Below are 57,671 nucleotides of genomic sequence, written 5' to 3'. Positions count from 1 at the left end.
TTGCATTGAGTGCAGTGGCACTGTCTTGCGCAATTAGCTTTACCGCTCACGCGGGTGACAAAATGGTTAACCCTGAAGGCGGGGTTGTTGTGGGTTACTGGCATAACTGGGCTGACGGCCAAGGTTATAAAATGGGTAATGCACCTGCGATGTCACTAAAAGACATTAACCCAATGTATAACGTGGTTGATGTTTCTTTCATGAAAGTTTACGACGTGGCTGAAGGCCGTATTCCGACGTTTCATTTAGATGCGGAAACGGGTTTAACCGAGCAGCAATTCATCGACCAAATTAAAGCGCTTAACGATCAAGGTCGCTCTGTGCTTATCGCACTAGGTGGCGCTGATGCGCACGTTGAAATGAAAACAGGCGATGAGCAAGCATTCGCTGATGAAATCATTCGTCTAACAGATTTATACGGTTTCGATGGTCTAGATATCGACCTTGAGCAAGCAGCGATTGATGCGGCGGATAACCAAACCGTTATTCCAGCGGCACTGCGTATGGTTAAAGATCACTACCGTGCACAAGGTAAAAACTTCCTTATCACCATGGCGCCAGAATTCCCGTACCTAACAGAATCGGGCAAATACATTCCTTACATCACAGGTCTTGAAGGTTACTACGACTGGATCAACCCACAGTTTTACAACCAAGGTGGTGACGGCGTTTACATTGAAGGCATTGGTTGGATTGCCCAAAATAATGATGCGCTAAAAGAAGAGTTCATCTACTACATGGCTGATTCATTGATCAACGGTACTCGTGGTTTCACTAAGATCCCACACGATAAACTTGTATTTGGTATTCCAACTAACATCGATGCCGCAGCAACAGGTTACGTACAAGACCCACAAGATTTGTTTGATGCATTCAAACGCCTTGAAGCACAATCTCAGCCACTACGTGGTGTAATGACATGGTCTATCAACTGGGATATCGGCACGAATAAAGCAGGTCAAGCGTACAACAGCAGCTTTATTAACACTTACGGCCCGTTCATTCACAGCCAAGTGCCACCGGTTGTTCAACCGGGTAAACCTGTGATCATGGGTTTAACGGATGCTCGCGTTCAGCACCGCACAAACTTTGATGCAATGGCTGGCGTAACAGCAACAGACAAAGAAGACGGCACCCTAACATCAGCAATTAACGTATCAGGCTCGGTAGATACACAACGTGTAGGCGAGTATGTACTAACTTACTCAGTATCAGATTCAGACAACAATGAAACCGTATCACCACGTAAAGTAACCGTATTTAGCGCATTACCAACCTTCGCTGGTGTGGCAAATGCAGTTGTGAAAATCGGTGAAAACTTCGATGTCATGGCTGGTGTATCAGCATCGGATGCAGAAGATGGCGATCTAACAGCAAACATCACAGTATCTGGCACTGTAAACACTGCGGTTGCGGGTCAATACGAACTTGTTTACTCAATCACAGACAGCGCAAACCAGACGGTAACTGTAAAGCGTACCGTGGTAGTTAACGATGGCTCTATCGTATGTACTAATCCGTGGAAATCAGATGTTGTTTACGTTGAAGATGATGTAGTAAGCCATAACGGTAAAGATTGGTTAGCGGGTTGGTATACGAAAGGTGAAGAACCAGGCACAACGGGTGAGTGGGGTGTTTGGCGTGAAGCAGGCGATAGCGACTGTGGCGGCGTTGTACCACCACAACCAGAAGCAGATTTCACCGCATCTCTATCTGGCGTAAACAGCAGCTACAAGATCACTAACGGCACTGCGACACTGAACCTGAATTACACCGCGAACAAAGCAAGTTCTGTACAGATTGATGTGATTGACGCAATGGGTTACCCAGTTAACGGCGGTAACTTCACGGCAGATTTTGCCGCTAACAGCGCGATTAAACTGGTACTTAATAACGTAGTGGAAGGTAAACACTCACTACGCATGATTGCCCAGTCAAAAGGTGAGCAAGTAGAATCTCGTCACCAGTTTGTATTAGAAGATCAAGGTACGGTTGAGCCACCAGTGACCGACGTTCCTGCTTATGAAGCGGGTAAAGCGTACCAAGCGGGCGACCAAGTATTAGGTACAGACGGTAACGTATACCAATGTAAACCATGGCCTTACACGGGCTGGTGTGCAAATGCTTCATACGCACCGGGTTCAAGCCTATACTGGGCTGACGCATGGGATAAGCTATAAGCTTACCGATAGCTAAATAAACGAAAAGCCAGCATGTTAGTGCTGGCTTTTTTGATTTTATTTTAGAGAAAGCATTTTACAGTATTTATGCGTACATGCTGACTTAAGTCATTATTGGACAGAAATCATTTAGAGTATTAGTTCTACTTAGACTGAATGATATAAGAAAAAGTAAGGGTGATGTGATGCTCTACTTTTCAGCATCACCCTTTATAATATTTCCAATATTTACTTATATAAGGTGTCTTCGGCTCGTCCAACACTTCGGATAGGTGTCGGCTGAGCGATACAATCCTTATATGTTAGGCATCAAGGCTTTGGTAACGTGTCTACACCAGCAATTTGTACGCTAAACCCTCGTTGTGAAAGACTTTCAAATGCCTTCGAAAGGTTTACTTTACTAAAAAAGGGTAAATTATCTTTCAAAGTTGATGAATCTTCGCCAAGTATTAGAAATACAACTTCTACACCATCACTTTTAAAATTATTTAACGAAACTGTGTTCTGTAATCCATCACAAACGCGTTTGAGAACTTTTCTAGTTGCTTTTCTAAATTCTTTATCACCCAACAATATTTCTGCAGACACACGACCTTGAGCAAATAAGTGACTTAAACCAGCTGAGCCACCTTTTCGATGTTTGACATGAATATATTGCTTGTTTGTAGTCATTAGATCACAAAGTTCAATAGAGGTTGTCGTTCTATTGCTTTTAATTAATTTTTTATCTAGCAGGTGATAAGAGTGCGAATTGGCAGCCCTTTCATTGTAGTCACCTTCGGTTTCAATCCTATCTTTTGTCTTACCATCAACAACTTCACTCCAAGTATAAACTTCAGGAAACGGTAAGTTAGAAATTGGTATTTGTGCAAGAGTAGTGTTTATTCTTGTCATAAAATCAGTAGCGATTTCGTACCAATATCCAGCAAACAACACATATATTTTGTCACTTAATTTATGCTCAAAGTAAATAGATTTATATATTTGGTGTTCTGTTTCATTTTCATGTACATCGTATACGAATAGTCGATCTCTTTTTATTGAATCGACCGATACAGCTGCAACATCAAGATTTACATAGTAGTCGTTAGTCTCAATTGTAGGCTTTATAATATTTTTGGAGCGCGTGAAACTAAAACCCCAAATAGAATCCCAATCAGCTAATTCAGGAATAGTGACACACACATCAGGGCTCTTGGCTTTTAATGCATTAACAAGGTGATCGTCTAGTTTTGATATTTCAGAAGATTCTTTAACCTTACGGATGTTATCTACCCATGAAAATTCATTTTTGTAGGAGTCATTGTTGTAATAATCCGAAAGAGTTGAGATTAGATCGCTGATTTCATCAATCTTTAACTCTAAACCGAAAGAAAATACAGAATCGCCTCCCGAAATATTCTTTAAATTGACACCTGCTTTAGGTGAACCTGTTACTGCTCTCAATACATCTTTCGATATATCAATCCCAAAGACGCCAACACCAGACTCTCTCGCAGCTTGAGACTTTTTTTGAACGGCTTGATCATCTAAAGTAAATAGGTCAACACTTCTCAAGCTGTCGTGCTTTAAAGTGTTCAGCGCTGTTTTAATTCCAAAGTCATGCACAAAATATTTAGTATCTAAGAGAAAACGACCATAACCAAAAGTAAAAGCCATTGTGTTTTCTGGGGTTTTAATAATTAATAAAGCTGAACTTGATTTATTCGACAGTTCATCTAGATCTACACCTGTCACTTCTTCAGTAAAAGTAGTCCACTTAGGCTTTTTCTCCGTTGGGATTTTTACGAAAAGCTTTCCCTCTAATTCATGCTGACTATCAATTTCGTAAGTGTTCACTTGGGCTGAACTCTTCAAGAATTCATTGATATCAAGGTCTTTATACTTATCTTTTACGAGAAATGAATTTAAAAAGATGTACGGCTTTTTATCATCACCATCCATTGCAGAATACTCCATATTTGATGTCTAACAGTGAATTAATAAATATTGTTACTTTCACGCCACTCAAAATATTGACTAAAAATCTAGGCAAATGTGCTCTTTTATGAAAATTGAGTCAAGATGGTTGTAATATATTGTTACTATTATGAAAACATAGAGAATAAATGAAAATTGCTGTTTAACTAAAGAACATTAAAACGCTATTGATATAAAGAAAACTAATCCAACATAACGTTAACATGATATGAATGAATTTTTGGTCTAACTCGTTTGGGGCAGTAACCGATTTTGTCTTGGCCCATGCCAAATAGCTAGCTCATTGTTGGATAAAAGCTTCTTAGGACTTTTAATCTATAAGATTAGATAAAGTATGGGTTACGCCAATATCATTAAAGATGTCTTTAGTGGAGTGTTTGTTCGCTTGATGAACAGTCCTTCCATTGGAGTAGGGACTGGTCTGATCTTATCGTAGGAGGCTCACCCTAAATTGTGATATATAGGCTATTGATTATTTAATTGAATTACATCAACAAAAGTATTCTAGTTGTTTGATATATCATTCCCTCCTAATTGTTATCTATCAAACCGCGATATCTCAGCCCCAGACAGGAAAAGGACATACAAACTTGATTGATTTTTCTTCTATAAATGCGTTCAACAAAGGGCCTAGAGAGTCCTTTGAAGATCTAATTTGTGTGCTTGCTAGACGAGAGAACCCTGAAAATGGCTTCGAGTTCCAACCGAACGATGGCTGCGGAGGAGATGGAGGTGTCGAAGCGCTGTGGATTCTAAGTGATGGGAGTAAAATTGGTTATCAAGCGAAGTATTTCACGTCAATAGGTGACTCCCAATGGGCCCAAATGGATGAGTCTGTCAAACAAGCGCTAAAGGTACACCCTGAACTTCAAACTTATATTTTTGCCATACCCAAGGATTTGACTCCCCCGAGAGGTGTAAGTGGCAAATCTCAACGTGAAAAATGGGACGAACGAGTAATTAAGTGGAAAGGTTGGGCGAAAGAAAAGTCAATTGACCTTGAGTTCGAGCTTTGGTCCGAAACTACCCTAAAAGAAATGCTCCTTCGAAAAGAGAATGCCGCATTGATCAAGTTTTGGTTTGGAGGTGATGTACTAAACGATTCTTGGTTTGAAGACCAAATTAGTACAGCGAAACGAGCGTTAGATGACCGTTTCAACCCTCACGATCACGTAGAAGTCTCTGTTGAATCTTTGTTTGACACCATAGCTCGAGGTCCAGGCACAACTAAACGTTTGATAGGCGTATTCAATGAGCTCGAGGAATCAAGAGTTCCCACTATCGAGCTTTCTTCAAAAGATCTTGCACCAGATACCGACGCACTTTTAATCGCAAATGATGCATGGCAGGAACTGGTGCAACTTAAAGGTTCGTTTACACGCGATTTTACTGAAGAATGGAACATTGAGGCGACGGCGATTATTTTAGATCGGCTTCAAGAAGCTGTTTGGAAGCTTCAAGGACAGTACAATTCAGTAGATAAAGGTAAATTGATTGAGGATGATAAATACAAACTTGAAAATGTGCGCACAAGTCTCCGAGTGCTTTTATCCTCTTGCTCTTCATTAAGCGAAATTTTAAGAGACTCTAACTTTATAGCTGAGACATTACGGTGCGCTGTCATTTATGGACCTGCAGGTGCAGGAAAGTCTCATATTTTAGGGCAAATTGCAGAGCAGCGAATTCGTTCAGGTTTACCAACAGTTCTAACGTTAGGCCAGAGTTTCTCTACGTTGGTGTTTTGGGAGCAATTCGGCGGAATTTGTGGCCTAGAGGGTAGAACAGTCGATGATGTTTTGGGGCCCCTTAATACAGCTGGCGAACGTAAAGGAGAGCGGACCATTCTGCTCTTTGACGCAATCAACGAGGGTGTTGGTGCACATTACTGGAAGTGTAATCTCCCAGAAATAGTTAACGCGATTCAAAAATACCCTTACCTATCAGCAGTTTTCTCTTGTCGTGATGAGTATCTTCCTTATGCTGTTCCGGATAGTTTGCTCGAAAAACTTCCTAAATATCGGATTAATGGATTTTCCACTCCAGAGGAGATGGAACGAGCAGCAATTCGATACCTTGATACCAAAGGCATAGCTCGGCCCAACACACCATGGTTATCGCCAGAATTCAACAATCCATTGTTCCTAAAAACGACTAGTGAGGCTTTGCATGCTCAAGGACTTACGGAATTTCCTCGCGGGTTGAACGGAATATCACAAACTATGGCACTGTATCTCGATGCGTTGAGTTGGCGTACTGGGATACAAACAGAAAACTCAGCTACCATTTCAAATTCCATTAAAAAATGTGTTGGTCAAGTCGCTAGTATGATGGCTATGAATGGTTGCGATTTCATAGAAGTCGAAGATGCGATAGCAATTGCAGACGAGAGCTTTAAGGGTAGAACTGCGCCAGAAGGAAAAACTTGGCTACAGGTATTAATAGAAACAAGTTTATTTAGACGCGACCCGCCTCCTTATTCGGAATGTTTTGATCCCTTTAATCCCCCATCAGAACTAGTGCGCTTCTCATTTCAGAGGTTCCAAGATCACCTCATGGCGACATCCTTGCTTTCAAAAGTGTCTAGGGAACAGTTAAATACGGCTTTCAATGCGGGCTTTCCTCTGAATTTCCTATTTTATGATGGGAAGCCAGACCATGGTCTTCACTATAAATATACAGGATTGGTTAGCGCTCTATCCACAATCTACCCAGAGAAACTCGGGGTAGAATTTGCTAAAACCCTACCCGATTGGGAATTACATTGGGAAAGAGATCAGTCACTGCAGGAGAGCTTTGCGGAAAGCTTCAAGTGGAGGAGTGCAGATGCCTTTTCGAATGACTCGCGAGAATTACTGAACCGATTAGATAGCTACAATTTTGAGCCTCTAGGGTTACTCTTGGAAGTTTCAATGACTATTGACCATCCTTTTAATGCTCTTCGCCTTCATGAGCGACTGAAGCAATGGCAAATGCCAGAAAGAGATAGTCATTGGACACGTTGGGTTAATTGGGCGTCGCGAGAAGAACTCAATCAAGTTGAAAGAATTGTCTCATGGGCGTTATCAAAGCATAGCCGCACTGCAGATTTAAAACATTTGGAGTTAGCGTCATTAGTTTTGGTATGGTCCTTATCTTCGTCTCACCAGACATTGCGTGACCGAGCGACCAAAGCACTAACGACGCTATTTTTAGTAAACTCAAACATATTTATCTTCCTGCTCGAAAAGTTGCACGATTGCGATGATCCGTATGTTGTAGAGCGACTCTATGCTGCAGCCTTTGGAGCTTGTTGCATCGATCAAAGCTCTGAACGTCTAAATGTTTACTCGCATGAAGTTTTCGCCAAAGTTTTTGCAGACAAACAGCCACCGGTAGCTCTACTTACTAGAGACTACGCATTGGGGATAATTGAACTTGCAAATAGCAAGTGCGCATTGAGTGAAGGTATTAACCTAGAAGATTGCTATCACCCTCTAGGTTCTGAACCTCCAACATTTGGACTGATTGAAGATGAAGTAGAGAAAATTGCTGAAGAAAGAGGAGGCAGAGAAATATTTAGTTCTGCTTCAAGTGAGTGGGGTGACTATGGGAAATACAGTATCCCTGGTCGTGTGCGAAATTTTTTAACTACTCCTCTCGGTAGTCCAAAACCAGTCTCTAAGAAAGAACTAAAACGAGTTTTTTTTGAAGAAGTTATACACCCCTATGCTGAACGTGTAGATGCCCTAGAAGCTTTTGAGGATGCCTCCAATGCTAATTTTCAAGCTAATCTTTTTGGACAACTGGAGTGTGAAGTTATCCGAGGTGAAGCATCTATACTCGAGGATGTTGTAGTTGAGGCTCGCAATCATTTAGAAATTTTATTGAGTGAAGACGAGCGGAAAAGACTTTCGTCGGATTATCTTCAAGACGCAGGTTACGAAGAGTTTGAACCAGTTGATATACAACAATGCAGACTATGGGTCACTAAAAGAGCCTACGAACTCGGTTGGAACGCAGATCTCTTTCCAAGAGATGGGTATGGTACCAGTAACTCAAGACATGATAATGACCTAGAGCGGATAGGTAAAAAATACCAACGAATAGCTTTAGACGAAATTCAAGCCCGCTTAGCTGACAACTACTGGTTTCTTGAAGGAGGGTGGGGAGCTGAAAAGCCGTGCATTTATCGATATAGCCATCATGACTTTAGACGAAATGTTGAACCAACTATATTACCACCCGTAAAACAAGAGCTTCACCTTGAAAAATGGATGTTAGAGCCAATTATTGAGCTTCCCGAAGTTATAGAAGAGAATTTGAAGCAGTGGCCTTTTGAAGAAGATCCGACGCTGACGATAGTTGAAAAGATCTTTAGGACTGATGAAAATGATAAGAAATGGAATGTTTTATATGAATTCAACTGTTCTAGTGAAAAATATGAAGGCCGGAGAGCCGGCATGCATGGGATGCGATACGAAGAATTCAGATTCCTTTATTGTGTATTTCTAAAAAAAGGAACCGCGAGAAACCTAGCAAAGTTTTTAGAAGGGGAGAAAAATCTTGATGTAGATTCCTTTAAACCGAGAGGGGCTACGGATGGACCATACCTTCGTGAAGCACATTGGCGCAATACGTGGGAATCTGAAAAGTTTTCAGACTCTCTTTGGAACGGGCCTGAAGAATGTACATTTGCAATACCTACAGTTAATTACCATTGGGAGAGTCATTTAGATAAATCTCTTCCTGATGGTTTTTCGAGTTATATGCCACAAAAATGGTTTGCCGATGAACTTGAACTATCGTTGTCTCAAAATGAGCTAAGTAAATGGTTAAACAAACATGGTGATGTTGTGATACAAGCTCAAGAGCCTTTTGATCATCAAACTGCAGTAGTTATTGATGATGAAGTTCTTCATGACTATGTTAGCAAATTTGACATAGAACCAATGTGGGTAATGATTGCGGAGCGAAATACGTGGCCTAATGGAAACAATTATGAGTCTTGTTGGCGTCGTTCTGAGGGTATTGTATGGCGTGAGGAAGGAGTTTTGCAAAAAGTCGCTTGGAACAAAGATACAAAACGCTAGCCCACCTTAACGCTAAAGATACTAGCTATTACAAGTCAAGTATATTTCCATCCACAATACTACGACAAAGCCAGTGATAATTTTTTCACTGGCGTTTGTTTTTAAACGCTCGAACCGACCATCCAGATTAGTTATCGTAGGGAAAAATTAAATTAACAGTATTTGAACGGTGTTTTTTACAAGGGGGTGGGGCAGAAACGTGTTACATAAATTTGATCAATAATTAGCTGAATTTAACATATTGGATCCTCTGCTCACCTTATTAACCTTACTTCCACAAACAATCCACCCTCTGATAATTGCCGATATTTTTAACGGATAAAGCAGATTTTTAACAGTATTTTGTCTAGAAATTTAGATGCGCGTCAGGTTTTATAAAACACTTGGCTATCTTATGTACTACAAGCGGTTTTAGGCTTATAAATCACTGTTATTGCTTGTTTGGATAGTTGGAACGGAGAGCGTGGCGGGGCAATGACAAGAGAGATAAAGCCCTTATCTGAAAAGCATCATTTCACGCTATAAGAGCAAGGTAACGATTAAGCTACCAATAGCGAAATAAACAAAAAGCCAGCATGGTATAGGCTGGCTTTTTGTGAGAGCAGTTTCTATATATTTTCAATATTTGCTTACAGAGTGCTTGGGTTTATCCAACATGTCGGATAGGCATCGGCTACGCGACATAATTCTTATCTGTCGCTTAACAAGCCGCCTTCACTTTATCATTTAAAAAGTGGGATGGTTCTAGCTTTATCATTTCAGCGTCGGTTGCATTATGATTCTTCGCATATTCAGCAACTAAATTGTATCCAATCCAGTAACCTGCGTATTTCGGGAACTCATCAGGGTGTGAGCCCAAAAACAATTTATCTAATGAAAAGTCTTTTGTGTCTAATAGATGGCTCATTTGTTCTAGTCCGTTGCGCCAATCATAGTTATCGAGCTCTTTAAATAATGACGATGGCTTACCGTTGGTCACCAGATTTTCGAAATGGCACGCTAAACCTTCCATTATTAGCTGCTGTGACAAGGTGCCTGTTGGCATGTGAAAACTTAATCTCACTGCATGGTGAAGTTCATGCGCTAGAACTTCAAGAAGCTCTGTCTTTATTATTTCAGCAATATCATCTCGAGAGCTGTCCACTAACAGCTCGACTCTATGCTCACTAAGAGCGTAACCGCCTAAGCCTGACGGGGATTCTTCCCCTGTTTGGAATGGAGAAACAGTAATATCAATCTTTGATACTTCAAGGAATTCACCAATTTTAATAAGGGCACATCCAATCGTGTGCTCCAATAAGTCTGAGTATTGGCTTAATTTTCCAGATGCGTTAAGTATTGTAATTTTTACTGCCAAATCATACTCCTTTGATTAGGCTGGGTTTAAACGAGGGCATAACCGCTATTAATGGCGTTGTTTTTGTGTTGTTACCATTAACAATTTAATCTCTGCGAATTGCTAATGTTTTAGCCGATAGCACAGACATTTCACAGTGCTTTGTCTATAACTTTAGAGATATGTCAGGTTTTATAAAAAAAGAGGTTATCCAACGCGGTGGTAGCGGTTTTGACTTGTAAATCACTATTATTGACAATATGGATAGTTGGAAAAGGGATAGTGGTTAGACGATTAAAAGAGATAAATCTATGTTTTGCAAAACATTATTTCACGCGATAAGAGCAAGGTAACGATTGATCCACCAACAGCGAAATAAACAAAAAGCCAGCATGGTATAGGCTGGCTTTTGTGAGGGTAATTTCGCTTAAATAGTAAATCTATTTATTTGAACTTACGAAGTAATCATTCAGTACGATTAATTTGTACACATATCACTATCTTTACCCACTATACGCCATACACCCCAATTAGCAGATGCTTCAGGTGTTGGTTCTTCACCTGTGGTATACCATTGGTTATGGTATGACAGGCCATCATGCATGACTTTTTCACATGGCTTATCATAGACTTTAGCTGGATCCCACTCACCTTCTGGTACCGGTGGTACTGGAACGTCTGGTGTGTAATCGCCAATAGAAATCATACAGCTATTGTTTTGGAAATTAACATTAATTTGCTGTGGATGTTCTGGATCAGCCTCGCTTGCAAGCTTAGCAAAAGCACTTTGTGCTTGCGCTGTACAGTCGACGCCGCTGTCTTTCATTTGGTCGATACTTGCGTCAACGGGTAGTGAAATATGGGTATTTGGTGTCATCCAGTTATTAACGATATTTGCTCCTGCTTTAGAAGCAGAAAGGAACATCTGACCCTGTATTTTTGCATCAGTATAAATCTGGATTTCACTTGTTGGATCAATAGGACCTTTATCCGTTACCGCATTAAAATCACTTCCAATCGCTTTTTCAACATTGCCAATCGCAACATCAAGTAACTGGTAAATAGCTTTACGATCAGAATCATTACTTAACGTAAATGCGTCTGTAGACTTAATGTCTAACTGCGCTAGCGCATCTTTAAATGCTTTGTCAGCTTGAGATGCCGTGACAAAAGTCAGTGCTTCTTTGTCTTTATTTGGCTTGTATGACAACTTAGTCATTGCGAATGCAAATACTCGATTAAATTGCCCTGCTAATAATGACACCTGATTATTAATATTTAATCCTGCATCTTCAAGATTCACGCCGAATAATTGGTCGATATAAAAGGAAACTTGGCGTGGGTAACGGTAATAAGTATCACCCGTTGTATCAGGTGAACCAATTGCGTCTCGGTAATCTTGTGGGCTTAAATTGTAGTTATTCCTATAGTATTTAGTAGATTGACAGACATTACGTGATTCCAGTTATCACTAACGGAAGTGAGCATTATCTGATCCTCGATTTTATATATACTCAGAAAGTTCAGCTGTTTTATGTTTTATAAGCAGCGATACCTCCATATTAAATAAAGTCAAATTAAAGGCTCGGTTTCGTATTAATATCGAAACCAAGCCTTATCAGTCCTTAAATTAAATGCTCCATTTTGTATGGGCCATTTAATTATATTTTGTGATGTTCTATTAAGCATTATTTAGTTATTAATATTTGAACTATTTAGGGGCTGGAAACCCATCCAAATCATCGAACGGCATTATTTTCCCGTTCCATTTCCCATCTTCTTGTTTTGCGACAACAATGAACTGACCATATGTTGTACCGGGTGATCTGTATTTTAAGGGGACGACAACACCATCATCCATATGAATCGCGCCATCGATCCTTGCAAGCATGCAAATTCCTCTGGTTATATTATCCTGCCTTAATTCAGAAGGTTGTATCTCGCCGAGAAAGTGCTGTTCACAAAATGGTCCTTCTAAAACAAGGTCAACCGTACCTGGCGTACTGTTTAGCACTGTATAGTTTGTATAAGCAGCGAATGATGGAGCTGAAAATAGTAAAAAAGAGAGTGCAACAAAAAGAAGTTTTTTCATCACGTAGCATCCTTAATCAAGATTAGAGAATGGGCGACATGTGTCAAATATACGCAATAGATATAACACATAAATAGCATATAAAATATATGTTTAGGTTTTATATTTGTAGCAAAAATGAGACACCCTAAAGCAAAACGATTGATGAGTGCTATGTTGCTTAGGCTTTTGGTTGTCTTTTGATGATAAGTCGGTGGGGTTGAATCGATGAGGTTGAATCGTTTTTGATGAAAAATTCAATGCGTATTGAAGAAATGGTAAACCGATTCATAGCTTGAGAGCGCTGAATCGGTTTATAAATTACCTGCGTTATAACAAGGTTATATTGAGAAGCATAGCTTAATGAGATTGTTCATTAGTCGTGAAAATTTGACTATTAATTATATCTTCAACATTGCCGGTTAATGCTCCCACATGTTTTTTTGCACTCTGAGGATGCCAAAGCTTGCACTCAAGTTGTGAGTCCTTAAATAAACCTATTGTGGGTATATTGTAAGCACTCGCTATGTGAATAATCGCGGTATCAACAGAGATCACGCCTTTTGATTGTTTAATCAAATAAATCGCGTCTTGTATAGAATCTACACAGCAAACACGAGAAACGGGCGCTAATTGGCTTTCCCATTCATCTTTATTTTTTATATAGGAAGGCAAAATAAAGACACAGTTAAATCCATCGTTTTTTAATTTTGTAAGTATATCTATGCTTTTCTTTATACTTAGTGATCTACTGTTACGAGAAGCAAATGGATTAAAAACCAAATAGTCTTTAAGGTTTTTACTATTGATCAGCATTTCCATTTTATCGTTTTCTTTAGCAAAAACCTTAAACAGAGCAGGGGGCTGAGCAAAACCATATGCGGCCATTAGTTTTGACCAGCATTCAGGCTTACTTATGTTATCGTTATTAAATTGTATCGGTGGGTTCTGTATACAATTATGCTGGTAACAATCGTGACCGATAGTTAAGTCGGGCTTTAATGTAAAACCGACGATGCTCCGATGTGGTTTTTCTATAGAAGACACTTCTATTAGTAAATCGACATTACAATTGATCTTCTCTTTTAATATCTTAGGGTATTTATACCATTCTCTTTCTTTGGGTAAGCAAATGTAATTAACCCGAGTGTCATATTTTACAACATCTTCATTTTTCTTCGTACATAAAACAACCACATTGGCTTCTGGCCACTTGGCTTTAACTGCTTCAATAATAGGTGACATTGCGAAGTAGTCGCCTATCTGAAATGTGGCATTAATAAATACATTCGGTTTTTCTGGAAGGCTATTTATTGATGATAATTTGTTTACTCTTCTATTTAGTATGCTAGATATAAGCTTTTTAAGCATAAAATGTTACCGCCCGTAGTAAATATTTATCTACTTCCATTTTGATGACTTTACCTTACTAATGTATATATTGTGCTTTGAAATTTAGGCGTATTCAAAGCGTATTACGTTTTACCAATTTGGGCTTAAATCAGCCAGCTTTTAGCAGCATACGATCATGATGGCCACGCTTTTATCTGCACTTCTAAAATACGCTATTTTAACGCTATGATTCTAAGCATAAAATCATCAATTCGCTCTAAGTATATAGATGATTTGTGATGTACTGCGAAGATTGCTGATTAAATTTGATATTAAAGTTTGTTGACACATTTATAGAGTTGTATTTTTAGACGTTTTAGCTGCATTTTTCTTTCTCTTTACTTCGTTTATTTCTTTCCTGTAATACGACTTCCATCCGATACATTTGATTGTTTTATGAGCGAAATATTTCGTTGTTAATAAAGCTATCATGATTACCTTATATGTTGAAATCGTGATTTTGTTCTTGATAGGTATATTTTACTGGCAACATATTCCATTTATTAACACTAACTAAACCTTTGTCACAGAAATTTAATTTGATATCCATACAATCCACTTGTTTTCGCTTGTGAGCGGAAATGTTCGTTTTAAGTAATGTATGGATAACAATGAGGCTCTGATGTTTGGGATATTCAAACCGAAGGCGCATATCGCACCTTTAGAAAATAGTAAGGTCGATAGCACCTATTCTCGCCTGCGATGGCAGTTATTTTTCGGTATTTTCTTCGGCTATGCAGGTTATTACCTCGTCCGTAAGAACTTTAGTTTGGCAATGCCATATTTAATTGATGAAGGCTTCAGCCGCGGAGAGCTTGGTGTTGCTTTGGCTGCGGTGTCTATTGCTTATGGTTTATCGAAGTTCTTAATGGGGAATGTGTCAGACCGTTCTAACCCAAGATACTTTTTAACGGCGGGACTGGTTATGTCCTCGTTGGTCATGCTCTGTTTTGGCTTTATGCCATGGGCGACGGGAAGTGTGGCTGCTATGTTCATTTTATTATTCCTAAATGGTTGGTTCCAAGGAATGGGCTGGCCTGCGTGTGGACGTACCATGGTGCATTGGTGGTCTCGTAAAGAACGTGGCGAAATAGTGTCGGTGTGGAATGTTGCTCATAACGTGGGTGGCGGTTTAATCGGCCCTATGTTTATTCTTGGCCTTTGGGCATTTAATGACGACTGGCGAACTGCTTTTTATGTTCCCGCTCTTTTTGCTTTGCTGGTCGCATTTTTTGTTTGGTTAACCGTGCGTGATACGCCTCAGTCATGTGGTTTACCACCAATTGAAGAATATAAAGATGATTACCCTGATGGATATGATAAGTCGTTTGAAACGGAAATGACGGCGAAAGAAATCTTCTTTAAGTATATCTTTAATAACAAGTTACTTTGGTCAATCGCGATTGCTAATGCCTTTGTTTATCTGATCCGCTACGGGGTGCTAGATTGGGCGCCAGTATATCTAAAAGAAGCGAAAGGCTTTTCTGTCGATAAAACATCATGGGCTTACTTCTTGTATGAGTGGGCTGGTATTCCGGGCACCTTATTGTGTGGTTGGATTTCCGATAAGTTCTTTAAAGGACGTCGAGCGCCAGCCGGTATTTTGTTTATGGTGCTGGTAACGCTGGCGGTATTGGTTTACTGGTTTAACCCAGCAGGCAACCCAACGGTTGATATGTTGGCGCTTATTGCTATCGGCTTCTTAATTTATGGCCCTGTTATGTTAATTGGTTTGTATGCGCTTGAGCTTGCACCGAAGAAAGCAGCAGGTACTGCGGCAGGTTTAACAGGTCTATTTGGTTATCTTGGTGGCGCGGTTGCGGCAAATGCTGTGCTTGGCTACACCGTTGATCTTTATGGCTGGGATGGCGGCTTTATTATTCTGGTTGGTTCTTGTGTGACATCTATTGTGTGCTTTGTTTATGCACTATTAGGTGAGCGCGCACTTCATGAACGTAAAGCAAAAGAAAAAGCAGCATTAGCACAATAACCGTATTGAGGGGCGGATTGTCCCTCACTATTTATCAAGGATATATGATGAAAACAATCTCAGTTGGCTTCACTTTTTTAGTACTTAGCTTATCAGCAGGGGCGATTGCAAAGCCGCTGGTTATTGCTCACCGTGGCGCGTCAGGCTATTTACCCGAACATACACTTGAAGCGAAAGCGCTCGCTTATGCCATGAAACCTGATTTTATTGAGCAGGATGTGGTGATGACGAAAGATGATCAATTAGTGGTACTGCATGATCACTATTTGGATCGTGTGACTAATGTTGCTGAACGTTTTCCTGATCGCGCGCGTAAAGATGGACGTTATTACGCGATTGACTTTACGCTCGCTGAAATTAAATCATTAAGGGTGACGGAAGGGTTTAATATCAATGATAAAGGCGAGAAAGTCGCGGGCTTCCCACAACGATTCCCAATGTGGAAATCACACTTTACTGTCCCTACGTTTGCGGAAGAAATTGAATTAATTCAAGGCTTAAATAAGACCTTAGGTTATGACATTGGTATTTATCCTGAGATTAAAGCGCCTTGGTTCCATCGTCATGAAGGGAAAGACATCTCTAAAGCGGTACTTAAAGAATTAAAACAATACGGTTATACCTCGCAAAGCGACAAAGTCTACCTGCAATGTTTTGATGCCAATGAGCTAAAGCGTATTAATGATACCTTAATGCCCGAGATGGGCATGGATTTAAAACTTATCCAATTAATGGCTTACACCGATTGGAACGAAACCATGGTTTATGACGGTGATAAAGCAACGCCATATAGCTACGATTGGATGTTCAAACCAGATGGTATGGCAAAAGTGTCGCAATATGCGGAAGGGATTGGCCCTTGGAAACCGATGTTAGTGGATGATAAATCAACCCCATCGAACATTATTATTAAACCGATAATGGCGCAGGCAAAAGCGGCGGGGTTAACAGTGCATCCTTATACTTTCCGTGCTGATGAAGGCCGAATTCCGTCATACGCAGAGAGCTTTAATGGCATGCTTGATGTGTTCTACAATCAGGTAAAAGTCGATGGTGTATTTACTGATTTTCCTGATAAAGCCGTGACGTTTCTTAATAATAATAAATAGTGCTACATAAGGGATTGGCCCTCTCAAATGAGAGGGCTTTTTTTGCTGATCTTATTGTGGCAAATGGCTTTGTGCGTAATGAATGATCGCTTGCGATATTTCTTTTAATACGCCCGTTTCTAATTGCCAGTGATGCCAATAAATTTGGTTAGATAAGGAAAAATTCGGTGTTATGTTCACCAGTGTGCCTTTTTCTAATTCTTCGATGATCTGTAATTTGGGGATTAAACAGTAGGCGATGCCGGCAAGAGCCATTTTGATAAAAGCTTCTGAGCTACTGATTTTATGATGGACGGTATTATCAAGATTTACATTAAAGTGCTGGGTAAGAAATTTCTGGTGTAGATCGTCAAACTGATCGTAAGACACCGCTGGTGCTTTGGCGAGTGTTTGGTTATTGACACCGTTTTTGAAGTAGCGCTGGGTAAATTCAGGACTCGCGACACACACGTAATCAATACAACCTAAATAGTCGGCTCGACAAGACGGGATCGGTTGCGATTCGAGGCTAATTGCGCCAGCCACTTCTCCGCTTTTCAATTTCTCAATCGAGAGGTTTTCACCATAAATGCTTAATGTGATTTCAACTTGTTTTTGTTTCATCACATCTTGCAGTGACGGCAATAACCATGTCGCTAGGCTATCGGCGTTGGTCGCAAGTGAAAGTTGAATAGGGCGTGCGCTGGTATCGTTTTCTAACTCTGGCAATATTTCATGTTCAAGTAATCTAACACGACGATATAAACCCAGCAGTTTTTTGCCTATTGCTGTGGGTTTTGGCGGTTGCTCTCTTATCAGTACAGGTTGAGCTAGAAACTTTTCTAATTGTTTTACCCGTTGTGAAATGGCTGACTGTGAAATGAAGAGGTATTCAGCGGCACGTTCAAAACTCCCTTGATGAATAATCGCATCTAAGGCTTCAATCCATTTGTAATCCAATCCTCGCACTTCACTCTCCTTGCTTATGAGTCTCACCACGTTATATAGGTAACACCACAGTTATAAGTATCTCTAATGTTATATTAAAATCATTAATTATACTTATCCATCTAAACCTTTTATCTTCTCGGCTCTTTACGAATATTATTTTGATGCTGCTGAGGTGAATGATGAGTTTTTGGGTTTTATTACAAGGGTTTGGCTTAGGGGCATCAATGATCATCCCTATTGGCGCCCAGAATGCTTATGTTCTCAATCAAGGTATAAAGCGTAATCACCATTTAACGACAGCAACGATTTGCAGTTTGCTAGATACGCTGTTTATTTCCATCGGTATTTTTGGTGGTGGTGCCATTTTGGCGCAACATGACATGTTACTTACCGCTGTCACAGTAGGCGGCATTGCTTTTTTAACCTTCTACGGTTTGTTGTCATTAAAAAGCGCGTTTAAAAAACACAATGCTGATGAACAAAATGGTGAAGTGGTTGCTCGCGGTCGTCGTGCTGTTATCTTAGGGGCATTGGCGGTGACGGTGTTAAATCCGCATTTATACCTTGATACTGTGGTGATTCTTGGTTCATTAGGTGGTCAGTTTGAAGGAAATGACCGTATTGCTTTTGCTGTTGGTACCATCATGGCATCGTTTGTCTGGTTCTATAGCCTGTCTTTAGGGGCGGCAAAGCTTGGGCCTGTTTTATCACAGCCAAAAGTGAAAAAAGGCATTGATCTGTTAGTGGCAGCAATGATGTTTACTATTGCGATCATTCTTGCCAAAGAGCTGATGGGTAAGTATTAGTAAAAGTAAAAGGGATAGTGATATATGCAATCGTTACAGAAAATTTATGCGTTTAATACCCAACGTTTAAAGTCATTGGCTATCCCTTATCGAGAATGGGAGCACGAAAGCATTCTTGATTTTGAAACCGATCAAAAAGTGGCAGCGAGACTGGGTTGGACCGGAGTACATACGAAGAGCATCTTTATGAAATTTAAAGATCATGGCTATGCGTTGTATTTGACGGATAAAGATTCGCGGATGGATTCGAAAAAAATAAAGACGTTAATCGGTAAGCGGCCTTCTATATGTACTGGTGAAGAGATGACTGCCCAGTTAGGGTGTTTACCCGGTGCCGTTTGTCCTGTCGGGCTACCTGAACATGTCGCTATTATTATCGATTCATCCTTGTATGCGTGTGAAGAGTTACTGTATACGCCCGGTATACCGGAAATTACGTTTGGCGTGGCGGGTAAGTATTTAAAACAGTTATTAGGATCGGAATCTAATGCTATTTATGAACTGTAAATAACAGACCAAGATAAATAAATGCCAAGGGCTTTGAGTTTAATATTCAAAGCCCTTTTGCTTTATTTGAAACAGGGAAATGAACGCGATGCTTAGTGAAGTTTTAGTTAATATTAAAGAGGATGAATAAGTGAGTTATCTGTTTTTTATTTTCATCGAAACGTTTCGCTGATTGAAGTGTGACCTAGTATTCTTTTTTGTCTTTATATTGATACGCAAGACCGATCATTCTCACATCTTATTGAACCGGGGATAGTCAAAAAAATCTGTCGGATTATTATGCTATCGAAACGTTTCGATGGTGTTTTCTAAAACGGTAATTTTCACCGATTAGCAGATGCTTTTAGTAAGAAAACGTATAACCGAATGGTCGATAACATGAAAAAAAGTACCCTCATTAATTCAGAATTGTCTTACCTCGTTGCCACACTAGGACATACCGATGAAATCACTCTTTGTGATGCGGGCTTGCCTATTCCAGATCACGTTCAACGTATTGATTTAGCATTAACGCATGGTGTACCGAGCTTTTTAGAGACGGTGCGTGTGATGCTCTCTGAAATGCAAATTGAAGGGGTGATCATGGCAGAAGAGTTTGCCCAAGTGAGCCCTGAACATTACCAAGCCTTGCTGGTTGAACTTGAACTAGAGCAAGCGAAAACGGATAAAAAAATTCATATTCAATACGTTACCCACGAGCAGTTTAAACAGCGTACGGAACAAAGCCGAGCGATAGTCAGAACGGGCGAATGTACTCCGTATGCCAATGTGATTTTTCAATCCGGTGTGGTGTTTTAGTCAAGAGCGACGTTGAGGATAAATTATGACTCAGGCCATTCTACAATTGAATGATATCGAGAAAGCGTTTCCCGGTGTGAAAGCGTTAGATAGAGCCAGCCTTTCTGTGTATGCGGGTCGTGTAATGGCTCTTATGGGCGAGAACGGAGCGGGCAAATCAACCTTAATGAAGGTGCTTACTGGGATTTACCAAATGGATGCAGGAAGTATTCATTATCAAGGTCAACCTGCTGCATTTAACGGCCCACGTGATTCACAAGAAGCCGGCATTAGTATTATTCACCAAGAGTTAAACTTGATCCCTGAATTAACCATTGCCGAAAACATTTATCTTGGGCGTGAATTCACGGGCATGATGGGACGGATTCAATGGGGAAAAATGTATGATGAGGCTGATAAGCTGTTAAAACGCCTTAACGTGAAACACTCCTCAAAAACCTTATTGGGTGACTTAAGCCTTGGCGAACAACAAATGGTTGAGATTGCCAAAGCCCTTTCGTTTGAGTCTAAAGTCATCATTATGGATGAGCCAACAGACGCGCTGACTGACAAAGAAACAGAATCGTTATTCACCGTCATTAATGAACTTCGTGAGCAAGGTTGCGGCATTGTTTACATCTCTCACCGTTTAAAAGAAATCTTTGAAATCTGTGACGATATCACTGTATTGCGTGATGGGAAGTTCATTGGTGAATGCCAAGTTAAAGAAACCAATGAAGATGGGCTGATCGAGATGATGGTGGGTCGTAAGTTGGAAGAGCAGTACCCACGTATTGCCGTAAAACATGGCGAAACTTGCCTTGAAGTATCGGGACTCACAGGCTCTGGTGTTCATGATGTTAGTTTTTCTCTAAAACGTGGTGAAATTCTTGGTATCTCAGGGTTAATGGGCGCGGGGCGTACTGAATTGATGAAATTGATTTACGGCGCGCTACCTATTGAAGCTGGTGTTATTAAGCTGAATAACCAAGTTATAAAGCCTGTGACACCACAAGACGGTTTAAATAACGGTATTGCCTATATCTCTGAAGACCGAAAAGGCGATGGCCTTGTTCTGGGCTTATCTGTAAAAGAAAATATGTCTCTTTGTGCTTTGGATAAACTCACAAAAGGTGTGCAAATTCAGCATAAAGAAGAAGTGGTTGCCGTTGATGACTTCATTAAAATATTCAATATCAAGACGCCAACACACAATCAAATTATCGGTAACTTATCCGGTGGTAACCAGCAGAAAGTTGCTATCGCAAAAGGGTTAATGACCCAGCCTAAAGTTCTTATTCTTGATGAGCCAACACGTGGTGTCGATGTTGGTGCTAAGAAAGAAATCTATCAACTCATCAACAAATTTAAAAGTGAAGGTATGAGTATCATTTTAGTCTCTTCTGAGATGCCTGAAGTGCTCGGTATGAGTGATCGCATCCTCGTTATGCATGAAGGACGAATTACTGGCGAATTCGATGCTAAAGAGGCAGATCAAGAAAAACTACTCGCGTGTGCCGTTGGCAAAAATATGAATGAGGAAGCAGCATGAGCACGAATACGATGAATAAACCCACTGAACAAAATCGTCAAAAGTGGTTGAGTAAAGAGTGGTTAATTGAACAAAAATCATTAATTGCATTACTTTTCTTGATTGTTGTTGTGTCCTTTTTAAACCCTAACTTTTTTACCGTCGACAATATTCTCAATATTCTTCGTCAAACCTCTGTTAACGCGATTATTGCCGTCGGTATGACCTTGGTTATTTTAACCGCAGGTATCGATTTAAGTGTCGGTTCAGTGCTCGCGTTATGTGGCGCATTGGCTGCCAGTATGATTGCTTTAGAGGTACCCGTTTTAATCGCAGTGCCAACGGCTTTACTTGCTGGCGCGTTATTGGGGGGGATTAGTGGTGTAATCATTGCTAAAGGTAAGGTTCAAGCCTTTATCGCAACCTTAGTGACGATGACATTACTGCGTGGTGTCACCATGGTGTATACCGATGGACGTCCTATCTCTACAGGTTTTACTGATACTGCTGATGTGTTTGCATGGTTCGGTACAGGTTATGCGCTAGGTATTCCTGTTCCTGTATGGCTGATGGTGTTTGTCTTTGCAGGTGTTTGGTACCTTTTAAACCACACTCGTTATGGTCGCTATATTTATGCTCTTGGGGGCAATGAATCTGCGGCTCGTCTTTCAGGTATCAATGTTGATCGTGTGAAAATTGGTGTGTATGCCATTTGCGGTATGTTAGCAGCACTAGCCGGCATTATCGTGACTTCTCGCTTATCTTCTGCTCAGCCTACGGCTGGTATGGGGTACGAATTAGATGCCATTGCAGCTGTTGTATTAGGTGGTACGAGTTTGATGGGAGGCAAGGGACGTATCATGGGTACGTTAATTGGTGCTCTTATTATTGGCTTCTTGAATAACGCACTGAACCTACTGGATGTTTCTTCTTATTATCAAATGATTGCTAAAGCTGTTGTTATCTTGCTGGCGGTGTTAGTGGATAACAAAAACAAATAATACGCTACGAATTATTACAGAAAACAAACGAGCCAGATGACGTGAACTGGCTCGCCCCTACAAAAGGACTAGAACAATGAAAAAAATCGCAACGCTTATTTCAGCTGCACTTATTTCTTCTACGGTGTCTTTCGCGGCACAAGCGCAAGAGACTATGGCTATTGTCGTATCGACGTTGAATAACCCGTTTTTTGTATCAATGAAAGATGGTGCGGAAGCTAAAGCAAAAGCGCTTGGATATAATTTGATTGTATTGGATTCACAAAACGATCCAAGTAAGGAGCTGTCGAATATCGAAGATTTAACAGTACGTGGAGTGAAAGCGATTCTGATTAATCCGACAGATTCTGATGCGGTATCAAATGCTATTCGTATTGCAAATCGCGCCAATATTCCGGTATTGACCCTTGATCGCGGTGCACGCCGTGGTGATGTTGTTAGTCATATTGCTTCTGATAACGTTGCGGGTGGTGAAATGGCAGGCCGTTTCATTATGGAAAAAGTGGGGGAGAAAGCAAAAGTTATTCAGCTTGAAGGTATTGCAGGAACATCTGCCGCGCGTGAGCGTGGTGAAGGTTTCATGAAAGCGGTAAAAGACAACGACATGGATCTTTTAGCAAGCCAGCCTGCAGACTTTGATCGCACTAAAGGTTTGAACGTAATGGAAAACTTGCTGGCTGCAAACTCGAATGTACAAGCTGTATTTGCACAAAATGATGAGATGGCACTGGGGGCACTTCGTGCGGTTCAAGCATCAGGTAAAAATGTCCTAATTGTGGGCTTTGATGGAACTGAAGATGGTATTGCTGCTGTTAAGCGCGGTAAATTAGCGGCGACGATTGCACAACAACCTGATTTAATTGGTGCGCTTGGTGTGGAAACGGCTGATAAAGTACTGAAAGGTGAAAAGGTTGAAAAGAACATCCCTGTGCCACTTAAAGTCGTTACAGAATAAGATCTAACCCCTTTTATTGTTATTTCTTCATCACGATACAGAGTAACCCATTCTCTTGTTTGGGTTGCTCTTTCATAAAGCTAACAATGTTGCACAATAAATGACAAAGCCCTAATAGGTTTAAGTTTTTGATAGATCTTAAACCCATTACTCCTTTGACGTTAAAGGGTTAACAGAACTAAGGATTAAAGAATGAGTAAGTTAGTAGTATTAGGCAGCGTCAATGCTGATCATGTTCTTCAAGTACCTTCATTTCCTCGCCCTGGGGAAACGTTGCATGGTCGTAACTACCAAGTTATCCCAGGTGGTAAAGGGGCTAACCAAGCGGTTGCCGCTGCGCGTTTAAATGCTGATATTGGGTTTATTGCGTGCGTAGGTGATGATGCGTTTGGCATGTTGATGCACGATAATTTCATCAAAGATGGAATAGATGTGCGTGGTGTGAAAACAGAAGTGGGCACACCGACCGGTATTGCGATGATCCAAGTTTCTGACTGCGGTGAAAATAGTATTTGTCTCTCGGCTGAAGCGAATAACAAGTTAACAGAGCAAGCGATTGAATCTGATTTAGACATGATTCGTCAGGCTGAATATTTACTGATGCAATTAGAAACACCGATGTGTGGTATCGAAAAAGCAGCAAAAGTAGCGAAATCAGCCAATACGACAGTGATTTTAAATCCAGCGCCTGCTCGCGAATTATCAGATGAGTTGTTAGCGTGTGTTGATGTGATCACGCCTAATGAAACCGAAGCTGAAGTGTTAACTGGCGTAACAGTAACGGATAACCAATCAGCACAGCAGGCGGCGGATATTCTGCATGGTAAAGGCATAAAAACCGTAATGATCACTTTGGGTGCGAAAGGGGTATGGTTAAGCCAAAACGGTTCAGGCGATATTATCTCAGGGTTCCGTGTTGAAGCAACAGATACGACGGCGGCTGGCGATACCTTTAATGGCGCGTTAGTGACTGGTTTATTAGAAGATTTGGCTTTAGAATCAGCTATTAAGTTTGCTCATGCTGCCGCTGCGATCTCTGTCACTCGCTTTGGTGCGCAAACGTCTATCCCTACTCGTGAAGAAGTGGATTTGTTTTTAGCGCAACACGCCTAATTAAGGAGAAATAACTTGGCAACGATGAAAGATGTCGCGAAACTGGCAGGGGTCTCTACCTCGACAGTGAGCCATGTTATTAATAAAACCCGCTTTGTCAGTGATGAAATTGCAGAGCGGGTAAATAAAGCGGCGAAAGAGCTCAATTACTATGCACCTTCAGCCTTGGCACGTAGTTTCAAAGTTAACCGTACTAAAACCATTGGTATGCTGGTAACAACCTCAACCAACCCTTTCTTTGGCGAAGTGGTTAAAGGGGTTGAGCGTCATTGTTACCATAAAGGCTACAGTTTGATTTTGTGTAATACTGAAGGTGATCACCAACGTATGCACGAATCAATCAATACTTTGCTGCAAAAGCGTGTTGATGGATTAATTTTAGTTTGTGCGTCGCTAGAGGGTGAGCGTTTCGATATTTTTGAGCACTATGCTGATATTCCTGTCGTGGTTATGGATTGGGGACCGATGCTGTTCACTAGCGATAAGATTCAGGATAACTCGCTGCGTGGTGGTTATATGGCAGCGAAACATTTGATTGATGCTGGGCACAGCGATATTGGTTGTATCACAGGTCCGCTGGAGCGAAACCAAGCTAAAATGCGTTATAACGGCTATTTAGAGGCGATGGATGAAGCTGGCTTTATTGTTAATCCATCATGGGTAGTGGAAGCGGATTTTGAATGTGAAGGTGGTTATAACGCTTTTATTCAATTGCATGAAAAAGGAACATTACCCAGCGCTTTAGTTGTTGCCAATGACATGATGGCAATGGGGGTGATTAATGCTGCGAATGAGCTTGGTATTCAGATCCCTGAACAACTTTCTATTATTGGTTACGACGATATTCATATTGCGAAGTTTATCTCTCCGTCCCTTACAACCATTCACCAGCCTAAATATCGTTTAGGCCAAGCTGCTGTTGAGGCGTTACTTAAACGTTTAGATGCCCCTGATAGTTTCCCGCAAGTGATTGAGCTAGAGCCAACTTTAGTTGAGCGAAAGAGTGTGCGGAAGTTAGGTTTAGTTGATTGATTGTTTCGTCACTTTGAAAAAGAATAAAAAAACACCCAGCATAATTTATGCTGGGTGTTTTTTTATTTATGAATATTGGATAACAGCCATCACGAGTACGACAACCATACTGCTTAACATAGGCACAGATGTCCGTTTAACGACATCGATAGGTGTTAAGTCAGACATACCTGCAACGGTAATAATAACGCCAGCCACAGGTGACATGGTTCGACCGATACCAGCTGCAAATAAAATTGGAAGTAATGGTAATAGAGGGTTTACACCAAAGTTTGTCGCAATTTGCGGAACGATTGGAATAAATGCCATTACTGGTGCGTTGCCTGAACCCGTTATAAAAGCGGTTAATAAAATAAAACCAGAGAAGACAATCACAATACCTGCAGGACCAAGATCAAAAGACTTAGCATTGCTAATTAGGGCGCTAATTGCGCCAATGTTGGTTAAACCTGCAGAGAAATATTCAGCTGCGATCATTAACGTTAGCACGCTCGCAAAGATCATACCTGTTCCTTTCAACCAAGCTTCAAAGTTATTGAAAGCACGTTGAACCGAACGGAAACGAATCGCTTCAATGAGAACACAAATTGTAATTGTCGACATCATTGCGATTGGAATCGTCATCGTTATTGATTCCATCACCATACTTGAAAAGCCGAATAAAAATACGAAAGGTAATACGGGTAGTAATGCGTAAAAGCCCGGTACCACATCGGTATTATCGTGTTCTTGTTCTAGTTTCTCGAGGTATTTACCGCGATCATCTGCGGGGTTATAGCCATCCTTTCGATCACAGTATCGCTGCCAAACAATATTTACAACAGGGATAATAAGTAATAGTAACGCTTGGAAAATTGTTTGGTGGTGTACAACAAAATCCATAATTTCTACATTAATGGTGTTGGCACCAATGACGGCATTAATTTGTCCTGGGCCGTACTCCCATGAAGTTGGAATAACGATGGTCGCAACCGCTGTTTTAGCACTGACACCCGCGTTTCGTAATACAGGATATAAAGTGCCCATTAGTAGTAAAGATAGCGATGTTGCACCTGTAATAAAGACATACATGATAGAGACAAATAGCAACACAAGGATCAATAAGATATATGGGTTTTTTACAGCCATCACCGGACGAGATGTTGCTTTTACTAGGGCTTGAGATGCGCCAATATGGTTTAAGTAAGTTGAAACACCCGCGATAGAAACGAGTGTTAAACCGACTTTTCCTAGTCGAGTGTTGGTTATTTCAGTAAATTTTTGCCATAAGTCGAAGAATAGAGCACCTTGTGTTTGGCCGTCAGGAAGAACAGGGTTGATGCCTGAAAGGGAAGCATAAGCTAGAAGGAATAAACCTGCGGTGATTAATGTTGCTTGAGGGTTAAACTTTTTTAGCATTGAATAGGCAACAAGCCCAACAATTGCAATCGTAAATATATATTCCATTTTAATCTCATTGTCCGATGATAAACAGGAATATTATTGATGCTTAAAGAGAATAAATATTGATCGTGAATAATTAATGCTATATCTATTACTATGCGTTATTAAAAATGGAATGATCATCACTAATCTTGTAAAAGCAGAGTATGAGATTAGATAATCTTTTGTTTTAAAAAATTATTCTGATGATTTTTATTAGGTAACTTTAAACTTTTCTATATGATTAAGGTGTAGGTGATGCTGTCTAATTATTTTTTGATCTTGATCTAAAAAACACATTGTAGTCTTTAATATGAAAAGCCATAGAAACAGTACTATCAGTGATGTTAAGTTCACTGAATATATAGATTTAATATTGAATGCATTCTGATATAAATACAATGCAGAAAGAAATCCAATAGCAATAAGAGAAATATCTTTATAAGTACTTAATATTTTATAAGAGTTATCATTACGAAACTTATGGCTAAGTAATTCTTCGTCAATGGTTGTGGATAATAAGTGATATATTTTTGTTAGCGCAATGTATAGTTGCTGGTTATCAATATGCCTTAAAGATTGTTGCTCAATTTCATCTATTAAATCTATAGCAAAATTTATAGGTATATAATTTTCACCTACTTTCTTGATCAAGATTTGAAACTTACACACTAACTCTTTTTCTTCTGAGTATTCTTTTTTTAGGGGAATTTTCAATTGACAAAAAATATCTTCTATTTCAGTAAGTGTTTTAGAAGGAATGTTTATCATCAACATAACGTTTACCTGTCGTACTATGTGAAAGTGATAGCTGTATTCAATATAATTGTTTACTTGAATACAGCTATTTTTATTTCATTAAATAAATGCTAAGAGTGGAGAAATACAAAGTAAAATACCTGTAATGATAATCAAGTTTGTTGATAATCCTTTGTACTTGTGGAGGTGAGGAACTTTATATACAAGATAAGCAGGAATTAGACACCCTACAATACCAAAGATAGGCGAACAAATTGAAGTAAAAGATAAAATCGGTAAGTTTAACGCAACGGCTCCCCATGCGATTAAAATAGTAAACAAGATCGTTAATTTACTTACTAATTGTTTGTTTATATTTTCTCGCTTATATTTTCGTTCCAGAACATTCATTGCCATACCACTGCACGCTTCTTTGAATGCGAGGAAAACACCAAAGAAAGAGGTCACAACAGCAAAAATATTAATGATGACACCTACAGCTGTTGCCCAACTACCAGGGAAAAAGTGTGCGATCATGGCTAACGCAGAGATGTTTTCTTGTTTTGCATGCATTGCTTCATCTTGGCTAATTGCAAAAGTAAACGAAAGAGCAAAGAAAAAAACAGAAACGAAGAGTACGGTAAATGCAACTTTCATTGCTCTCAAAGCCTTATAACGCGCGACTTCGATGGATTTTGCATGCGAACGATAGGAGATAACCATTGGGCTCAATGATTGGATAAATAGAATAGAGGTTAATGTAAAAGGCAGTGTAATGATGGCATTTTTGATTAATGGTTGCCAATTTCCAATTTTAGGCACATTAGCAAAGTCCCATTCAGGGATCATTAATATCCCCATTATTGCAACTAAACTAATGACTGTAACCGCCATTACACCAGATATTTTAAAAAGAATTTTTTCACTTTTTGAACCAATGAAACATAACAAGCAAATAAGCCCTAAACCATAAAATATATTATGATTTAAATGATGTTCTGTTATTCCAAAAGAGTGTAAATATGAAGCACTGTCATTAGTCACTGATAATGCATAAACTAATACCCAAATAACAAGCATAAGGAAATAGAGTGCACCAAGACATATTCCCCAGTTTTTTCCTAAATATCCAGAAATAACACCTGGGTAATCTGTACATTCTTTTGATTCAGCTAGTGTATTAATAAATAACTTTTGAAATAAATACATTGCAGGGTAACCAATCACAGATGATAGTAAAAATACCCACAGCCCCATGACGCCTACTTGTACTGGAAGAAATACAATTCCTGCGCCAATTGCCATTCCAATACTCATTACAATCCATCCAATATCTACATTATCGAATTTTATTGCTTCCTTCCATTCCTCTTTTGTCATGTTTGCTTTTTGGTGTAATGGAGTATTTATATCATTGGGTAGGGGAAAAGTATTAACTATCATTGCAATATCCTGTTATTAATTTTATGGATTATTCCCCGATATTATTAATGTTTTTTAAATTATATTTTTTGCTTATTGGTTAGGGTGTAAGTCATATCACATAAAAAACTCGGCCATATATGACAAATGTGATTAACATATTAAAAACATAAAATATAACATTTCATATATAAAATGTTATTTTTATATTATAACTTTATATACTTTTAGAAGTGAGACTAAATTCAAAGCAACTAAAATTAATCTATGTAATAAGATCCTCTATTCATATTTTAAACAATCAATTGCACAGTGTTCGATTGTGTTGTATGGTAAATAAAAATAAAATTATGCAATGACACGAGGTGTGTATGAGTCAATTATCTTTATTAAAAAAGCAATCCTTCCTGCCGTACTTTATTACGCAGGCACTGGGTGCTTTCAATGATAATCTATTCAAAAATTTTCTATTACTCGTGATTGTATTTTCATCACTGTACAACCAAGCTGAAAGTGCCATGCTGGTGAATCTTGCCGCTGGTTTGTTTATTTTTCCTTTCTTTATTTTTTCACCGTTAGGTGGGCAGTTAGCGGATAAATATGAAAAATCACGGTTAATTCAGACGCTAAAATTGATCGAAGTAGGCGTAATGGCATTAGGTGCATGGGCGATACAAATGCAATCGATCCCTTTGCTCTTGGGTCTATTATTTTTGATGGGGGCCCAGTCTGCTTTTTTCGGACCGGTAAAGTTTGCATTGATGCCGCAACACTTAAAACAAAAAGAGTTACTTGCTGGTAATGCATTAGTTGAGATGGGGACGTTTCTTGCGATCCTTGGTGGGACCTTATGTGCTGGCTTTATTTTTCATACTGAAGACCGCGCATTTACAGCCTCTGTTTGCGTTGTTGTACTATCTCTTCTTGGCTTTGTCAGTAGTCTTTTTATTCCAAAAGCATTGCCGAATAACGCTGAATTAGCGATTAATTGGAACCCTATTAAACAGGTTGTAAAAACAATCCGTATTACTAAACAAAACCGCACCGTCTTTTTATCAATTTTAGCCATTAGTTGGTTCTGGTTTGTGGGAGCGACCTATTTAACTCAACTTCCACACTTTGCGAAAACATTTATTAGTGATGATCCTCAATATGTCACAATGCTACTGACTATTTTTTCAGTTGGCATTGCGCTAGGAGCGATTGTTTGTGAGAAGTTATCTGGCGATAAAATTGAATTAGGTATTCTCCCGCTTGGGGCTTTAGGCATGAGTGTGTTTGGCTTTGATCTGTATTTTTCAAGCCAAACTATCATCACCTCAAATTCAATGACTGTGGTTGATTTTACGCTTAACAATTATCGTTTACTGCTTGATTTAATGTTACTTAGTGCTTCAGGAAGTATCTTTGTTGTGCCGTTAAATGCGTTAATTCAGCAACGAAGCGAAAAAGAACACCGTGCTCAAGTGATTGCTGGTAATAATGTTCTTAATGCATTGTTTATGGTTGGCAGTGCGTTATTCTCAATTGTGATGTTAACAGTCGTTCATTTATCAGTTCTCGAGCTGTTTCTTTCTATCGCGTTACTTAATGTGATTGTATCTATTTACGTATTTAGTCAAGTTCAAGAATTTTTAATACGCTTTATCGTGTGGATTATTTCCCGCGTTCTCTATCGAGTGAAATCAACGGGGCTTGATAATATTCCTGAAACGGGACCTGCTGTTTTAGTGTGTAATCATGTTAGCTTTGTTGATGCAATCTTAGTGGGTGCAGCCAGTCGTCGACCTGTTCGTTTTGTCATGGATAAAAATATCGCGAATTTACCTGTGATGAAGTATTTCTTTAAATGGGCGAAAACGATCCCTATTTGTTCACCAAAAGTATCAACTGAAATTTATCAACAAGCTTTTGATCAAATTGATAAAGAGCTTTCATCTGGCGAAATTATTTGTATCTTTCCCGAGGGGAAAATTACACGTACAGGTGAAATAAATGAGTTTAAACGTGGTATTGAACATATAGTAAAACGTAATCCTGTCCCTGTTATTCCGATGGGATTAAAAGGGGTATGGGGTTCTATCTTTAGTCGTAGCGGACGATTTACGATTATGCGCGCGATAAAACGTTTTCGCTCTGAGCTTGAAGTTGTTGCTTCTACACCGATACCGGCAGAACAAATATCAGCTGAAAAATTAGAAAAAGTGGTTTATCAATTAGTGAATAATTAGTATTCGCCAAGCTGGAGTATCTCAGTTTAAGCATTTGTGAGTGAGGACTGGTATTTGAGCTAGCTGAGCGAACGAGGAAAAAACGCTTCTTATCTTCAATGACGTTAGGAGAGTTACGCGCGGTATGAACAATATCTGTGTCCGTAATCTGCCAACGAATCGGTTGTTTAAGATAGCCGTGTTGATGTAATCGTAAGAGTAAAAAGTACGTACACTGCATTTAATCTCCTTATGGAATTTTTCAAGCGTAGTCTATAACTAGAATTGTAAATATAATTTATAACTTTTTGTTATAGGTATGTTTGATGTTTTTAGGAAATAAAAAACAAGAGGGACAAAATGATGAATAAGACAAAAACTTTACTCTTCACCGCTCTCGCTTTGGGGGTATCTCACCAAGTGTTAGCACAAGATCTCACGGTTAAAATGACTGATCTACAAACAGGTAAACCTGTTGGTACGATTGAACTAAGCCAAAATAAATATGGGGTAGTATTTACACCTGAACTGGCAGATTTAACACCAGGAATGCATGGTTTCCATATTCATCAAAATGGTAGCTGTGCTTCATCAGAAAAAGACGGCAAAGTTATTTTAGGTGGTGCAGCAGGTGGGCATTACGATCCGGAGCACACGAATAAACACGGTTTTCCATGGACTGATGATAATCATAAAGGTGATCTGCCAGCACTGTTTGTGAGTGCAAATGGTTTAGCAACTAACCCTGTTTTAGCGCCACGTTTAACGTTGAAAGAACTAAAAGGTCACGCAATTATGATCCATGCGGGTAGCGATAATTACTCTGATACGCCAAAAGCATTAGGTGGCGGCGGTGCACGTGTTGCCTGTGGTGTGATCCAATAAAATAGTGAAAACCAACAGCAAGGTTGTCGCTGTTGGTTTTATTTTAATCAGATTAAGTTTTTTATAGACAGCCAGTCAATTGTAAAATATGTAAAAATGTGAAATTAATGGTGATTTTGAAATATTCCCTTCATAACCTTTAATAAAATGTGGTCTTAATCAAATTTAAAAATCTCACAATAGCGTAATTTCTCGCTCGCATTCGGTCTTTGAGTGTCTATTGCTTATATGGATATGCGAGTATCATGAAACTAAATAAAACAACCCTTGCCGTAATTGTGGCATCTAGCATCGGTATTGGCTGGCTGACGCTAGGGGGAACACAAGTCATCCTTGATAAAACATCTAGCACTGAGTTCTGCCTTTCTTGTCATTCAATGGAAACCCCATACAAAGAGTATTTAGGCTCTGTGCACTTCAGTAACGCGAAAGGCATCCGAGCTGAGTGTTCTGATTGCCATATTCCACAAGAACCAATGGAATATTTATGGACTAAGATCCGCGCGACCAAAGATGTTTATCATGAGTTTGTGACCGGTAAGATTGATACTGACGAGAAGTATGAGCAGCACCGTGCAGCCATGGCGGAAACGGTATGGGAACAGATGCGCGGTAATGATTCTGCGACTTGCCGTAGCTGTCATGATGAAGATGCAATGGAAACTTATGATCAGTCGGAAGATGCACAGAAAATGCACTTGTATGCGGCGGAAAATGATCAAACCTGTATCGATTGTCACAAAGGCGTTGCACACCTTCCACCTGAAGCCAAAATGGATTCAACCGCGCTTGATCACCTGTTAGATGAAGCGCAGACAACCCCAGCAGATGCAAAAGTGGTGTATCCAGTACAAACCATTGCGATGGGGGATTTAGGTTCTATTAACCCAGCGACACCACTGAAAAACCTTAAAGATGAAAATGGTAAGCGCCAAGTTGAGCTCTCGGGCTACCAAATGCAAGGTGCCGAGCAAGTGCTGTACATGGGCGAAGGTCAACGTGCCATTATTGCGACCTTAACCAAAGACGGTGAATCAGCATTAAAAACGGGTGAATTTAAAACCGATGATTATGGTAATCAATGGCGTCCAGTATCGCTTGTGGCGACGATTGAAGCGCCAGTGCTTGATAGCCAACAACCGCTTTGGGATTACGCAGAGCAGCTCGATAACGTGTTCTGTTCAACCTGTCACGCTAAGATCCCTGCAAACCACTTTACCGTAAACGCATGGCCTTCAATAGCGAAAGGCATGGGCGATCGCACGTCTATTTCAGCAGAAGATCTTGAAATATTAACGAAGTTCTTCCAGTACAACGCCAAAGATGTGGTAGGTCACTAAGCATGAATAAGGAAATTACCATGATGTCATTATCACGCCGCCATTTTTTAAAAGGCGCGACGGCTTCGATTGGGGCATTGACGATTGCTAAAGCGATGCCTGTTTGTGCAACGACCACCGAACCACAAGGAAAAGCGGTGTTATCGGCAGCTCACTGGGGCGCAATGCTGATTGAAGTGCAAGATGGCAAGATTGTGTCATCGAAAGGCGCATTGCCAGCAACAGTTGAAAACAGCTTACAAACCACAGCGAAAGATTATGTTCACACCAAAGCTCGTGTGAAATACCCAATGGTACGTAAAGGCTATTTAGACAATCCAACAGCGCCACAAGGTAAACGTGGCAGTGATGAGTTTGTACGTGTGAGCTGGGATCAAGCATTAGATTTGATTCACGCCCAACATATGCGAATTCGCCAAACTTATGGCCCTGAATCCGTCTTTGCTGGGGCTTACGGTTGGCGTTCAAGTGGTGTATTACATAAAGCCCAAACGCTATTGCAACGTTATATGAGTATGGCTGGCGGTTACTCAGGCCATATGGGGGATTACTCAACAGGTGCTGCACAGGTGATCATGCCGCACGTGGTGGGCTCGATTGAAGTGTATGAGCAGCAAACGACTTATCCTGTGGTGTTAGAAACCAGTGATGTGGTGGTGTTATGGGGTTTGAATCCGCTTAATACCTTAAAGATCGCGTGGAGTGCGACTGATGGTGCGGGGCTTGAGTTTTTCCACCAACTGAAAAAATCAAACAAGACCATTATTGCGATTGATCCTATGCGTTCTGAAACCATTGAGTTCTTCGGTGATCGCGCTGAGTGGATTGCACCGCACCCAAGTACTGATGTGGCTATGATGTTAGGTATCGCTTATGCATTGGTTGATAGCGGTCAGTACGATAAAGCTTTCTTAGATAAATACACCGCAGGATATGACAAGTTTGAAGATTACCTCTTAGGTAAGTCAGATGGTATTGCTAAAACACCGCAATGGGCATCTGATATTTGTGGTGTACCAGCAAAACAGTTAACGATTTTGGCCGATATCTTTAGTAAAAATCGCACTATGCTAATGGCTGGGTGGGGGATTCAGCGTCAGCAATACGGTGAACAACGTCATTGGATGTTGGTGACGTTAGCGGCAATGTTGGGGCAAATTGGTTTACCGGGTGGGGGATTTGGTTTCTCTTACCACTATTCTAATGGTGGTAACCCAACGCGTGATGCTGGTGTATTACCTGCTATATCTGCAGCCATTGATGGTGCCTCTTCTGCGGGGAACGACTGGGCAGTATCAGGGGCTATTAACAGTTTCCCTGTTGCACGTATTGTGGAAGCGTTAGAAAATCCGGGACAAACTTATCAGCATAATGGTCATGAAAAAGTGTTCCCTGAGATCAAAATGATCTGGTGGGCTGGTGGTGCCAACTTTACTCACCACCAAGATACTAACCGTTTAATTGATGCGTGGCAGAAGCCTGAATTAATTGTTATTTCAGAACCGTATTGGACGGCTGCAGCAAAACATGCCGATATTGTTTTGCCTATCACCACCTCGTTTGAGCGTAATGATTTAACCATGACGGGGGATTACAGCAATCAACATCTCGTGCCAATGAAACAAGTGGTTGAGCCACAATTTGAATCACGCAATGATTTTGATGTGTTTGCTGATATGGCTGAGCGTTTAAAAGCGGGCGGTCGCGGTGTGTATAGCGAAAATAAAACAGAGATGGAATGGCTAAATGGCTTCTACAAAGAAGCACAAGCCATTGGTCGTCAAAACCGTGTTGCAATGCCAAATTTCACGTATTTCTGGAAACAAAACCAACTGCTTGAAATGAAGTACAACGCGCAAAACGCCAAGTTTGTTCGTTATCAAGCTTTCCGTGAAAATCCCATTATGAATCCACTCGGTACACCAAGTGGTAAAATTGAGATCTTCTCGAAAACCATTGAAGGTTATAACTATCCCGATTGTCCCCCTCATCCAACATGGCTTGCGCCAACGGAGTGGGTAGGTAATGCGAAAGATGGCGAATTACAGTTAATGACCTCTCATGCTGCGCACCGTCTTCATAGCCAATTAAATTATGCAGAACTTCGTAAAGAATACGCGATTGCTGATCGTGAACCGATCTCAATTCATCCTGAAGATGCAAAACAGCGAGGGATAAAGCAGGGAGACTTAGTGCGTGCTTACAATCACCGTGGTCAAGTACTAGTAGGCGCTTACATTACAGATGGCATTAAGCAAGGCTCAGTCTGTATTCATGAAGGGGCATGGCCTGATTTAGATCCTATAACTGGGATTTGTAAAAATGGTGGCTGCAACGTATTGACGGGAGATATTCCGACTTCACGCTTAGCCAACGGCTGTGCAGGTAACTCTTCTGTTGTGAAGATTGAAAAATACACTGGACCAGTATTGCCACTGACAGCGTTTGATGAGCCCGCGATAGCGTAATAAGCGTTTAAGGCCATAAATATATATAAGCCGTAACTATTATTTACGGCTTTTTTATTTGTTAAAGTTTTTGATGATCGGCCGATATAGTTTAGGTATTCGGTTAATAAAGATCGTTATTTGAACTTATTTGATATAGATCTTGAAATTATCGAAAAAATGTAACTAAATTTAAATTTCAACTATAATCGAAGAAAAGCACTAGGTGTATAGGGATACTGGTTATGTTTAATTTATGGAAAAAGCAACAAATTGATAAGCCTGTATTAGGTACCGCATCTATCGCTAAGCAACGCTTACTTGGTGAACTGCGTACTAATCGCATTCCGTACAATGTTCAAATGATGAAAGATGAGCTATCGAGACTACTATCTCAATGGGCTGATATAAAAGATAATAAAATTGAGATTGTGAAAACAGCTGAGTCGAAATCATTATTGAAGATAAGATGCCGTTGTTCGTAATTTGAGAAACGTTAAATATACCTCTTTTTTGCTTAAGTCTTTACTTAAGCAGAATTTTCACATTATTCGTATTAAGTATTTTTGCTTTTAGCTGTCCTATCTCTTGTACTTCTTATTTTTACAAATATCTTTACTATTTTTTGCCATTCCTAACGATTTTTACATATATTTGTTATCTTCTTCTTAAATATGCCGAATAATTGTTATTGATATATTTAGTTGTTTGTATGATTTATGTAACCGCAAGAAAACGTATGGGATAGTGTAGGTATGCAGGGATGGACGTTTTTCAAAAATAGAACAATAAGCATTAAATCAATTGTTATTTTTCTTTTTATACTAGTTGCACTTATTACTTCATCGATCGCGATTGGTTTACAATATTACCATAGTAAGCAAATGGCGCGAGATCAGGCAAAGGTTAAGTATCAAATGTTAGCCGAGTCTGTCTCTGATGCTGTAACAGATGTTAGTGATGATGCCATAGCAACGGTAAAGTACCTCTCACACTTAGGCACTATTCTTGACTCGCCATCTAAAGATGTTATTCGTCGTATTTTCACTAATGTTTTAAAAGACAACCCAAGTTTTTATAGTGCCTTTATTGGAACGGATAAAAACTATGCCTATATCATTATTAATTTAGATTCTATGTCTGAAGTAAGACGCAAAAATAATGCATTAAAGCAAGATCGCTGGCTGATTATAGAACGAAGTGCTGATTCAAATGGTATGACACAATATGATTCTTTTTATGATGCCAATTTTAATTTACGAAAAAAAATAAAACGTAAAAATGTTTTTTCACCAACATTACGCTCTTGGTATATAAATGCGACACGTGGTTCAGTTTTCCGTACTGAGCCTTATTTATTTTTACCTGAAGAGGTTACAGGCATAACTTACTCAACAGAAGTGCCTACTGATAAAGGCAAGGTTGTTGTTGGTATCGATTTTACACTGTCGCATTTTAATAAATTATTACAAGAAAATAGTGTTAGCGATGTTAGTCATAATTTCCTTTATTTACCATCAGGAGAGTTAGTAGCAAGTAGTGAGCCTTCTTTTAGACAACAGCCATTACCCAAATCTAAACCTTTAGTACTAACGCCAGAAGAGCAAAAATTAATTAAAAATACCCCTATATTGCGCGTATCAAATAAAGAAAACTGGGCACCAATAGATTTTACTATATCGGGGCGTCCTGCCGGATTGATCCCTGATTTACTTTATATGGTGGGTCAATCTACAGGACTTGAGTTTGATTTTTTTAACGGTGCGGGATCACTAGGATTACAACAGGCATATTCCAGTGGAGGGTTAGATATTCTTACGTCTGTACCTGATATTCCAAGTAATCAGGGATTAGGTATTTTTAGTAAACCTTTATTTAAATCTCCCTTTGCCATAGCGGTTTCAGATAGTAAGCATTACGAAAAGTTACAAGATCTAAATGGCAAACGCTTAGCATTATTAAGCAACTGGCCAATTATCTCAGTGATCAAAGAAAAATACCCTTTAATTGATATTGTGACGTACTCACATGTTGATCAAGCTTTAAGAGCAGTAAAAAAGGGAGAGGTTGATGCTTTCATTGATTTAGAAGCTGTACTTAGCTATGTTTCTGAACAATTTATGATTAATGATCTGACTTATCATACATTAAATATTGAAAACAGCTTTCCGTTATCATTGGCTCTGGCTCCTGAAAAAAAGCCACTTTTAGATATTATTAATCGCGCGATTGAATCATTGACGCCTCAGCAGCAACATTATTTACAGCAGAGATGGTTAAATTCTGATGTGGAAGTGAATCGCACGGGTGTCGTACCTTATGTAGAATTAATCGACTTTGCGGCTGATGAGTCTTACCAGAACCAACTGATAGAAAAGAATAGTAATGACGATGACTATTTTTATTATGTACGCGATGTAAGACGTGGTGGACATGATCAAATATTTTTTGCTTCGATGGTACCTAAAGCATCGGTTTATGCTGCCAGTGAAGAAAGAATTCGTACATCTATTTATACATCAGCACTATTATTACTAGTGTTACTTCCGCTAGCAGGATTTTGCGCAAAACCCATAGTTAAGCCAATTTTACTGCTTCGTAAAGAAAATAAAAAAGTGAAGCAGCGACATTATAGTGATGTCGCTGTGATCCCGACTCGAATCAAAGAATTTCATGATCTTTCGATGTCAATTTACACTACCGCTGAATCTCTTCAAGAGCATGAAAAACGTCAAGATGAATTTGTCGAATCGTTTATTCAGTTAATTGCTCAAGCAATCGATGATAAATCCCCTTATACCGCAGGGCACTGTAATCGCGTGCCTGAAATTGCGTTGATGTTTGCCCGTGAAGTGGAAAAATCAAACCAAGGTCAATTCGCCGATTTCCGTTTTAAAAATGCAGCAGAACGTCGAGAGTTTAAAATTGCAGCGTGGCTACATGACTGCGGTAAGATCACAACGCCTGAGCATATTGTTGATAAAGGAACGAAATTAGAAGCAAACTATAATCGTATTCATGAAATTAGAATGCGTTTTGAAGTGTTATGGCGTGATGCGGAACTTAAGTATTTACAACATATTATTGATAATCCGCATGAACAAGAAATAGCATTGGCGACATTAAAACAGACGCAAACACAGTTACAGGATGACTATAAATTTGTGGCTAACGCCAATGTTGGAGGGGAGTTTATGAGTGATGAGCATATTGCTCGTATACATGAAATCGCCAATAAAACATGGTTACGCCACTTTGATGATCACTTGGGTTTATCGCCATTAGAAGAATTGAGTGTATCAGCAAAATCGGAAACGTTACCTGTTGAAGAACATTTGTTGGTCGATAAGCGAGAACACTGTATCAAGCGTATTAATGAGCTAAATTTTGATCCAGCGTTTGGAATAAAAATGCAGGTACCTGAGCTTCAATACAACCTGGGCGAGATTTATAACCTAACGATTAAACGTGGTACGTTAACAGCAGAAGATCGCTTTAAGATCAATGAACATATGATCAGTACAATTAAGATGTTAGAAAGTCTACCGTTCCCTGATGATCTCGCGCGTGTACCGCGTTACGCCTCAACCCACCATGAAACAATGAAAGGCACAGGATACCCTCGTAAGCTATCTGCAAAAGATCTCAGTACTCCTGAACGTATTTTAGTGATATCTGATATTTTTGAAGCACTAACAGCGGCAGATCGCCCATATAAGAAGGCAAAACCGTTAAGTGTTGCGATAGATATTTTGCACAAAATGGCATTAGATGAGCATATTGATATGGATCTATTTAAATTGTTTTTATCAAGTGGCGTTTATATGCAATATGCTGAAAAGTTTTTACCTTCTAAGCAAATTGATGAAGTTGATATTGATAAGTATCTTTCTAGTTAGTCATTTTATGTAACATTTTTTTGATGGTTTTTTGATGGTTTTTTGAATATTAGCCCACATTTTTAATGTGGGCTTTGTTTTTGATATTTATTCTCATTAAACAGAGGTGTCTATTTTTTGGCTGATGTAACGCTATTTAATAACAGATAGAGTGTCATAATTTAAAAGTTAGATTTTATATTTGATACATAACGGCAACTTTAAAATAAAAAACAGTGTGGACTTAGTGTTATTAATAATCTTAATAACTTTAACTGTATGATTACTATATCAATACTGGTCATTTTTCTTATTTAACTGAAATATATCGATATATTCATTTTTATATTGTGATTTCATCCATTAAGTCAAGAGAAAAATATATCTTATATTTTTACTCTCGTCTGTGTTTATATACGCGCACCTTTAATACTTATATTGGTCGTAAGACTATAAGCATTGCTGATTTTTAACATGAATCAAAATCTAGATATTCAATGTCAAAAAACTATTCAAAACTATATTGATGACACATCAATATGGGGAAAAGGGTCAAACCGCTTTTGCCTGTCAATGACAAAGGTACAGTGGCGAATTTGGTTATTGGCGACATTTGGAAAGTTTTTCGAAGGAATGATCGTGTTTATGATGGGGCTAACTTTGCCCTTGATCACGCTGCAATTTCATTTAACAGAATTTCAAAAAGGTACCCTGAGCTCTTCAATACTGTTCGGCATATTAATTGGTGCAAGTGCGTTAGGGGGGTTATCTGATCTCTACGGACGAAAGAAAATGTTTATCATTGAGATGGCATTACTTTCTGTTTGTTTAGTCGGTATGGCATGTAGCCAATCTTACTTTACTATCTTACTGTTTAACTTTGGTATCGGATTAGCATTAGGGTGTGATTACCCGACCGCGCATTTAATGATCTCGGAAAGTATTCCGACTAAAAATCGCGGTAAGTTGGTACTTGGTGCTTTTGCTTTTCAGTCGATTGGTGTTTTGGTAGGGATCCTCACAGGCATTATCGTACTGACTTATGCTGAAGATATTAATGCATGGCGCTTAATGTACATATTGGCATTGGTTCCGTCATTGGCAATAACGGTTGCACGTTTCTTTATTCCTGAAAGTGCACACTGGCTACTGTCGAAAAAACGTGAGAAAGAGGCTGAAAAATCACTGAAACAATTATTAAATCGTGATCCTCAATCTGATATGACATTGACGGTTGTGCCATGCCCTGAAGGTGAAGAGCACCATTCATGGTTAGGCGGTTACAAGAAATTATTTAAGCAAAAGTACCGTGCAAAAACGATTTTGGCTTCTGCTCCTTGGTTTATCCAAGATTTAGGCACATATGGTATTGGTATTTTTACTCCTGTTATTTTAGCGTCGGTGCTTGACCCACATGTCGTTGTTACGGGAGATGTGCTTCATAGTACGATAGCAAGCATTGTATATTCAGCGAAAGGTACGGCATTGATTGACTCCTTGCTTATTATTGGGGTGATCTGCGCAATTATTTATTCTGAATCGATTGGTCGTATGAAGTTGCAAATTTATGGCTTTATTGGCTGTGCGGTCGGTTTGGCTTTAGCTGCTGTGTCGATAAAGCTAAGTAATGATTATCAAATATACCTGCTGTTTTTAGGCTTTATGTTGTTCAATTTTATGAATAATCTTGGCCCTAATGCGCAGACTTATTTAATTTCAGGCGAAGTATTTCCGGTTAAAATTCGTGCTAAAGGCGCTGGTTTTGCTGCATCGATTGCAAAGTTGGGTGCGATTTTAGCTGCGTTCTTATTCCCTATCTTAATGCATGAAATAGGGGTGTTTAATTTATTACTTTGTCTTGTTGCTACATCACTATTTGGTGCATGGGTAACATATAAATATAGATTTGAAACATCAGGAAAAAATATCGAAAATATTTAGATTGATTACTAAAACTGGATAATCATTAAAAATAGATATTGAAAAAGAGCGTAAGAATATTTCTTACGCTCTTTTTTTTATTTACGAATACTGTATTTTTAGCTTTAAATATAAACAAAGTTTATGTTTTCTTTATATTTTTCTTCGTAAATATTCCCCCTTTATTTCCCTTCGCCTTGTTAACCTGTGTGCCTCTATTTCGTCATAAGGTACAGTGTTTCCCCAATATGGGATGTACATGAAAATCAACGATACAAAAGCAAAAACAGTCTTTATGGGGATTGACGTGCCTATCTATTGGGGCTGTGTGTGGTGATATTGGTACCAGTTCACTGTATACCTTTAAAGGTATGTTTGAAGGTGAACACTCAATAGCCATTAACCAAGCAAATGTTTTTCTTTCTTTAGTCTTTTGGACCTTAGTGATAACGGTATGTATAAAATGTTTAGCGTTAGTCACACGCGCTTCGAATAAAGGTGAAGGTGGTGTTTTAACATTAACCTCTCTAGCGCATAACGTAGCGCCACCGCATTTTAAAAAAGGTTTTAGGTCTGTTGGCGGCTGGTTTCTTTTTTGGTGAAGTCTTATTACTCCGGCGATGTCAATACCGTTTTGGTGATGTATTACTTGATATGGCAATGCAAACAGTAATGTATAACGGTGAGAGTATTAAGCTCACGCCTAAAGAATATAAAATACTAATATTACTGGCAAAAAATATGGGTAAGGTTTTGACTCATAAGCAAATATTAAAAGAAGTATGGGGCGGTAATTATACTGAACATGCCCATTATGTTCGTATTCATATCGCTCAACTGCGTCATAAAATAGAAAAATCACCGGCTCAGCCTCAATATATCATCACTGAAAATGGGGTGGGGTATCGCTTGATCAATGGAGAGATAGTTGATAATTAAATGGGGTCGATTTTGCTAAATATCGTTCTTTATAAAAACTTTATATGACGTAATGTATTTATTACATAAACCTTAGATCAAACTTTATACCATGGGATAAAGCGTTGAAGATAAGGTGGATATATGTTTTTTTATATTGAAATGACAGCAGCAGTGGTCTTTTTTATAGCTATGCTAACTCGTACTTGTTTTTTAAAATCAACGTGGCAGCAACTGACGACTGTTGCGCTACAAGTTATTTCTGTGTGGTGTCTGATCCATCTATTTTTAACCCATGTTTATCCTGAATTTTTGTTTGCGAAAAATGTGATTAGTGTGTGCTTTTCTATGGTATTTATCCTTTCAGGGTTAAAAGAACACTATGAATCAGATGCTTACCTAATCACCAACCCGACACCACGACGAAATAATAGGAACCAACATCATGGGTGAAATCAGTATTGGCAAACTACTTATTGTTGCTGTTATTTTCGTATTGTTATTTGGTACAAAAAAATTGAAAAACTTAGGCAGAGATTTAGGTTATGCATTAAAAGGTTTTCAAAATGCGGTTAAAGATGAGCCCGCTAAAGAGAAAACTGCTGATAAAAACGTGGTTGATGAAACGACTCGTTAGTATTTTTACGATGTAAGTGCATAGTGTCAATTGCTTGAAAAACTCAATATTATTTTGTCTCTCTGTTTAAATTTTATTAATTCGTTATGGTAACAGCAGAATTTTTGAATCGGTATTTATCATGAAACGTGGATTGATAATTGATAATAATCTTACAGTGAATAAAGCAGCGATCTTGCGTGTTGAATTTGATAGTTCATTTATTATGTTGTTCTTCGCAGATCAAACGGTTATTAATATTTGTCTAAAGCAAGATGAGCTACATTTTTCATCAGACCAAGCTTATTATCTCGCTGAAGCTGAGTTTGAGCGTGTTCAAACTGAAATTCAGGCGTATTTTAATAGTGAGTTATAGAAAATAGCGACGAGCTTTTAGTATGCGTTTAAACAGCAAATTGCACTAATTCTTATGAGCTGATGTGTAATTCTTCGCGCTATCGTTTGAATGTATAAAAGTTACGCATATGGTTTATACGGCACTTTACAATGTAAAATGTGATCGCTATCATACGCCGCACTTACGGAGAGATGGCTGAGTGGTTGAAAGCACCGGTCTTGAAAACCGGCATACGTTTATAGCGTATCTAGGGTTCAAATCCCTATCTCTCCGCCATATTTAGTTGTTAAGCTTAGGCTTGATGATAAAGCGAAATTTTAGTGCCGACTTAGCTCAGTAGGTAGAGCAACTGACTTGTAATCAGTAGGTCACCAGTTCGACTCCGGTAGTCGGCACCATTAAATTTCGGTGGGGTTCCCGAGTGGCCAAAGGGAGCAGATTGTAAATCTGCCGGCACTGCCTTCGAAGGTTCGAATCCTTCCCCCACCACCATGACAATTCCTCCTTAGTTCAGTCGGTAGAACGGCGGACTGTTAATCCGTATGTCGCTGGTTCAAGTCCAGCAGGAGGAGCCAAATAAAAAAGCCCGCAATTGGTTGCGGGCTTTTTTATTTCTGCAATTTTAAACAAATCTATAAAAAATAAGATTATGCAATCACTCCAATTCCTGGGAGCAATTTTGCTGGGGGAATTGTACGGTTGGTTCTTCCTGAACAGATCCTTTCAACAACCTACTGAAGCTGTGCCATCCATAGATATGTGGCTACCATCCCTATATCAGCCTACTGAGGTTGTCCCCTCCATGGGGAATTCCGTTGTCTTCAACCGTATAAAGATAATATCAATTGCGAGTGATATTGCAGCAGAATGAAAGCAAAATTTTGAGAGCGCACAATATCTTTATCACGCTTTTATATGCAATGAGTTGTTTTTGTCTTATTTCTATTTCATTTCACATCTGAAAATATTAAATGTGATTTAAATCATGTAGTTATATTTATGTTGCAATCTGTTCTATCGGTAATTAGTTGTGTTTTTAATGATGAGTTTTAAGCATTATTGTTGGTAATGTGAGCGAAAATACCTCAAAGGTTGAGAAATTGTTTGTTTTTGTTGCTGTGTTGTTTTTGCTATTTTATTTTTATTAAATATGATTCATTCAGGAATGTGTTGTTTTAATTATAAATCTTATAGAGAGAGAGGTTGCATGCACGACTTAATAACAGTCGCTATTACTGTATTCATGGGTTTTTTCGCGATGATGAATCCCTTTGCGAATACGGCAGTATTTGTGGGAATGACAGGTGGAATGCCAGCAAAACAAACAAGAGCAATTGCCGTTAAGGCTCTGGTTACGGCTTTTTGTATTATCACAACGTTCTGTTTTTTAGGAAAAGGGATCTTTAGTGTATTTGGTATTACGTTACCTGCATTACGTTTAGCGGGGGGAGTTTTAGTCTTTCTTGTTGGTTATCACATGCTGCAAGGTAATACATCAAGTATGCATGAAACAAAGGAAGAAGAAACATCTGGTAGTGGGGCTGATATTGCGATTTCTCCATTGGCTCTACCGTTACTTGCAGGCCCTGGTACGATTGCGACAGCGATGAACTACTCTGCAGCAGGGGGGATGTTTCATATTCTTGTGACGGTTTCTGCCTTTGCTTTACTGTGTGTTATCACGTTTTTTTGCTTTATTTATGGCCCTAAACTGATAGAAAAAATTGGTCAAAGTGGGATCAGTATTATTACGCGCTTAATGGGATTAATTTTAGCCGTGATTGGGATGCAGATGGGGATCCAAGGGGTTCACGATGCAATCGTGTTATTCTCTAGCGCTAAGTAAGATTCAGTTATATTTATAAATGAATGTGATGATTTATTAGACTAAGCCCATACATAGATTTTATATGTATGGGCTTAGTTTTATTAGACGAGGTATTGACCTTCCCTTTACTGGAACCTTTATGCTCATGACTCTTATTATTTTATGAATAGACAATGTATGAGCTGTTGTAACAAAGCCCCTAAAGGTGGCGCTTCTTTAGGTTTATTACTGAAATTTATTGGCGTTATTTTTTTATTGTTACTGGTGGTTGCGTGTTTCAGTCACTAGCATGATAGAACCGTTTATTTATTGTGTCTGTTGTTATGGGCGTGAGCATAAATAGAGCCCCCTTCTTTAAGTAGGTCTACGATTTCTGGCGTGATCTCTCGTGATATCGCCGGACATCCCCAACTGCGGCCTAGCATCCCAATAGCATGAATAACATTTGGCTCAGCGTAGCTTGCACCGTGTAATACAATTGCACGTTTTCGCGCATTTGAATTACTAGGGCTCATGCCATCTAATCGTAAAGAAATACCGTATTTACCATAATAAGCTTCACCAACACGGTAAGTACCTAAGCTGGTTTGCCTACTGTTCACCGTGTTGGAAAATTGGGTAGCATACAGTTTGCCGCTGTTTATACCGTGAGTGACAAAAGTTCGATGGAGTAGGGCTCTTTTCTCGATATCTATGATTAAAAATCTTTTAGAGTCAGAAGGTTGAGAGTAATCAATAATCGACATTATAGGTTTGTTGGCAACCCGTAAATGCTCACGATAAGCATTGAGAAATATATCAAACTCAACGTAATTTTGAAGCTGAGCATGGTCGTAAACCTTCCAAGCGTGTGTTGCTCTCATTGCGTTAGCGTAAGGACTACTAAAAAGTAAAGATGCGATAATGAGATATTTGAGTTTTAGACGGAAAAAAAGTGAAAACATCATAACCCCCTCCCATATTGAACGTGCTTATTAGATCGGTGATGGTATATAGAAGAGATGTATGAATATTCTGTGCCAATTATCTAAAAGACAATACATTGTTTACACGACTCAGCGTGGGCTTGGTTGCAGTATGTGATGGTCGAAAAGAAGAGATATCTCAGAAGTGAATAAAGAAAACTCGTGCTAAAACGAGCTTTCTAAATGGCATTTTGCAAACAATAAAGCGAATTATGATCGCGCATGAGCGTAGATTGAACCGCCTTCCTTTAACAAGTTGACGACTTTTTTGGTTAACTTCATTGGAATGGCTGGACACCCCCAGCTACGTCCAAGCATACCTAATTTTTTAATGGTACTTGGCTCTGCGTATTTTGCCCCATGCAGCACAATCGCACGTTTTCTTGCATTAGAATTTGATGGACTCATCCCATCAAGACGTAAAGAAAGTCCATACTTACCATGATAGGCCTCAGCAACACGATAGGTGCCTAAGCTGGTTTGTTTACTGTCAACAATATTAGAGAATTGTGTAGCATAAAGATTGCCGCTATTGATGCCGTGTGAAACAAAAGTACGGTAAAGCAGTTTTTTCTTATCGGTATCAATAATAAAAAATCGGCGGTTATTCGATGGCTGGCTGTAATCAATAATCGACATAATCGGTTTATCTGCAACACGAATATGTTCTTTATAAGCCGTCATAAAAATATTGAAGTCTAAGTGCTTCTTAAGTTTTGTTTCTTCATAAATAACTTTGGCTTGCTGTTGTAATGAGATCTTTGCATATCCGCTAGAACTAAAACTTAACAGTAAAACTATAAAAACACTCGTCCATACCTTCATCATTGCTTCCTGCAAAAATTTAAAGTGCGACCGTCAGTTTGATATTTTATCGGATTTTAAATAAAGCTATGGCTATTGATTTTTGGCTCAATAAGACAAAAAAATACTTTGGTTAATATTTTTTGATGCAAAAATGAATCATTTTTGATGGTGAAATCTATGAAATGTTTAAATTTTGACTTATCGGTGATGTAAATATGACGTTATCAGTTAATCATCAGGTTTTATTATTGGCATGCTGATCAGTAAACGATGATGTATTAATCGATAAGAGGAATGGTTCAATGGTGATTCAACCTGAAATTCAAGGTGTTGTGGCACGAACAGCACATCCTTATGGTTGCCAGCAAGCAGTACTACAGCAGATTGATTATGTACAGTCTGCTGCGCCGATCACACAAGGTCCTCTCCGAGTATTAATTTTAGGAGCATCATCTGGATTTGGGTTGGCATCACGTATTGCGTTGACCTTTGGTGGTGCGCAAGCGAAAACCTTGGGTGTCTCTTATGAACGAGGTCCAAGTGATAAGGGGATAGGCTCTGCGGGTTGGTATAACAATATTTTCTTTAAGCAAGCGGCTGAGCAGCAAGGCTATACTGCCAAAAATATTGTGGGTGATGCATTTTCAGATGAAGTGCGTCAACACGTAGCGCAAACAATACGTGATGAGTTTGGCGGACATGTTGATTTAGTAATTTATAGCCTAGCAACCGGTATTCGTCCCGATCCTGAAACGGGTAAGGTATGGCGTTCATGTTTAAAAACCGTGGGTGAAAATTTTTCTGGTTATAGTGTTGATTTAGAAAAAGATAAATTAGTCCCTGCGGAACTAACTGCTGCTAGTGACGAGGAAATTTTCGCTACAACAAAAGTGATGGGCGGTGAAGATTGGCAACAATGGATAAACTTTTTGTTATCTGAAAACCTGTTAGCCCCAAAAGCTAAAACTTTGGCTTACTCATATATCGGTCCTGAGTCGACATATCCTATTTATCATCATGGGACGCTTGGTATTGCCAAGCAGCATTTACATCAAACCGCGCACGCAATTAATCAACAATTAGCTCAGATGATCAATGGTCAAGCTAACGTAGTGGTGTGCAAAGCATTAGTGACAAAAGCCAGTGTCTTTATACCGACATTTTCGCCCTATATATTGGCGTTATTTAAAGTGATGAAGCAAATGGGAAATCATGAAGGGTGTATTGAGCAAATGCAGCGTCTTTTTGCACAAAAAATTTATTCATCGGCTGATACTGAAACAAAACAGCGTAATGATTCAGACGAGCAATCAGATCAGGCTCTGATCAGAATGGACGATTGGGAACTAAAACCTGAAGTACAGTTGCAAGTAAACAAATTAATGGCAGAAATGAACGCTGACAACTTTAGACAGGTTGGCGACTATGCTGGATACAAGTCAGCTTTTTTAGCCCTTAATGGCTTTGGTTTATCATCTGTTGATTATACTCAGCCTGTTGATATTGAAGAGTTATCAAAATTAACGCCCTAATTATTGTAGGGTAACGGTCAATGCCTATATAAAGGATAGATATGCGCCAATTAACGACTTTATTAGAACAATGGCTTAATAGCTTTAATAAAGTGATGGATGAAACCATTGCCAGTGGTATTCCGTTTACCGTACCAACGGTGAGAGAAGGTCTTGCTGCTATTACTCGTGAGCTAGTCACCGAGATTCCCGATATTGCGTTAATTGAGAACTTAACGATTAAAGATAAAGTGCCTATTCGCATTTATCATCCTCAACCAGAGACGGCACTCCCCGTATTAGTTTTTTTTCATGGTGGTGGGCATATGTCGGGTAGTGTCGAGGTTTACGATCCTATTTGTCGGAAATTAGCACAACATAGTCAGTTTATTGTTGTATCGGTTGAATATCCTCTTGCTCCCGAACACCCTTATCCTGCCGCGATTGATGATGGTTATTTGGTTTTACAATCGCTGTTTCAAACTTTGATCCGTGCTGAGTTAAATTTTGTACCGCAACTTTCTATTGCTGGAGATTCAGCGGGTGGTGCTATTTGTGCCACGTTAGCACGCATGGCACAATTTGATGATGAGGTTGAAATTACCAAGCAAGTACTCATTTACCCAAGCCTTGATTACACTTTAAGTTTTCCATCTGTTAATCAAAACGGTATGGGGTATTTGCTACAACAGTCTCGTATTGAATGGTATTTCTCGAATTACTTTCAGCATAATGAAGATAGACGTAAAGCATCACCTGTGTGGGGACCCTATAGTATGGCGCTGCCTGAAAGCTTAGTGATCACGGCTGAGTTTTGCCCACTAAAAGATGAAGGTATCGCGTATGTCGAAGCGTTAAAAAAGCAAGGTGTAGAAGCAGAGCATATCCATTTTGACCAAATGATCCATGCCTTCTTAAATATGGAAAACATAGTAAAGAGAGAGTGTGAGCAGGCTTATACATCTATAGGAGTCTTTCTTAATAAATAATTATGAATACATCTGAAAAAGAAAAGCCGTAATACTGAATTACGGCTTGATTCTCGAGATGATTGTATTGCTTGCGTTATTCAAAGAACGATTCAAGTAGTGAATATAAGCCACGAAGTAAATCCATCTAACACCTTCCATAGTCAAAAATTGGCAACAGTAATCTGTGCGACATGCATTTCTGTTGCTCTATTCCAGAATAGATTTATTCGCTTTTTAGTCAATATTTGTTAGCGGGAATATCTCCGATAATGAAGCTTGATCACGATATTTGAAACTTTGCATTAGTGGTAATACTTATCAGTATTTTCCTTCCGCTACACTTAGAAAAATAGTGGGATAAGGAGATGCGAAATGTGGTTGAGTTCGAACTGTAGATATCTGTCTTCTTTACTTTTTATTGTGACTTTTTCGCTATTACTTACCGCTTGTGATGATAATCACCAAGAGATAGATCTAAATGCGGAAGGGTACCCTGATCTCAGTAGGGTTGCCGTACACTCTGCTACGATACCTAATCAGTATCTTGAGTGCGCCAAAAATTATCGAAATAGCTGTTTAGTCAGTCGATTTCCGCCGTTAGGTGCAGGGGTTAATATATCTGTGACTTTAGACGATATTGAGCAACGAGTCTTTGTTTCTCACCCTTGGATGGCCGAGCAATTTTTATCTGCCTTAGCGTTGCTTCCGTCTGAAGTATTGCCTTTATTTCGCTCCGTCAGTGCTATCGTCATTGCTGATGATATTCGTCCTTCTTTTTATAGTGCTAATACCGCAACCATTTATATTGATCCTCGTTACTTATGGCGCAACGAGGAGGAGTGGCTAACAATTATTGCTAAGCCGGACTTTCGTGATCAATTTCAGGCTAATGTACAGTTTCTGGCGGTAAGGCAAAATGTCGATAGTGAGGGAAACTATGCGCCTTGGGTGAGCAATGAGTATGCAGAAAATAATACGATGCGTACTACCGATCAGTTATTACCCGCCTTATTTAGGCTATTGGTGCATGAATTGGCGCATGCTGTGGATGCGATTCCACCTGCTTCCCTAACATCACTCGATCCTCGTCGGACTATTTATCATAACATCAACTCGATGATCCCATTAAATCAGACTCTCTATGATCGGTTTCCACTGCAAGATGATCTTTTGTTTGATGCAGCCAATGTACTGTATGACGGTGTAACGACTAGCTATGAGGTTAGTACACTCACTGCTTTACAAGTTGGTGCTCATTTTGAGGTAGAAGGTGCAAGTGATTTATATGGCTACAGTAATCGCAAAGAAGATATGGCAATGTTATTTCAGTCTTACATGATGTATGAGCACTTTGGCTTGCAGGATAGGTTTTTATTTCTTTCACAAAATGATGGTATGGCATTGGGTTGTGGTCGTTATACCGTGGAATGGGGACAAACAGGGCGTATGTTTGATCCTTTAGTCTATGAGCGAATGATGTTAGCTGCTGAAGCAATATTGCAGCGAGATCTCTCTGTTAGCTCTACCCCTGAGCGTAAAGCCATGCAGATCCCCACAGGAACATCATGGTGTGAAATGATTGATGAATAGATAGGAAATGCGAACACTGTTTGTATCTAACAGCATTCGCAAAAATGATTGCGGAAACTAAATGTGGCGGGATGCTTTATTGTATCTAGTTAAAGATTGCAGATGTATGGGGTTACTCCCAATCCCAATAGCTACTTTCATGCTGTTGAGTAAATAACATTCTGTAGCCACTGATCGTATGGTGACTGATGTTGGTCATGACTTTTTTAAATTGCTCTGTGGTGAGGTGAATAAGATTTTCATGATCACCCGCTTCAAGATAAATGTCGTCGATATCAAACAGCATGTCATCGATGATCATATCAAGATGATAGATCTGCCCTAGGTTAGGGATCGCGCCAGGGCTACAGTCTTGGAATAGCGATGACAGTTCATGCTCACCAACAATACAGTACTGCTTACCCGTAATTTTACTCACCTTATCTAACATGACACGACGATTTGCCGGTATCACAGCCATGAGATAATTGTGTTGTTGATCTTTTAATATGACAGACTTAGCCACCTTCGTTGTGGGAACGTGTGCTGACATTGCGGAATTAAAGGATGAGTCGGTAGGACGATGGTGGGTTAGTTTAAGTTCAATATTGTGGTGTGATAAATATTGTTGGACAGAGATTGCTGTGGCCATAATTGCCTCCTAATATCTTCGCCTTAGTCTATTTTAAATACACTAAGATAACGTCGATTCTCTGTTGTTTATACGCTACACATAACAAGAAGTATGGCAGGTATCTGCTGTTGTAGATGAGTTTATCAATAGAAAAATATAGTCAGAGTGAGTGCATTTTATTATTTAAACTGACTTTCTAGTGCGAGTAACTGTTGTTTAATATGATTTCCCCCCGCATATCCCCCTAAATTACCACTTTTAGTGATCACTCGGTGGCACGGTACAATAACGGATAAGGTATTTTTACCGTTAGCGCTACCGACAGCACGACACGCGTTTGGATTATCAATAGCATTCGCTAATTGTTGATAGTGCCATGTCTGACCATAGGGAATCGTCGTTAATGTTTGCCACACACGTTCTTGAAATTGTGTACCTTGAAACGATAAAGGTACTGAAAATTGTTTTCTATCACCTGAAAAGTATTCAGCTAATTGTTCCTCACATTGCAGCAAGATAGCATGGTCTGGTTTGAATATAGCGTGATGTAAAGAGGGGATAGTATGGCTTTCAAACCAAACAGAAAGGAGTGCATTATCGTTTGCCGTGATAGTCATTTTCCCTAATGGGCTATCAATGTGTTTGAAAAAGATATCCATATCGGCTTGCCAAATTCGAGGTGAGTGATGGCTTTATTATGGGGAATATAAATCTGCAATTCAAACGTTGTTATTTAGATGTTAAAAATAACAAAGTAAAAGATAGAAAACGCTAACCTTGCATATAAAATAACAAGGTTAGCTGAACATTATTTATTATTTAACGTGTTGCTTTAAATAGTCTAATGCGCCTTTAATTGCAGCAACTTGCGCCATATTACATTCTTTTTCTGTCACGCGCGGGCTATCAGGATAGACTTCGGTCGTCGAGGTATACAACGCATCTGTTACGCTTGCACATAATCCTAATGCTTTTAATGGGTAGTTAATTACACCTTCTTGGGTAATCGCTTCACCAATAATATTTCCGTTGTCATCAGGTGGCGCTATATGGGTAACGTGGCGTACTTCATCAATAATTGCAGTTTGGAAAGCATCTTGAGGGTTTTCGGTATCACCAACCACATAGAAGCCGTCAGGTACACTGTCTTCAATATATTCTTTACCGTCACGTGCTGCTAGTGCAGGACGAAACTCGGACTCGTCGGTATCTGTAGTTTCATGAAGATCAATATGCGCCAAAAATGATGTTTTTTGGTCTTGGACTAAGCGCATTAAAGCCGCTGATTCTTCTGCAGGGCTATTTGGAATGAATGAGCGGTTAGGATCAACAGCGTTAGGGTTCCAACGGTTGATGGTTTCATAACCCCAAGGGCTCACACAAGGTGCAATAAGAATATTAAAATCATCACTGTAATGTTTGGCTTCTAAAGCGGCAAATGCAAGTGCACCGTGGACACCGCTCGTTTCATAACCGTGAATACCACCGGTAATTAAAATTGTTGGTTTATTGCTATCCCAATTACGCGATTTTATCGCAAAAAGAGGGTATTTATCAGGGGCATAAGACAGAGCACCATACTGAGTGACATCAAAATCATTTTTCAATGCATCAATTTTTGTCACAACTTGCTCAAGGTAAGAACGTTTAATGGTTGTCTGTGCTAACCATTGTGCTTTTTCGTCGCTTCCCCAAGCTTTACCTGCTTCACCAATGTGGTAGGTAGATGACTGCATTATTGCCTTCCTATTTTTATTTTTAAATTAAATAACTTTTTACATTATGCTTAAGTTTTTGGCAAATATGGTTTTATTTATAACGAATACTGTTGCTGTAGATATAAGGTAATTTTATATCGAAAAATATTAGATGAATATTATTTATTAAATTCAATCAGGAGCTTGCAGTAAATTAAATATTTTTGATTTTTGATACAAGTAATTAAAGGCTCAATATTAAGTTGCAATAACAACCGACAAAAGAATATTGTCATAAAAATAAAAGGGGATATAGTGAATTCGTTGTCACAAATAACATACTAGGAAAAGACGATGAGTACTATCTTGAATGAATCACAAATTGAAGATGCAAAATTACACCTTACTCGTCCTCTAGCCACACCTACAGATTTAAGTGTAGACGCGACTAAAGAGATCAGTGGTGCACTAACAGCGATCCTTGCTGATGTTTATGCAATTTATATGAAGACAAAAAACTTCCATTGGCATATGAGCGGTGCACACTTCCGTGATTATCACTTAATGCTTGATGAGCAAAGTGTTCAATTGTTTGCAATGACCGATGACATTGCTGAACGTGTGCGTAAAATTGGTGGAAAAACTTTACGTTCTATTGGTGAAATCTCACGTATGCAGCGTATTTTAGACAATGATGCTGATTATGTTGAACCTGCAGATATGCTTGCTGAACTTTGTAGTGATAACAAACAATTAGCTGCAGAACTTCGTGCTGCGCATACTTTATGTGATGACTGTGGAGACTATTCATCAGTGAGTATGATTGATAACTGGATCGATCAAACCGAGCGTCGTGTTTGGTTCCTTTATGAATCATATCGTCATTGATAATGAATCTCTGTCTATTACGATAGAAAATGAAGCTTTTCTATAAAATTTAATAGAGAAGCTTTTTTATTAAATTTGTAGCAAGATGCATTGATTAATAAAGAATAAAAAGAGAAGCATCATATAATAACGATGAAACAAAGCGTTATGTTTGAAAAAAGTTGGTTTATTTTTTGCAGATATTCATTCTTCACAGTGGGAGAGATGAATGAGTATTGTTGCAGGTGTGATTTCAGAAGCTTGGACTTCAGATTTATTGCTCATAAAAAAAGAGATCGCTCAACATTTATCGCGTAATCCAACCGATATAAGGCATGAGTATTTCGATAATCATTTGTATTTTTGCCGAGTCGCCATTGATTGTCATCGCGAATCGAGCTGGGCTGAAAATCATTTACGCTTTTCTATGGTTCTTGGACATACCTTAATGTCTTCTTCACTGACTCAAGACGTTAATACGCTTTTGCAGCAGAGCCTTTCGAATTTCCCACAATTATTGGCTAAGGCTCAAGGTACGTATTGCGTGCTAGATTATAATAAACAACGGCGTGCATTAACTATTTTTGCCGATAGTTTGGCAATACGTCCACTTTATTATATGAAATATAAAGGGAGCGTAATTTTTAGTTCCTGTTTACGTTTGTTCAATGAATTGAGTGTGACGTTAACGACCAACTTAGCAGGGGCGACTGAATATGCGGTAATCGGTTATTCACTTGGCAATAAAACCCACTATAACGAAGTGTACTCTATCCAACCGGGAGAAAAATTAACCTTAACAAGCGATTCACTTGTTAAAGAGCGGTACTTTCGATGGTCTGATATGCCGTTTAATTGTATTGATGATAGTGAGGGAACACTTCAGTTGGATCATGCCTTTAAGCAAGCGGTCGACCTAGCAATAGGTAATGATCTTCATGCGATCAGTACACTGTCGGGGGGGTTAGATTCTCGTGTTATTGTCGCTGAGTTGTTAAAGCGCGGAATAAAATTAGAATGCATGAACTTTTCCTATCAACGGTCGCAAGATGAGGTTTATGCCGAAGTTTTTGCACAATGCCATGATTTTCCACTGCATATTGTGAATGTCAGTGATACTCAAGAGCAGACTGTTGAGCAACGTTTAGGACATTATTGGCGATCGACACAGTATCCATTTTATCTGCAAGTGGAGAGGCCTAGGCTAGTATGGTCGGGTAATGGTGGCAGTGTATGTATTGGTATGGTGTTTTGTGATGATCAGATTCTTGCCGCATGTGCCAGTGGCGATCCTTTTGCTGTGGCAAAAGCATATTTAAAACATCAGCATGCTTATATTCCTAAACGAATGGTAAAACAAGGGGCGAAATTGCAGCAGCAGTTAGAGCTAAATATTGTTGAATGCTTATGTCAGTACTCACACTTACCATTAGATAAAGCGTTTCAACTCTTTTTATGGGAAAACGATCAACATCAACACATCGCTCCTGCACTAGAAGATATGGATAAATTTCGATTAGATTTTCACTTACCGTTTTACAGTAAAGCGATGCTGGAAGTGATGTTCGCGTTACCGGTATCTTCAGCGGTAAAACATCAACTCTATATGAAATGGCTTAATCAGTCATATTCAGAAGCGTTACTTACGCCGTGGCAAACCTACCCGGGACATTTACCTTGTCCGCTAAAAAATAATCTATTACCGCCGTTAAGCCAGTGGCAGTTAGCGTCGAATGTTAGAAATAAACTGGATCTACTTAAAATAGGCGTCAGCACTTTATTTGATGCAAAAGGTGAGTTTTATAATCGTCATTATCTAGGGGCTAATTGTATACTGACAGCATTAGGCTTACACCGTGGTGAATCAACATTGAATGTTGTTAAGCGTATGAATCAAGTCCTGAAATCCCCTCATTAGTAATCATAGGCAGAGTTAGCTAAAATACGCAGCCTAGTTATCGACAGTGATGAGTTCTGTGTTATATGCGATTTTTAAAACTATCTGTTCACCCTGATCTTGCCAATATTGACTTTAATACAACTGACTTAGCTATATTTCAACGCGATGCCGCAAGAGCCATTGTATTAAATGGTGAAGATATTTTGATGTTATACACAGAGCGTTATCATGATTACACCTTACCTGGTGGTGGCATTGATGCTGGAGAAGATAAAGTCGAAGGGTTGATCCGAGAATTACAAGAAGAAACTGGCGCAAGAAATATTCGAGATATTAAAGCGTTTGGTCAATATGACGAATATCGCCCGTGGTATAAGCCAGATCATGATGTGGTTTATATGAAATCATACTGTTACGTTTGTACTATTGATAAAGAGTTAGGCGCAACTCGCTTTGAAGATTACGAAATTAAAAATGGTATGAAGCCGGTATGGATCAATATTTTTGATGCGATTGCTCATAACGAGAAGACCATGGTCGAGAGCCCTAAAAAGGGCATGAGCATTGAACGGGAAACGTTTCTGCTGCATTTGATCGCGAAAGAAATGCTGTAAACGCTTGAAAGCCCTTTTAAACGCTAAATAACATCCTCTACCGTCACTTTTTTACGGTAAACAATTCAAAGAATTATAAGCCAAATGAGATTATGGTTATGTGTTGTAATAGAGATTGGTTGATTTGTTGCGAGTTTATTGTGGTTACGACCTATATAGATTTGATTTTCACGGTAATGAGCAAGTATTCGTTCATACAGTTGATTCGCGATAATCTATTTCGTTGTGTGAAGTTCAAAATCCTTGGCTTGTAGTGGTCAACAAATACTAGCCACGGTTTTAGAGGTTAACCAATATAATCGTTCTGATTCATTCGGTGTTAATCCGCCATTATATTGATGTGGTCGTAATTGGCTGTAATAACCAATAATATAT

44 protein-coding genes, 4 tRNA genes and 1 pseudogene (1 of these 49 running past the window's edge) are annotated in these 57,671 nt (G+C 39.2%); 35 read left to right on the top strand and 14 right to left on the bottom strand.

Annotated features, from left to right (window positions below; translation table 11 throughout):
- A protein-coding gene (locus C9J42_RS16675) for an immunoglobulin-like domain-containing protein (protein WP_107287328.1) crosses the window boundary here: on the top strand, nucleotides 1-2,180 show its 3' portion. 19 nt of this gene lie to the left of the window's left edge; 2,180 of the gene's 2,199 nt are visible here — the last part of the coding sequence; its start codon lies off the left edge, out of view; its stop codon occupies nucleotides 2,178-2,180.
- 309 nt (nucleotides 2,181-2,489) lie between these two features.
- On the opposite strand, the gene C9J42_RS16670 is transcribed toward C9J42_RS16675, so the two are convergent.
- Nucleotides 2,490-4,124, bottom strand: a complete 1,635-nt coding sequence (locus C9J42_RS16670) for a TIGR04141 family sporadically distributed protein (RefSeq protein WP_107302182.1) — start codon at nucleotides 4,122-4,124, stop codon at nucleotides 2,490-2,492.
- A 626-nt stretch (nucleotides 4,125-4,750) separates the two neighbouring features.
- Between C9J42_RS16670 and C9J42_RS16665 the strand changes: the two genes are divergently transcribed.
- The gene (locus C9J42_RS16665; protein WP_107302181.1) at nucleotides 4,751-9,229 is read left to right on the top strand and encodes a hypothetical protein; all 4,479 of its coding nucleotides are present in this window, start codon (nucleotides 4,751-4,753) and stop codon (nucleotides 9,227-9,229) included.
- A gap of 700 nt (nucleotides 9,230-9,929) precedes the next feature.
- On the opposite strand, the gene C9J42_RS16660 is transcribed toward C9J42_RS16665, so the two are convergent.
- From C9J42_RS16660 to C9J42_RS16645, 4 genes are all read right to left on the bottom strand, one after another.
- Nucleotides 9,930-10,586: a DUF2268 domain-containing putative Zn-dependent protease gene (locus C9J42_RS16660; protein ID WP_107247590.1), complete on the bottom strand. Its 657-nt coding sequence runs from the start codon at nucleotides 10,584-10,586 to the stop codon at nucleotides 9,930-9,932.
- A gap of 457 nt (nucleotides 10,587-11,043) precedes the next feature.
- Complete coding sequence (locus tag C9J42_RS16655; protein ID WP_107302180.1) at nucleotides 11,044-11,868, bottom strand: hypothetical protein; 825 nt, start codon at nucleotides 11,866-11,868, stop codon at nucleotides 11,044-11,046.
- 408 nt (nucleotides 11,869-12,276) lie between these two features.
- Complete coding sequence (locus C9J42_RS16650) at nucleotides 12,277-12,657, bottom strand: hypothetical protein (protein ID WP_107207105.1); 381 nt, start codon at nucleotides 12,655-12,657, stop codon at nucleotides 12,277-12,279.
- Nucleotides 12,658-12,996: 339 nt separating this feature from the next.
- Nucleotides 12,997-13,881: a glycosyltransferase family 9 protein gene (locus tag C9J42_RS16645; protein ID WP_158260211.1), complete on the bottom strand. Its 885-nt coding sequence runs from the start codon at nucleotides 13,879-13,881 to the stop codon at nucleotides 12,997-12,999.
- Nucleotides 13,882-14,650: 769 nt separating this feature from the next.
- Between C9J42_RS16645 and glpT the strand changes: the two genes are divergently transcribed.
- Both glpT and glpQ read left to right on the top strand, forming a co-directional pair.
- Nucleotides 14,651-16,018 carry a glycerol-3-phosphate transporter gene (glpT, locus tag C9J42_RS16640; protein ID WP_107207103.1) on the top strand — a complete coding sequence of 456 codons (1,368 nt, stop codon included), beginning with the start codon at nucleotides 14,651-14,653 and terminating at the stop codon, nucleotides 16,016-16,018.
- Between the two features lie 47 nt (nucleotides 16,019-16,065).
- The gene (gene glpQ / locus C9J42_RS16635) at nucleotides 16,066-17,127 is read left to right on the top strand and encodes a glycerophosphodiester phosphodiesterase (protein ID WP_107302178.1); all 1,062 of its coding nucleotides are present in this window, start codon (nucleotides 16,066-16,068) and stop codon (nucleotides 17,125-17,127) included.
- 51 nt (nucleotides 17,128-17,178) lie between these two features.
- Here glpQ and C9J42_RS16630 read toward each other — a convergent pair whose 3' ends face one another.
- The gene (locus C9J42_RS16630) at nucleotides 17,179-18,075 is read right to left on the bottom strand and encodes a LysR family transcriptional regulator ArgP (RefSeq protein WP_107207101.1); all 897 of its coding nucleotides are present in this window, start codon (nucleotides 18,073-18,075) and stop codon (nucleotides 17,179-17,181) included.
- 161 nt (nucleotides 18,076-18,236) lie between these two features.
- Between C9J42_RS16630 and C9J42_RS16625 the strand changes: the two genes are divergently transcribed.
- The 8 genes from C9J42_RS16625 (at nucleotide 18,237) to C9J42_RS16590 (ending at nucleotide 25,779) form a co-directional block, all read left to right on the top strand.
- Nucleotides 18,237-18,863 carry a LysE/ArgO family amino acid transporter gene (locus C9J42_RS16625; RefSeq protein ID WP_107259941.1) on the top strand — a complete coding sequence of 209 codons (627 nt, stop codon included), beginning with the start codon at nucleotides 18,237-18,239 and terminating at the stop codon, nucleotides 18,861-18,863.
- 24 nt (nucleotides 18,864-18,887) lie between these two features.
- The gene (locus tag C9J42_RS16620; protein WP_107302177.1) at nucleotides 18,888-19,370 is read left to right on the top strand and encodes a YbaK/EbsC family protein; all 483 of its coding nucleotides are present in this window, start codon (nucleotides 18,888-18,890) and stop codon (nucleotides 19,368-19,370) included.
- 378 nt (nucleotides 19,371-19,748) lie between these two features.
- Entirely contained in the window at nucleotides 19,749-20,168 is a 420-nt protein-coding gene (gene rbsD / locus C9J42_RS16615; protein ID WP_107259977.1) for a D-ribose pyranase, read from the top strand.
- Nucleotides 20,169-20,193: 25 nt separating this feature from the next.
- Nucleotides 20,194-21,699, top strand: coding sequence for a ribose ABC transporter ATP-binding protein RbsA (gene rbsA, locus C9J42_RS16610; RefSeq protein WP_107302176.1), 1,506 nt, complete (start codon nucleotides 20,194-20,196; stop codon nucleotides 21,697-21,699).
- A complete protein-coding gene (rbsC, locus tag C9J42_RS16605; protein WP_107302175.1) occupies nucleotides 21,696-22,679 on the top strand; it encodes a ribose ABC transporter permease in 984 nt (327 codons plus the stop codon). Before rbsA ends, rbsC begins: the two co-directional genes overlap by 4 nt.
- Nucleotides 22,680-22,755: 76 nt before the next feature.
- The gene (gene rbsB / locus C9J42_RS16600; protein ID WP_107207090.1) at nucleotides 22,756-23,634 is read left to right on the top strand and encodes a ribose ABC transporter substrate-binding protein RbsB; all 879 of its coding nucleotides are present in this window, start codon (nucleotides 22,756-22,758) and stop codon (nucleotides 23,632-23,634) included.
- A gap of 192 nt (nucleotides 23,635-23,826) precedes the next feature.
- Nucleotides 23,827-24,747, top strand: a complete 921-nt coding sequence (rbsK, locus tag C9J42_RS16595; protein WP_107294419.1) for a ribokinase — start codon at nucleotides 23,827-23,829, stop codon at nucleotides 24,745-24,747.
- 15 nt (nucleotides 24,748-24,762) lie between these two features.
- Nucleotides 24,763-25,779, top strand: coding sequence for a substrate-binding domain-containing protein (locus C9J42_RS16590; RefSeq protein ID WP_107292908.1), 1,017 nt, complete (start codon nucleotides 24,763-24,765; stop codon nucleotides 25,777-25,779).
- A gap of 66 nt (nucleotides 25,780-25,845) precedes the next feature.
- Here C9J42_RS16590 and dcuC read toward each other — a convergent pair whose 3' ends face one another.
- From dcuC to C9J42_RS16575, 3 genes are all read right to left on the bottom strand, one after another.
- Nucleotides 25,846-27,225, bottom strand: a complete 1,380-nt coding sequence (gene dcuC, locus C9J42_RS16585) for a C4-dicarboxylate transporter DcuC (protein WP_107302174.1) — start codon at nucleotides 27,223-27,225, stop codon at nucleotides 25,846-25,848.
- A 192-nt stretch (nucleotides 27,226-27,417) separates the two neighbouring features.
- The gene (locus C9J42_RS16580; RefSeq protein WP_107207086.1) at nucleotides 27,418-27,978 is read right to left on the bottom strand and encodes a hypothetical protein; all 561 of its coding nucleotides are present in this window, start codon (nucleotides 27,976-27,978) and stop codon (nucleotides 27,418-27,420) included.
- Nucleotides 27,979-28,059: 81 nt separating this feature from the next.
- Nucleotides 28,060-29,382 carry an amino acid permease gene (locus C9J42_RS16575; RefSeq protein ID WP_158259276.1) on the bottom strand — a complete coding sequence of 441 codons (1,323 nt, stop codon included), beginning with the start codon at nucleotides 29,380-29,382 and terminating at the stop codon, nucleotides 28,060-28,062.
- A 350-nt stretch (nucleotides 29,383-29,732) separates the two neighbouring features.
- On the opposite strand from C9J42_RS16575, the gene C9J42_RS16570 reads away from it, so the two are divergent.
- The 17 genes and pseudogenes from C9J42_RS16570 (at nucleotide 29,733) to C9J42_RS16485 (ending at nucleotide 45,779) form a co-directional block, all read left to right on the top strand.
- On the top strand, nucleotides 29,733-31,592 hold the full coding sequence (locus tag C9J42_RS16570) for an MFS transporter (protein WP_107207085.1): 1,860 nt from the start codon (nucleotides 29,733-29,735) through the stop codon (nucleotides 31,590-31,592).
- Nucleotides 31,593-31,934: 342 nt separating this feature from the next.
- A complete protein-coding gene (gene sodC, locus C9J42_RS16565) occupies nucleotides 31,935-32,456 on the top strand; it encodes a superoxide dismutase family protein (RefSeq protein ID WP_107207118.1) in 522 nt (173 codons plus the stop codon).
- A gap of 245 nt (nucleotides 32,457-32,701) precedes the next feature.
- On the top strand, nucleotides 32,702-33,796 hold the full coding sequence (locus C9J42_RS16560) for a NapC/NirT family cytochrome c (protein ID WP_107207084.1): 1,095 nt from the start codon (nucleotides 32,702-32,704) through the stop codon (nucleotides 33,794-33,796).
- 20 nt (nucleotides 33,797-33,816) lie between these two features.
- The gene (locus tag C9J42_RS16555; protein WP_107247601.1) at nucleotides 33,817-36,264 is read left to right on the top strand and encodes a molybdopterin guanine dinucleotide-containing S/N-oxide reductase; all 2,448 of its coding nucleotides are present in this window, start codon (nucleotides 33,817-33,819) and stop codon (nucleotides 36,262-36,264) included.
- A gap of 224 nt (nucleotides 36,265-36,488) precedes the next feature.
- A complete protein-coding gene (locus C9J42_RS16550) occupies nucleotides 36,489-36,728 on the top strand; it encodes a hypothetical protein (RefSeq protein WP_107207082.1) in 240 nt (79 codons plus the stop codon).
- A gap of 432 nt (nucleotides 36,729-37,160) precedes the next feature.
- Nucleotides 37,161-40,142, top strand: coding sequence for an HD domain-containing phosphohydrolase (locus C9J42_RS16545; protein WP_233220755.1), 2,982 nt, complete (start codon nucleotides 37,161-37,163; stop codon nucleotides 40,140-40,142).
- A gap of 552 nt (nucleotides 40,143-40,694) precedes the next feature.
- Nucleotides 40,695-42,062, top strand: a complete 1,368-nt coding sequence (locus C9J42_RS16540) for an MFS transporter (RefSeq protein WP_233217717.1) — start codon at nucleotides 40,695-40,697, stop codon at nucleotides 42,060-42,062.
- A 281-nt stretch (nucleotides 42,063-42,343) separates the two neighbouring features.
- Nucleotides 42,344-42,643, top strand: a complete 300-nt coding sequence (locus tag C9J42_RS16535) for a KUP/HAK/KT family potassium transporter (protein ID WP_233220754.1) — start codon at nucleotides 42,344-42,346, stop codon at nucleotides 42,641-42,643.
- A gap of 10 nt (nucleotides 42,644-42,653) precedes the next feature.
- A pseudogene (locus tag C9J42_RS16530) lies at nucleotides 42,654-42,980 on the top strand (winged helix-turn-helix domain-containing protein); the annotation flags it as partial.
- A gap of 123 nt (nucleotides 42,981-43,103) precedes the next feature.
- On the top strand, nucleotides 43,104-43,412 hold the full coding sequence (locus C9J42_RS16525) for a hypothetical protein (RefSeq protein WP_233217796.1): 309 nt from the start codon (nucleotides 43,104-43,106) through the stop codon (nucleotides 43,410-43,412).
- Nucleotides 43,405-43,596 carry a Sec-independent protein translocase subunit TatA gene (locus tag C9J42_RS16520; RefSeq protein WP_107207079.1) on the top strand — a complete coding sequence of 64 codons (192 nt, stop codon included), beginning with the start codon at nucleotides 43,405-43,407 and terminating at the stop codon, nucleotides 43,594-43,596. The genes C9J42_RS16525 and C9J42_RS16520 overlap by 8 nt, the downstream gene beginning before the upstream one ends.
- Before the next feature lie 121 nt (nucleotides 43,597-43,717).
- Nucleotides 43,718-43,951 (top strand): hypothetical protein, encoded by a 234-nt coding sequence (locus C9J42_RS16515; protein ID WP_107207078.1) that lies wholly within the window; start codon nucleotides 43,718-43,720, stop codon nucleotides 43,949-43,951.
- 167 nt (nucleotides 43,952-44,118) lie between these two features.
- A tRNA-Ser gene (locus C9J42_RS16510) sits at nucleotides 44,119-44,209 on the top strand.
- A 46-nt stretch (nucleotides 44,210-44,255) separates the two neighbouring features.
- Nucleotides 44,256-44,331: transfer RNA gene (locus C9J42_RS16505), tRNA-Thr, on the top strand.
- Between the two features lie 9 nt (nucleotides 44,332-44,340).
- Nucleotides 44,341-44,425: transfer RNA gene (locus C9J42_RS16500), tRNA-Tyr, on the top strand.
- 7 nt (nucleotides 44,426-44,432) lie between these two features.
- Nucleotides 44,433-44,508: transfer RNA gene (locus C9J42_RS16495), tRNA-Asn, on the top strand.
- Between the two features lie 632 nt (nucleotides 44,509-45,140).
- Nucleotides 45,141-45,779, top strand: coding sequence for a MarC family protein (locus C9J42_RS16485; RefSeq protein WP_107207076.1), 639 nt, complete (start codon nucleotides 45,141-45,143; stop codon nucleotides 45,777-45,779).
- A 284-nt stretch (nucleotides 45,780-46,063) separates the two neighbouring features.
- Here C9J42_RS16485 and C9J42_RS16480 read toward each other — a convergent pair whose 3' ends face one another.
- A complete protein-coding gene (locus tag C9J42_RS16480; protein ID WP_107207075.1) occupies nucleotides 46,064-46,708 on the bottom strand; it encodes a murein L,D-transpeptidase catalytic domain family protein in 645 nt (214 codons plus the stop codon).
- A gap of 228 nt (nucleotides 46,709-46,936) precedes the next feature.
- Nucleotides 46,937-47,551 carry a murein L,D-transpeptidase catalytic domain family protein gene (locus C9J42_RS16475; RefSeq protein ID WP_107207074.1) on the bottom strand — a complete coding sequence of 205 codons (615 nt, stop codon included), beginning with the start codon at nucleotides 47,549-47,551 and terminating at the stop codon, nucleotides 46,937-46,939.
- A 284-nt stretch (nucleotides 47,552-47,835) separates the two neighbouring features.
- On the opposite strand from C9J42_RS16475, the gene fabV reads away from it, so the two are divergent.
- The 3 genes from fabV (at nucleotide 47,836) to C9J42_RS16460 (ending at nucleotide 51,605) form a co-directional block, all read left to right on the top strand.
- Nucleotides 47,836-49,065: an enoyl-ACP reductase FabV gene (gene fabV / locus C9J42_RS16470; RefSeq protein WP_107302171.1), complete on the top strand. Its 1,230-nt coding sequence runs from the start codon at nucleotides 47,836-47,838 to the stop codon at nucleotides 49,063-49,065.
- A 41-nt stretch (nucleotides 49,066-49,106) separates the two neighbouring features.
- Nucleotides 49,107-50,033: an alpha/beta hydrolase gene (locus C9J42_RS16465; RefSeq protein WP_107207072.1), complete on the top strand. Its 927-nt coding sequence runs from the start codon at nucleotides 49,107-49,109 to the stop codon at nucleotides 50,031-50,033.
- Between the two features lie 354 nt (nucleotides 50,034-50,387).
- Nucleotides 50,388-51,605, top strand: coding sequence for a hypothetical protein (locus C9J42_RS16460; protein ID WP_107302170.1), 1,218 nt, complete (start codon nucleotides 50,388-50,390; stop codon nucleotides 51,603-51,605).
- Between the two features lie 112 nt (nucleotides 51,606-51,717).
- On the opposite strand, the gene C9J42_RS16455 is transcribed toward C9J42_RS16460, so the two are convergent.
- The 3 genes from C9J42_RS16455 to C9J42_RS16445 form a co-directional block, all read right to left on the bottom strand.
- Nucleotides 51,718-52,236, bottom strand: coding sequence for a YbaK/EbsC family protein (locus C9J42_RS16455; protein ID WP_107302169.1), 519 nt, complete (start codon nucleotides 52,234-52,236; stop codon nucleotides 51,718-51,720).
- 161 nt (nucleotides 52,237-52,397) lie between these two features.
- The gene (locus C9J42_RS16450; protein ID WP_107287346.1) at nucleotides 52,398-52,877 is read right to left on the bottom strand and encodes a methylated-DNA--[protein]-cysteine S-methyltransferase; all 480 of its coding nucleotides are present in this window, start codon (nucleotides 52,875-52,877) and stop codon (nucleotides 52,398-52,400) included.
- Nucleotides 52,878-53,033: 156 nt separating this feature from the next.
- The gene (locus tag C9J42_RS16445; protein WP_107302168.1) at nucleotides 53,034-53,954 is read right to left on the bottom strand and encodes a M14 family metallocarboxypeptidase; all 921 of its coding nucleotides are present in this window, start codon (nucleotides 53,952-53,954) and stop codon (nucleotides 53,034-53,036) included.
- A gap of 315 nt (nucleotides 53,955-54,269) precedes the next feature.
- Here C9J42_RS16445 and C9J42_RS16440 point away from each other — a divergent pair, with 315 nt between their 5' ends.
- The 3 genes from C9J42_RS16440 to C9J42_RS16430 all read left to right on the top strand — a co-directional run bounded on the left by C9J42_RS16440 (nucleotide 54,270) and on the right by C9J42_RS16430 (nucleotide 57,296).
- Nucleotides 54,270-54,803, top strand: coding sequence for a Dps family protein (locus tag C9J42_RS16440; RefSeq protein ID WP_107207067.1), 534 nt, complete (start codon nucleotides 54,270-54,272; stop codon nucleotides 54,801-54,803).
- 208 nt (nucleotides 54,804-55,011) lie between these two features.
- Nucleotides 55,012-56,700 carry an asparagine synthase-related protein gene (locus tag C9J42_RS16435; RefSeq protein ID WP_107302167.1) on the top strand — a complete coding sequence of 563 codons (1,689 nt, stop codon included), beginning with the start codon at nucleotides 55,012-55,014 and terminating at the stop codon, nucleotides 56,698-56,700.
- Nucleotides 56,701-56,765: 65 nt separating this feature from the next.
- On the top strand, nucleotides 56,766-57,296 hold the full coding sequence (locus tag C9J42_RS16430; RefSeq protein WP_107302166.1) for an NUDIX domain-containing protein: 531 nt from the start codon (nucleotides 56,766-56,768) through the stop codon (nucleotides 57,294-57,296).
- Nucleotides 57,297-57,671: the final 375 nt, after the last annotated feature.

This window comes from Photobacterium sp. GB-56 (assembly GCF_003026105.1).
GTDB lineage: Bacteria > Pseudomonadota > Gammaproteobacteria > Enterobacterales > Vibrionaceae > Photobacterium.
Note: the sequence above shows the minus strand (reverse complement) of the source record. Positions and strands in the feature narration are given on the sequence as shown.

What these genes read in the sequence shown, in the direction of transcription:
- sodC (WP_107207118.1), top strand. Translation starts at nt 31,935, where the DNA reads ATGAATAAGACAAAAACTTTACTCTTCACCGCTCTCGCTTTGGGGGTA.
- C9J42_RS16625 (WP_107259941.1), top strand. Translation starts at nt 18,237, where the DNA reads ATGAGTTTTTGGGTTTTATTACAAGGGTTTGGCTTAGGGGCATCAATG.
- C9J42_RS16555 (WP_107247601.1), top strand. Translation starts at nt 33,817, where the DNA reads ATGATGTCATTATCACGCCGCCATTTTTTAAAAGGCGCGACGGCTTCG.
- C9J42_RS16570 (WP_107207085.1), top strand. Translation starts at nt 29,733, where the DNA reads ATGAGTCAATTATCTTTATTAAAAAAGCAATCCTTCCTGCCGTACTTT.
- rbsD (WP_107259977.1), top strand. Translation starts at nt 19,749, where the DNA reads ATGAAAAAAAGTACCCTCATTAATTCAGAATTGTCTTACCTCGTTGCC.
- glpQ (WP_107302178.1), top strand. Translation starts at nt 16,066, where the DNA reads ATGAAAACAATCTCAGTTGGCTTCACTTTTTTAGTACTTAGCTTATCA.
- rbsC (WP_107302175.1), top strand. Translation starts at nt 21,696, where the DNA reads ATGAGCACGAATACGATGAATAAACCCACTGAACAAAATCGTCAAAAG.
- dcuC (WP_107302174.1), bottom strand. Translation starts at nt 27,225, where the DNA reads ATGGAATATATATTTACGATTGCAATTGTTGGGCTTGTTGCCTATTCA.
- fabV (WP_107302171.1), top strand. Translation starts at nt 47,836, where the DNA reads ATGGTGATTCAACCTGAAATTCAAGGTGTTGTGGCACGAACAGCACAT.
- C9J42_RS16450 (WP_107287346.1), bottom strand. Translation starts at nt 52,877, where the DNA reads ATGGATATCTTTTTCAAACACATTGATAGCCCATTAGGGAAAATGACT.
- C9J42_RS16465 (WP_107207072.1), top strand. Translation starts at nt 49,107, where the DNA reads ATGCGCCAATTAACGACTTTATTAGAACAATGGCTTAATAGCTTTAAT.
- glpT (WP_107207103.1), top strand. Translation starts at nt 14,651, where the DNA reads ATGTTTGGGATATTCAAACCGAAGGCGCATATCGCACCTTTAGAAAAT.
- C9J42_RS16455 (WP_107302169.1), bottom strand. Translation starts at nt 52,236, where the DNA reads ATGGCCACAGCAATCTCTGTCCAACAATATTTATCACACCACAATATT.
- C9J42_RS16550 (WP_107207082.1), top strand. Translation starts at nt 36,489, where the DNA reads ATGTTTAATTTATGGAAAAAGCAACAAATTGATAAGCCTGTATTAGGT.
- C9J42_RS16460 (WP_107302170.1), top strand. Translation starts at nt 50,388, where the DNA reads ATGTGGTTGAGTTCGAACTGTAGATATCTGTCTTCTTTACTTTTTATT.
- rbsA (WP_107302176.1), top strand. Translation starts at nt 20,194, where the DNA reads ATGACTCAGGCCATTCTACAATTGAATGATATCGAGAAAGCGTTTCCC.
- C9J42_RS16480 (WP_107207075.1), bottom strand. Translation starts at nt 46,708, where the DNA reads ATGATGTTTTCACTTTTTTTCCGTCTAAAACTCAAATATCTCATTATC.
- C9J42_RS16560 (WP_107207084.1), top strand. Translation starts at nt 32,702, where the DNA reads ATGAAACTAAATAAAACAACCCTTGCCGTAATTGTGGCATCTAGCATC.
- C9J42_RS16650 (WP_107207105.1), bottom strand. Translation starts at nt 12,657, where the DNA reads ATGAAAAAACTTCTTTTTGTTGCACTCTCTTTTTTACTATTTTCAGCT.
- C9J42_RS16485 (WP_107207076.1), top strand. Translation starts at nt 45,141, where the DNA reads ATGCACGACTTAATAACAGTCGCTATTACTGTATTCATGGGTTTTTTC.
- C9J42_RS16475 (WP_107207074.1), bottom strand. Translation starts at nt 47,551, where the DNA reads ATGAAGGTATGGACGAGTGTTTTTATAGTTTTACTGTTAAGTTTTAGT.
- C9J42_RS16435 (WP_107302167.1), top strand. Translation starts at nt 55,012, where the DNA reads ATGAGTATTGTTGCAGGTGTGATTTCAGAAGCTTGGACTTCAGATTTA.
- rbsB (WP_107207090.1), top strand. Translation starts at nt 22,756, where the DNA reads ATGAAAAAAATCGCAACGCTTATTTCAGCTGCACTTATTTCTTCTACG.
- C9J42_RS16520 (WP_107207079.1), top strand. Translation starts at nt 43,405, where the DNA reads ATGGGTGAAATCAGTATTGGCAAACTACTTATTGTTGCTGTTATTTTC.
- C9J42_RS16645 (WP_158260211.1), bottom strand. Translation starts at nt 13,881, where the DNA reads ATGTCACCTATTATTGAAGCAGTTAAAGCCAAGTGGCCAGAAGCCAAT.
- C9J42_RS16620 (WP_107302177.1), top strand. Translation starts at nt 18,888, where the DNA reads ATGCAATCGTTACAGAAAATTTATGCGTTTAATACCCAACGTTTAAAG.
- C9J42_RS16545 (WP_233220755.1), top strand. Translation starts at nt 37,161, where the DNA reads ATGTTAGCCGAGTCTGTCTCTGATGCTGTAACAGATGTTAGTGATGAT.
- C9J42_RS16580 (WP_107207086.1), bottom strand. Translation starts at nt 27,978, where the DNA reads ATGTTGATGATAAACATTCCTTCTAAAACACTTACTGAAATAGAAGAT.
- C9J42_RS16575 (WP_158259276.1), bottom strand. Translation starts at nt 29,382, where the DNA reads ATGATAGTTAATACTTTTCCCCTACCCAATGATATAAATACTCCATTA.
- C9J42_RS16440 (WP_107207067.1), top strand. Translation starts at nt 54,270, where the DNA reads ATGAGTACTATCTTGAATGAATCACAAATTGAAGATGCAAAATTACAC.
- C9J42_RS16670 (WP_107302182.1), bottom strand. Translation starts at nt 4,124, where the DNA reads ATGGATGGTGATGATAAAAAGCCGTACATCTTTTTAAATTCATTTCTC.
- C9J42_RS16515 (WP_107207078.1), top strand. Translation starts at nt 43,718, where the DNA reads ATGAAACGTGGATTGATAATTGATAATAATCTTACAGTGAATAAAGCA.
- C9J42_RS16445 (WP_107302168.1), bottom strand. Translation starts at nt 53,954, where the DNA reads ATGCAGTCATCTACCTACCACATTGGTGAAGCAGGTAAAGCTTGGGGA.
- C9J42_RS16525 (WP_233217796.1), top strand. Translation starts at nt 43,104, where the DNA reads ATGTTTTTTTATATTGAAATGACAGCAGCAGTGGTCTTTTTTATAGCT.
- rbsK (WP_107294419.1), top strand. Translation starts at nt 23,827, where the DNA reads ATGAGTAAGTTAGTAGTATTAGGCAGCGTCAATGCTGATCATGTTCTT.
- C9J42_RS16430 (WP_107302166.1), top strand. Translation starts at nt 56,766, where the DNA reads ATGCGATTTTTAAAACTATCTGTTCACCCTGATCTTGCCAATATTGAC.
- C9J42_RS16540 (WP_233217717.1), top strand. Translation starts at nt 40,695, where the DNA reads ATGACAAAGGTACAGTGGCGAATTTGGTTATTGGCGACATTTGGAAAG.